Origin of the sequence: Desulfobulbus oligotrophicus (genome assembly GCF_016446285.1) — a bacterium.
Taxonomy (GTDB): domain Bacteria; phylum Desulfobacterota; class Desulfobulbia; order Desulfobulbales; family Desulfobulbaceae; genus Desulfobulbus; species Desulfobulbus oligotrophicus.
On the sequence record NZ_CP054140.1, the window covers coordinates 2,126,712 to 2,182,432 of the forward strand.

The following is a 55,721-nucleotide window of genomic DNA, read 5'->3' on the forward strand; positions in this document are numbered from 1 at the left end:
AAGAACCGGCCCTCTAAACCGCTGGCCATCATGGTCAGGGATCTGGAAACAGCAGCCTCTTTTGCCTCTATCAATGCGGCAGAGGCAGCGCTTTTGTGCTCTTCCGAACACCCGATCGTTCTTCTTGCCTGTCGCAAGAAAACCGCACTGGCTGCTGAAGTGGCACCGGGCATAGGCACGATCGGAATAATGCTGCCGTACACCCCCCTGCACGCACTGTTGCTGGCACAGCCGACAACACCAAAAGCCTTGGTCATGACCAGTGGCAACCGAAGTGATGAGCCGATCTGCATCAGAAATGAAGAGGCATTGCAGCGGCTGCAGGATCTGGCGGACTGGTTTCTTCTCCACAATTGTGACATTGTCACCAGGGTGGATGATTCGGTGGCACGGATCATGGCTGGTCAGGTTCGTCTGCTGCGCCGGGCCCGTGGTTTTTCTCCAATACCTGTTGCCTTACCTGCTGCCACTGCAGACATCCTTGCCTGCGGTGCAGAGATGAAAAACAGTTTCTGTATTGTTCGCAACAGTGAGGCCTATCTGAGTCAGCATATCGGTGAGTTGACCAGTACGGAAAGTTACGACTTTTATCAGGAAAGTATTGAGCATCTTCAGCAGGTGCTCGGGTTTGTTCCTGAACAGACGGTCTGTGATCAACATCCGGACTACTTAAGCTCGGGCTATGCACATGCCCGTCATGCACACTGTCAAAAGGTTCAGCATCACCATGCCCACATCGGGGCGGTGATGGCTGAACAGAATGTGTCCGGCCCGGTGCTGGGTATTGTCCTTGACGGTGCAGGCTACAGCGGCGACGGGACCGTGTACGGCGGTGAGGTCTATCTGGCTGATCGCAACGGCTATACCCGTTTGGCCAGACTGTCCCATCTGTTGCTGCCAGGTGGTGATCAGGCCGCGGCACAACCCTGGCGCATGGCTCTTTCTCTTTTGTATCAGCACCTGGGAGAACAGGCTTTGTCAGCAGAGTTCCAGCCGCCTGCTTTACTGGCCATTGAGCAGACTCATAAACAGTTCATCGGCCAGATGATGCTGAAGGGGCTGCACTGTCCGCAGACATCCAGTTGCGGCAGGTTGTTTGATGCTGTTTCTGCCCTGCTGGGGCTCTGTCTGTATAATGACTATGAAGGCCAGGCAGCCATGCTTCTTGAAGAGCAGGCCATGTCGGCCGGTGATGAGGTGCCGTCTGCGTATCCAGTGACTCTGACAACAGAAGCTGGTGTGTTGATTATTGAAAGTTCACCCCTGGCTGCGTTGATCTGCGCAGACCTTACAGCTGCCGTGCCCGCTGCAGTGATCGCGCGTCGGTTTCATCAGTGGCTGGTCGATGCACTGGAAACGGTCTGTGTTGAACTACGGGAGCAGACCGGCATCGACAGGGTGGTTTTATCCGGTGGCTGCATGCAGAATAGGTTGTTATTGGAAACGCTGATCAGGCAGATGCACACGAGAGGTTTTTCGGTCCATGCTGGGGCATTGGTGCCGATGAACGACGGGGGAATTGCCCTGGGCCAGGCGTTTATTGGAGGTTATGTATGTGTTTAGCCGTACCTATGCAGGTTATTGCTCTTCAAGGCGGTAGTGACGAGTTTTTTGATCCTCCGGCAGCAGTGGTGGAAAGCGATGGCGTGCGCAAGAAGATTAGACTGGAGATGACCGATCGGTTGCCGGAGATTGGTGAATATGTGATTATTCACGCCGGTTTTGCCATCCATACCCTCACCAGGGAAGAGGCGGAGTATAATCTGAGTCTGATGCGCCGGATGGCAGAGGTTCTGGAAAAAGAGGGTGAACTCCCCGGAGAGCCGCAGTGAACTGGATTGAAGGCTTTCGCAGTCAGGAGGTGACCGCTCCTCTGGTTGAGGAAATCAACCGCAGTGTCAGACAACCGGTCCGATTGATGGAGGTCTGCGGCACGCACACCATGTCGATTTTTCGACATGGTATCCGTTCATTACTTCCTGATGAGGTGCAGTTGCTCTCCGGGCCCGGGTGTCCGGTGTGTGTGACGCCGGCCGGCCAGATTGATGCCTTTGTTCAGGCCGCAGACATGGAGAAGGTGATTGTCGCGACCTTTGGTGACCTGATTCGCGTCCCGGGATCCAGCCGGTCCCTTGCCCAGGCACGTGCTCAGGGAGCCCGTGTTGAGGTGGTTTACTCACCTATGGATGCTCTGGCTCTTGCTCAGCAGCACCAAGAACAGACCGTGCTCTTTCCTGCCATCGGTTTTGAGACAACAGTGCCCGCCATCGCTGCCACCTTACTGCAGGCCAAACGGATGGCTGTGAAGAATTTTGTGATTGTTTCGGCCGGCAAAACCATGCCTCAGGCCCTGGAAACCCTGATGGCTGATCCTCAGTTGCAGGTGGATGGTCTGTTATGCCCGGGCCATGTCAGCGCTATTATCGGCAGTGCCGCCTACCAGCCTCTGGCGGAAAAGTACGGTCTGGCCTGCGCTGTTGCCGGTTTTGAACCTGCTGATATTCTGGCAGGTATCCTGACCCTTGTCCGCTGTATACAGCAAAAACAGGCCACTGTTGAAAACTGTTACACTCGGGCGGTCAGTACCCGGGGCAATGCGCGGGCGCTTCACCTGATCAATGAGGTGTTTGAGCCGGTGGACAGCGAGTGGCGCGGCCTGGGAATGATTGCAGCCAGTGGTCTGCAGCTGCGGCCGTCGTATCAGTGTTTTGATGCTGTTCAGCGCCTTGGACTTGACGTGCAATCAGTACCAGATCCAAAAGGATGCTGTTGCGGCGAGATCCTCAAAGGAAGGGTGCTGCCGCCGGATTGCCCGCTGTATGGGCGCGGTTGTACTCCTCTTCAACCGATTGGACCGTGTATGGTATCCAATGAAGGCACCTGTGCGGCATTTTACCGCTTTAGTGAGGTAAAACGTCCCATGCAGGCATCGGATACAGTCTCATCATAATCGCAATCCCAACAGGTTTTATGAAAAGCAATGCAACTGTCAGTCTCGATCATGGTAGCGGCGGCCTTGCCAGTCAGCATCTGATTGGTGAACTTTTTCTCAAATATCTGACCAGCCCCCTGCTGCACGATCTAGAGGACTGCGCTGTCCTGGGAGAATATGCCGGCCGCATCGCCTTTTCCACGGACAGCTATGTTGTTGACCCTCTTTTTTTTCCAGGGGGTGATATCGGTTCTCTGGCTGTGCACGGGACCATCAATGATCTGGCTATGCGCGGTGCCAGACCTCTGGCGCTCAGCCTGGCACTGATCATTGAAGAAGGGTTTCCCATGGAGCGGTTAGAGCGGGTTATTGCCTCTGTGGCCCGTTCTTCGCAAGATGTGGGCGCAGCGGTGGTTACAGGTGATACAAAGGTTGTGCCCCGGGGGAAGGCCGACGGACTTTTCATCAACACCACCGGTGTCGGCCTTGTCTCTCATCGGCATGATATTTCCGGAAAAAAGGCGCAACCCGGTGACGCCGTGCTTCTTTCCGGCACCCTGGCCGACCATGGTATCACCATCATGGGCAGTCAGGCCGGTATAGATATCGGCGGTGACATAGCCAGTGATACCCAGCCGCTGCACCGGTTGGTAGGGGCAATCCTGGAAAGCGAGACCGGTGCGGTCCGGGTGCTTCGTGATCCTACCAGGGGAGGGCTGGCAACAACACTTTGTGAGATCGCTGCGGCCTCGCATGTGGAGATCGTTATTGAGGAGAACCGCATACCGATTCGACCCGCGGTCAGAACCGCCTGTGAAATGATCGGGCTTGACCCGCTGTATCTGGCCAATGAGGGGAAGTGCATCATTATCTGCGATCAGGATCATGCAGAAGAGCTGTTGCAGTTGATCCGGCGCCTGCCCGAGGGCCGGGATGCAGCGTTAATCGGCTGGGTCCGTGATGATCGACCCGACAGAGTCAGCCTGGTAACGAGAATCGGCGGTTCCCGGTTGCTTGAACCGTTGACCGGTCAACCCTTACCGCGAATCTGCTGATGCTGGTAAACCATGGAGATTATTCATGCATGAGATGTCTCTGGCGCAGAGCCTGATTGAGCATATGCTTACCCTTGCCAGAGAGCACGGGGCCAGTCAGATTAACCGCGTGGTGGTTATCCTGGGACCGTTTTCCGGGGTGGTACGAGATTCCTTTGAGTTTGGCTTCAATATCCTCAAGTTGGAACAGGAACCCCTTCGGGAGACACTGTTGGTCGTGGAGTCTCCTGATCCGGAGTATGTCTGCCTTGATTGCGGCAAGCAGACGGTTTTTCCCTTTACTCTGCAGGAGGAGGGGATGGGGGCGGCGTATTACAACTTCGCTGCAAAAACATGTTCATGGTGCAGTTCCAAACAGCTTTCCCCAACGGGTGGAACTGAATTGATTCTTCATCAACTCGAAATGGAGTAGCATTATGTGTGATACCTGTGGCTGCCAACTGCACGAACATCATCAGCATGATCATAAAGTCGTTGAGGTCAACCAGAGCCTGCTGGAGGCCAATCAAAGGCAGGCGGCATCCAATCGCCGGCATATTGAACAGATGGGAGCCGTGGCCATTAACCTCATCTCAAGCCCGGGTTCCGGAAAAACAACCCTGCTGGAGCGCACCATTGACGCACTGAAAGACACTGTCCGCATCGGTGTTATTGAAGGTGACATCGAAACCGAGCGCGATGCCGAACGTATCCGGGCCAAAGGCGTGCCGGCCGTGCAACTGACCACCGGCGGTGCCTGCCACCTGGATGCCCCCATGGTGCACGGGGGGCTGCATGTTCTTGAGCACTTTGCCAAGGGTAAGCTTGATCTCATCTTCATTGAAAATGTCGGCAACCTCGTCTGCCCGGCAACCTTTGATCTTGGTGAACATCAGCGGGTTGTTTTACTGTCGACTCCCGAGGGTTCCGATAAACCGGCCAAGTATCCGGCCACGTTCAGGAGCGCGGATCTGGTGCTCATTACAAAGATCGATCTTTTACCGTATTTTGACTTTTCCACTGATGAGGTCACGCAACAGACTTTGTTGCTCAAACCGGAACGGCAGATAATCAGCCTTTCCGCCACCACTGGCGATGGGTTTGATCAGTGGCTTGACTATCTGCGCAATCTGCCGGCCCGGTAAACCGTATCCGCCCATTTTTTGTCGCTCCAGCATCCGGCAATGCTACAGATTGTCGCATCAGAGCAGACCTGTGGTCACAGTCTGTGTACGCGGTTTACCGGGTACTGTCTGTTCTTTGATCCTGTCAGTATGGTCAGGATGCAGGTTGAGGAGGACCGGTCTCTCAAAAGTCTGCAAAGAGATACTCTGCTGACACAACCCCCGAATCTGCTTGCAGGCACTGTGTTTTCCGGCAGCAACCTGTGACAGGGGTGTCGCCTGACACGCGTGCGAAAAAAATATCCATCCACCTGACCTCTCCTGCATTGATCATCACTAAAATGTCGGTAGTACGAACTTTCGGCAAGTGATTGTCAACAGCACGTCTTTTTTTATCCTTCACTGTTTCGTTGTTTTTCCCCCTGGTTGCACCGGCAGGGTGCGTGTGGTTTCCCGGCTTTTTCCCATGTGAAATCAAGATGAGACAGCGCCTGCTGGTTGGCGGTTGGCTTGTTTCGGTAATTATTTCTTGCAGATAGGTTGCCAAGATTGTAAAGAACCCTCACTGTGGCTGTTGTATTCCTACAAAGTAGGAATGTTAAACATTGAAATACACTTTTAAAAGGAGGCGGATGGATCGAGAACTACAAAAGATCACATGCTTATTTTGGGAACAATTCTAGCGATGATTGATTGAATATCAGGAGTATGAATAATGAAAAACAAGAGTTTGTTCGGCAAAATACTGGCCATTATTCCAGGATTAGCCGTTATGGTTGGTACCTTGTATGTACTGCGGATGTATGTTGAACCATGGATGAAAAGTGCCGTGGTGTTTGGTTCCAAGGGATGGCTGGTTCAGGTGTTGAGTTTAAATTATATTTTACTCTCCATCATCACCGGTATGCTGTACCGTAACATTCTTTTTGGCGGCAAAATTCCCGCATGGGCTGAGGATGGTTTTCGTACGACCCGGCTTTTCATTAAATCGGGTGTTATCATGCTCGGTTCACTGTACACCTTTGACAAGTTGCTCAAGGTCGGCGGGATCGCGATAGCTTTGATCGTTGGTTTTGTTTTCGGCACCGCCTTTTTTATCATGTGGCTTGGTAAAAAATTCAATGCCGACCGTTCAGTCACAGCAACCATGGCGGCAGCCTGCGGTGTGTGCGGTGTTTCCGCCTGCGTGGCAACAGCGCCCGGTGTCCGTGCCAAACCGGTTGATGTTGCTCTGTCGATCGCTACGATTTTAGGCTTTGGTATCATGACCATGTTTATCAGCCCCTTTATCGGTAAAGCGCTTTCCATGTCCGACTATCAGTTCGGAGCATGGGTTGGTACCGGAATTCTCAATTCCGGGCAGGTACTGGCCACCTGCCTTGCCTTTAACCCTGTCTTTGCACCGGGTACAGCAGTCGCCTATGGTGAGATCTGGAACGTGGTCCGCGTTGTCAGCATCCCCTTTGTTGTTTTCTTTATTACGGCCTGGTACTGGAAAGGGGAAGCTGATGCCGAACACATCAGTTTAGGTTCCTTACTTGCCTCGAAATTCCCTATTTTTGTTCTTGGATTTATCGGGATGACAGCCCTGTCTTCTGCCCATGTTCTCGGAGCTGAAGGATCGGAGACCCTTCTTTTACTGCGTACCGTGATGGCCTGGGTGTTTGGTGTCGGTCTTGTCGGTCTGGGAGCATATATCGACGTGCGCGAGATTAAAGCCGCCGGTGGAGTTCCTCTGCGGATAGGTTTTGTTGCCGGGTTGGTGAAGTATATTCTGGCATTGATCATTATCCTTGCTTTCATCCCGAAAGAAGGTGCATTTTAATACGTTTGAATCAAGGAGACGCTGTTATGTCGGAAAAGAATAACTCTCTTACTGTTTTTAAAAGTGACCGTCACGAAGATGTGGCTGCCATTATTTTTTCCGGTTTTCTTGTTGCTGTGGTTCTGACGTATATGGCCTTTATTGTGCCGTCAGTTAATATCAAAGCAAGTCAGGACGGAAAATTGGTGGAGTTGTTTGTGAGTGAAGGTGCGGCGGTAAAAAAAGGCGATAAGCTCTATTCTCTGGAGCTGGTCAAGAAAAAATGGGTCAACAACCTGATGGAGGAGAAAATCGAGGTTGAGATCTTTACAGCCAAGACAAACGGTACAGTACTCAAGGTAGCCGGAAAAGCAGGTGACAAGATAAAAAAAGGGAAAGAGACCATTCTTACCCTGGATCATGAAAAAGGAACGTTACCCTGATGAAGTTGCTTCTTGCCATAGACGACAATCCAGCCGCCCTTGCCCGGGCATTGACCCTGGCCGGGCAATGGGATGCGACCCTTAACGGACTTTTTGTGATCGACGCAACCTGGGATGTGTTTACCGGTCATGACTGGTTATCCGGATGCAATGCCCGGATCGGATTTCTGGAATACATGGAAGCTCTGGAAACGGAGGCCGCAGTGACTGCTGCCCGCATGTTCAAGGAACAGACAGTCGGCATACCGGGTGAACTGCTGATCGCAACCGGTGATGTGGCTGACGAGATTCGTAAGGAATCTCAAAACGGCTATGATCTGCTGATCCTGTCGAACCCATTTCGCCGGGGGTTGGAGGTTATGCGGGATACCATTGCCAAGGTGGTGAAAAATCCTGCGTGTGATGTCCTGTTGGTGAGAAAAGGCGATTAAGACCAGCCTGTAGCTCCCGCGGTTGTGGTCAATGGCACTACCCTGCAGTATTTGTCTGATAAAGGCGGCTTCGTAGAAGTCGCCTTTTTTTATGGTGTTTTTTCGATACTGTCTGCTCTTCTTAGGTGAACAAAACCAGACCGGCCATTAACCCCATGGCTGTGTGTTCATCTGGTGGTGAGGCAGACTGAATTTTGCTGAATGCCCATCCTGCCTGGTTTGCCAAGGCCTTGAAGTCTATGCCCACAGCTGACAGCGATGGCCGGGCCAGATCAGGGTAGGGGCAGGGCTCGGCATCGTGGAGCACTCGGCAGAACGGATCTTCACTGCAAAACAGTTCTTTGCAGGAACCGGCGGCAAAACCTTTGACCGGGTGCAGCCCACAGGTCTTGCAGGTTTGTTCAAGTTTGGCTGTTATCCGATGCACTGTCCGAGCTATTGTCAACCTGGATGGACTCAGCAGATCAGCAATCAGGGCGTCGATTTTAAAGACCAGTACGTATTGATAGCTGGCCAGTTGCTTTTGAAAAACCGTTGATGAGGGCGCATGGGGAGGACATCCGGGTGCAAGCCCATAGCTGGGGCAACGATGGGGGCTGCCGCACAGGGCGGCAAGTTTCCCGTCCACCTGCAAAACGCCGACCGGCAGGACTGTTGCGGCAGAAGCACCGAGTGCAAGGGCTGAAGAGACAAGGTGGTCGTGCAGTTGAGGGTGTTGGCTGGGCATTGCAGTATCCTTGAGCGGCAAGGAGGTGAAGACCTCGATTTTGCCTGGATTGGTCATGAAGAATGACCTGTTGGTGGTGTCTGGTTGCGATTACCTTGTTTTTTAAAGCTATTGCTGAAGATAGATGTTTTCTGCATTGAAGACGATGAGAAAATGCGTGATCAGTAAAAAACTCTTTGCAGATGCCTGTTGTCTGTCGGCTGGAGAGAGACCTGTGAGTGAAAAGGAAAAGATTCCGCCATTGCAACCGGCCTGGCCCCGGTTACCCGGTATCAGGATATCCTGGGCCTGCAACATGCCGGTGTGCCATACAGAAACACCATCTTACTGAAGACATGTTGGTCGATATCTGCTGGAATTGCGAACTACCAGGTAAAGGAAACTGCCTGTTTGCCGGATGATCTGGTATGATGCATGAAGAACAAGAGACATATCCACTTATGGTGTGAGTTAATCAATGCAGATCGAAAGAGTGACCATGGGTACCAATAAGGGGAAGTTACGCAGAGAACGAAAGAAGACAGCCAGGGAGCGTATGCAGCAGCAAGAGAAGCAGCCCGATGAAGGCCGACCGATCAAACCCTGGGTATTGCGGTTGATCATGATGGTGCCGCCGGTGCTTTATGCCTGCTACCTGGTTTGGGATATGAGCCGACAATAGACAGGCCCATCTTGCCGGTCAAGTTACAGATAGATCTTTGTACTATTTTTTATTGATTCGTTCTGAAACAGATTGAACAACTCAATGCTGTCTCATACATGATCAGTAGAAGGGGGCTCATCCACCAAAGAGGAGAAAATGCCAGATCAAGGCAATCCAGGCAGTATTGGCAGGAACATCGAGGCGATCACCTTTGATGCCGTGGGGACACTGATCGTCCCTTATCCTTCTGTCGGTGCAATCTACAGTGAGGAGTTGAGCAGGTTCGGTTACGACATCAGGCCAGATGTACTGGAGAACAACTTCATCAAATCGTTCAGACAGTTTAAAAAAGACCACCCCCAGGCGCTTCTCAACAAAGACAGCTGGCGCAGGATTGTCGCCAACGCTCTTTCCGGCTTCATTTCTGACCATGATTTTGACAAGGTTTTTTCAATGCTTTGGCAGAGATTTGCCAGGCCCGAGCACTGGTCCATCCTGCCCGGTGTTGAAGAGACACTGCGCAAACTGCGGTCAGCCGGGTTGCGTCTCTTTGTACTGTCCAATAATGACGAACGGCTCCATACCATTTTCCAGGGACTGGTTATCGGCCCGTACTTTGAGACGATCTTTGTCTCCTCCGAGTTGGGTGCGGAAAAACCATCAAGGCGAATATTCGACCTTGTGCAGATACGTATCCAGGTGGCGGCAGAGAACATCCTTCACGTGGGTGACAGCCCAGAGGAAGATGTTCAGGGCGCACTGGATGCCGGTTGGCAGGCCGCCTTGGTCGGCCCCCGGGCAGCAACCTTTGGTTCAACCTCTGCTTTTAAAAGAGCTGCCAGTGTCCATGCGTTGTTCTGCAATACCTGAGTGCTGTTTGTTAAAAGACATGTCCCTTTGCCAGGCGATCGGATTTTAGACTGCCGAAGAACCTCTTGGTGGGCGCATTGTCCAAGCAGTCTCCCTTACGGCTCATACTCGGGACCATCCCGCGTTGCTTTAACTGCCACTGATAGCTTTCACAGGCATACCGGCTGCCCCGTCGCCCTTGCCGGTTTCCGATCAGGCATGGAGGATCTGTCGTGACAGAGTCGAGTCTCCATGTCAGCGCTCCCGTTCTTTCGTGTGGTTTGTAAAAAAAGCATCACTGTCACGAGGTTTCGTTGAAGAATGAAATGAGCAACTGAGGATCTGTATCAGATTCAGTGGCAACCACACAGGCTAACACGAACTGGAAAGACAGGGAGGACAGATGAAAAGTATGTAAGCATAAATTTCGTTCTATTTTTGGTGACCGGATGGCTGTTATCTGCACACGCCTATGAGGCGACGACAGGACCTACGGGAGTCCAACACGTCTGGTATCTCCCCAAAACCGATCAGATACTTCTTAACTCACGCAACTTTGCCGAGTTCTACTTCATCAACCACAAAACCGGCGAAATAGAATACCGCTGGGGCAATCCTTCGGCGTACGGTGCCGGAAAGGCTCCTGCATGGTATGATAACGGAGACCAGAAAGTCTTTGGGACCCATTCTCCTACGTTACTTGAAAACGGCAATGCCTGCTGTTTGATAACGGTTCAGAGCGTCCGGAGGGCAACCGTTCCGCTGCTGTTGAAGTGAATCCGAAAACAGGCGAGATTGTTTGGAAATACACAACCCTGCACTCTGCCAGTTTCTACTCCTACCGCCAGGGTGCTGTTCAGCGTTTGCCCAATGGTAACACTCTGATCACGTCTACCCACGGTGGCCACCTTTTTGAGGTTACCCCGGACAAGCAGGTGGTGTGGGATTTTGTCAGCCCATTTTTTGCCGGGCAGGGTAAATGTGTCGCTTCAGAGGACGACTCAATCGGCAGAGAAAGGCATATCAACGCGATGAAGAACATGGTGCACCGTTCCTATCGTTACAGCCCTGACTACCCCGGCCTGAAAGGCAAAGATCTGAGTAAGAAGGTCCCGCTGGTGGAGGGTTGCCCCTATTTTTTCAAAGACTACTCCAGCAAGTAAAAGGTGCTGAAATAAAACCGTAAGAGCAACACAAAAACAGTTGCCTAAACTAAAAAAAGCCTCGGTCTTGGACGGAATTTTCTGCAAAGAAAAATCACAGCCAAGACGAGGCTTTTATGCATTACACGAAGATCAAAGGCATTGTGCAGCAACAAAATCCTTGCCGCAACCACCCGGCCTTCGTTCTTGGCGAACCCATGAATGAAACCCGGTCTCCGACGAGCAAGAGAGTGGCCTATTCTCGACCGGGTTCCATTCACTCGTTGCTCTTGCCGGTATCACCTTTACCGGCAAGGTGGTTGATCCTCGATACGAGTTTGGCGCAGAGTCACTCTGTCGTCGAATGCGAAACCCAAGTCAGGGCACATTTCATTGGGCAATTGGTCGGACTCAACCGGCCGCAGAGTGATGAGTTCATCGCTCCCGGATACTTTTATCTGTTGAAAACCAGGGGCCTTCTAAGTGTTAGGCTTTTGTAATATGTGGGTTTTCCGTTTGAAGGCGTAGCTAAATCCACAGCCGTATATGAACGCCATGAATGCGAAGGATACTGAAAGCACAGCGAAGCCTTTAGCACTTACTTCATCTGTTGGATGTAAATGAGCGAATAACGATATGGCGAGCATAGCCCCTGTAGCTGCTGAGCCAAAAACGTATATGGTTTTAGGCATTTCACAGAGAATTTCATTCACATAATGATCGACATATTTATTGTCAAAAATCCTGCCGAGTGCAGAAAACAAACCAATTACAACAAGAATAGCCAGAAATGTGAGCCCCAATTCAGCAAGCGATCCGTCATCCATTTTTCGCATTGAAAATGCCACTAGTTTTTCTTCGCTATTTAAAAAATTCGATGTAAAAACAGCGACCATAAAGAACACTGTAATCTGGGATACAAAGACCACGAATTCGCTAAAAACAAATTTCACGACGCTTTGCTTATATTGTTCTACTTTTTCCAAACTCTTTACTCCATTATCTTTTGAAGCCTAACAAAGAAATCACCGGCCCGCGGAACGAGGGTCCGGTGGATTAACTGGTTGGCAGCCGTAATCATCGTGTTGTATGGATAAAATAGCCCCACACGATTTCATCGTCGCTTTCGTTAGGGCCGTTGCAACAATACAATTCAACAGTCCTTACGCCATTCTCATATTGGGGGTATAGCTCTCGCTCATCGGGTCGTCGCCATATCTTTCAAGCCATTCCCGGTCGAAGGCATGATTCGTATCCTCGAACTCCCACTTTACCTTGCCTGCTTTCCAGTCATCGACAAGAAGACGACATGCTTCTTTCTCGGAATCTGTATCGTACTTGAGTATTCTAACCTCCGCGGCCATGCTAACCAGCATAACTGTGATCACTTATATCTCCTGCCAACAGCGTAATAAATGCCGAATTTCCGTTTATTAGGATATTGAAGCGGTATCGGCTGAATATTCTGCAACCTTCAATCCGTTTATTACCTTTCAAATGAATATTTCCGTTTATTACAGCAATAAAAGGGGAAGCATGGAAATTGCCTCCTCCTATAGTATGCCGCACGCAACACTTTCCCCTGATTTGGCCTGCATAGTTCGATTCGTCAGCAAATTAATACTACCAGATACAAGCACCTTTTCAAATTCAAGTCAACGGCCGTTGTCCTACGTCTGATCCGATGTGAGAATTGCCCATAGGGGCGTCATTGCAACAGGCGGATGAAGCAATGGAACAAAAGCCGGAGTTCAAACCAAATCAAAACTCAAGTTGATGGATCAGGTTCGGGAAGTATTGCGTTATTACCACTACGCCTATCGAACCGAGACCACCTCTTGTCATTGGATATTGCGTTCCATTCACTTTTATGGCGGAAAAACCCATCCGAATCAACTGGATTCCACTCATATCGAACGGTTTTTGCCCCATTTGGCGACTGAAGGACAGGTGGCTACGCCACCTAACGCCAGGCCTTGAACGCCATCGTATTTTTATACCGGATGTACTGGACATGTCTTTAGCCGGCACGATCGCACCGGTGCGTTCCAAAAAACGCAACGGGGCCGACAGAATCGACTCGCGAAGAGGTACACGGCCTGCTGCAACTTAAGGTTGATGCTGTTAAACTGGTTACCGAGCAAGGATATACGGTTTCAGGAGCGGCCCGCAACCTGGGGATCTGTCCGAGCGTTTTGCGACGATGGCGCGACCAGATGGAAACCGATGGCGAACAAGCTTTTCCCGGCAAAGGGTTCATGACTTCTGAAAAAGAGGAGCTGCACCGGCTGCGTAAAGAGGTGAAGCCGCTTAACGGAGTGTACGTTTTTACTTGACCACATCAGTCCGGGGTTGCGACTGTTCTGTACGTCAAGTGCGCTTAAGGAGGTGTTAAGCAAATATGATAAAGAACTGCTTTTACTCTTCAATCTCCAGCGCTATGAGAAAGAGATCTATCGAAGCAGCGGGCGGTTTTCTTACTCAATCGCCATGGTACGCATTGATAAGGATCTTAAGGTGGAATACTTCAAAGGTCATGTGAACTGCTCAAATTAATTGTAGTGTTAGCAGGTTGAATCAGGAATAGGTATACCTGTCACAGAACAAGGGCAGGTCTCTTCAAAACAAAACAGCCACGCAGCAAAAAATGCTGGTGGCTGTTTTTATTGGTAGACGAGGCGGGATTCGAACCCGCGGCCTTTGGCTTCGGAGGCCAACACTCTATCCAGCTGAGCTACCCGTCCGTGAAAAAGTGACGCAGATAGAACGGCGCAAGTATACACGGATCTTCGGCAAACGCAAGATTTTACAAAGTTGTCAATTGATTATTTGTTGGCATGCCGTATCTTAAACAGCGGGTTTATCGGCAAATATATTGTCATCTGAAAGCAGATTGTTTTAAATGCAGTCCTTCCATTTTTTTAAAGGCGTGTTCATTGCCTGTTACGTTACCTTCTACCGGTCGGGCCGATATTTCAGGTTGTGCCGGGTAAACGTTCTCTTTTTGAAAAATAATTTTGGAGAGTTACGTTGCTATTGATCAATATAACTTATACTATGTTGAGACAAAATAGATTTTCTTTTTAGCTGTAAATTATGTAGATAATACAATTACTTTTAAGTTTTATTGTGCATTTATGCATGTATGTATCAATTAAATTGATATTTGGTGTGTTGACTGGTGTCGGAGTGACCGGAATCAGTCAGTCTGTCGGGCTTTAGCCTGTTGTACATCGTTGCTTGAAGCGATGAGGTGATTTTTTACGTATAATCAAACAATTGTTGCCAGAAAACAGCAACCCTGCCCTCAAGGTGGCGGGGTTGCTGTCGTTGTGTACAGTCATTGAACGAAGTCTCCATACGAGGAACAAGTATGAAAGAAACGCAATACAGTATTTGTGGGATGTGTGCTGTCCGTTGTCCGGTCACAGTACATGTTGAAGATGGGAAACCTGTCTGGATTGAAGGCAACAACAACGATGCCGCGATGGGACGCAGTCTTTGTGCCAAGGGGGGAGCGTCCTTTGCACAGCGACTCGACAAACAGCGTCCGGCTGCACCGCTGGTGCGCATGGGGCAACGTGGTGAAGGGCAGTGGCGTGAGGTCTCCTGGGATGAGGCGTATGATTACATAACAACCAGGCTCAAGGCCGTCATCGCTGAACACGGGGAACGTTCCATCATGTTTTCCGATCGGGGCGGACCGTTTGCCGATCTGCGCAAGGCCTTTGTCAAGGCGTTGGGATCGCCCAACTACCATAACCACGACTGTACCTGCGGACGCAGTGTGCATCATGCCTCGCAGTCGGTCTACGGCCTTGGCCGGAAGGGCTTTAACTACGACTATGAGAACGCCCGCCACATTGTCCTTTTCGGACGGAATATCACCGAATCATTACGGGTCAAAGAGGTAAAGAGTTTTCTTAAAGGCATTAAAAATGGTGCCAAGGTAACCTACATAGACCCGCGTGCATCGGTGACAGCCAGCAAGGCGACCCGTTTCTGGCAGAACAGACCGGGGACGGATTACGCGTTGCTGCTGGGTATTGCCCACTGTGTTGTGTACAACAACTACTATGATGAGGAGTTTGTTGAGCAGTATGTAACCGGGTTACCTGAGCTTAAAACCTTTCTTGCCCCGTATACTCCGGAGTGGGCTGCCCAGGAAAGCGGGATCAGTGCCGCAGAGATCGAGGCCTTTTGTCAGGAGCTCAAGAAAGATCGACCAAAGGTTATTATTCATCCGGGCTGGAACCTGGCACGGTATGGCGATTCTTTTTACGCTTCACGGATGATCCATATTTTAAATGCTCTGATGGGCTCCATTGAGCAGCCTGGTGGTCTGTTCTATGTAAAAGGGCCGAAAGATGCTGGTAAGACGGGATTGAAAAGTTTGGGGGCCCTTTCTCCGGCAGTGACTGAAGATCGTGCTGATGGCTGTGGCACCCGTTTTCCGTTATGGGATAAAGGTGCCGGCATGTTACACCTTACCTATGAGGCGATCGACACCGATGTTCCGTATCCTGTGAAAGCGTATTTTGTCCACCGTCACAATCCTTTTATCGCTTTGCCGGATACCAGGGAGCAGAAGAGAATACTGGATAAACTTGATCTGATTGTGGCTGTAGATATCAACTTCAGTGAAACCGCCTGGTTTGCCGACGTTATCCTCCCTGAGAGCACCTATCTTGAACGTGCCAGTATTCTGCGCACTGAAAAAGGCCTGAAACCTGGTTTCGGCAGACGGCAACAGTGTGTTCAGCCACTGAACAACACAAAGGCAGGCTGGGAAATCTACTCTGATTTGGCAAAGCGAATGGGGAAGGGCGATAGTTTTCCTTTTGAATCGATTGAAGATATCTGGCAGTATCAGCTGCAGGATACCGGTTTGACTGCCGCTGATTTTGATGAAAAAGGCTTTGTCAAGCTGACCGACAAGGCAATCTGGTATGACCGGGCAAACCTCAAGTTTGGAACGGATTCCGGTAAGATTGAAATTATTAATTCCAAATGGGAAGCAGCAGGTATAGTCTCATTGGCACCTTACGTTTCACCTGAGACACCTCCTGCAGGCAGTTTTCGTCTGCTCGCCGGCCGGAGCGGGTATCAGGCCCATGGACATCATCACAACAATCCGATCCTGCACGAGTTTTTAGATCAGAACAAGTTATGGATCAACACGCAGTCTGCGGCTGAACTGGGTATTAAAGACGGCGATCAGGTGCGGGTGGCCGCCGGTGATATTGAAGGGGTCATTGTTGCCTATGTCACCGACCTCATCCATCCGGAGGCGGTTTTTATGCTGCATGGTTTTGGTACTGATGTGCCTGCTAAAAAGCGTTCGTTTGGCAAGGGGTTGGCTGATCAGATTTTTATGATCGGTAAACTGAAGGCATGGGATAAGGCCGGCGGCGGTGTCAACCTGGCAGAAGCTTTTGTAAAAGTAACCCCGGTTTAATTGCAGGAGAAAATCGATGAGCAAATATTTTGTCACTCAAAACGTGGCCGATTGTATTGGTTGCCGGGCTTGCGAGGTCCATTGCAAAGATAAGAACAACGTCCTTCCCGGGGTCTTTTACTGTCGCATTCTCGAGGTCAAACCCGAAGCCGGCGGAAAACCCGGTTCGGATTTTGTCTACCTGTCATGTTTCCATTGCGAAAAACCCTGGTGTGTGGATGTCTGTCCCACCGGTGCCATGCGGCGACGGCCGGAAGACGGTATTGTGTATGTTGAGCAGAGTGCCTGTGTGGGGTGCAAGGTGTGCATTACCGCCTGTCCCTGGACCGTGCCGCAGTGGAATCCGGAGACCGGCAAGGTGGAAAAATGTGATCTGTGCAAAGATCGTATCGATCAGGGCCTGGAGCCTGCCTGCATCACTAAATGCACCACCGGCTGCCTGAGCTTTACCTTTCCGAACAAGGCTTCACAGGAAGCCAGACAGAGTTTTGCCGAACAGCTGCTTAAACGTCGACGATGATGGAGGTGTACACCATGAATGCGCTACCTGCTGAGTATCTCGGTATACTGCTGCTGTTGATCTTTGGCGCGCTTTTCGGGGTGTTGACGTTGTTCGTCGGCCGGTTTTTTCGTTTGAGTCGTCCGTATCCGGAAAAGCTGATTGCCTATGAATCAGGTAACGAACCTACAGAGGCACCGAGGATGCGGATTTCGGTGAAGTTTTACCTGGTTGCGATTCTCTTTGTGATTTTCGATGTTGAAGCCATCTACCTGTATCCCTGGGCGATAAGCTACGACCGTTTGGGGCTGTTTGCCCTGATCGAGATGCTGCTTTTTGTTGTGCTCATCTTTGCCGGTTATGTTTACGCATGGAAGAAGGGGGTTCTGCAATGGGAAAAATAACCGAACCGGACATGGTCAAACTGGAAGAGGGGGTCCGTTACATCCCGGGCGCGAATGCGCTTCTTGGTCCGCTCAACAAGCTGGTCAACTGGGGACGTGCCGGTTCCATCTGGCCGGTGACATTCGGTCTGGCCTGCTGTGCAATAGAGATGATGGATGCGGGTGCTTCGACCAATGATCTTGATCGATTCGGTATCTTGTTTCGCGCCAGTCCGCGTCAGGCTGACTGCATGGTGGTCGCCGGTACCTTAAGTAAAAAAATGGCACCGGCGCTGCGTCGCGTATACGATCAGATGCCTGAGCCCCGTTATGTCCTGGCCATGGGCAGCTGTGCCTGCAGCGGCGGGGTCTTTGATACCTATGCAGTGACCCAGGGGGTTGATCAGATTATACCTGTGGATGTCTATGTACCGGGGTGTCCCCCGCGCCCTGAAGCCCTGATGGAAGGCTTTTTAAAACTGCAGGAAAAGATCCTTAAGGAGCAGTATCGATGGAGCCTATGGCGATAGCTGAGCGGTTACGCTCCGAGTTTCCTGAAGAAGTGTTGCAAATCTACACGTATCAAGGCCAGACGGCGGTGGTGGTCCGGCCGGAGCGTATTGTGGCCATGCTTCGCTGGCTGCGGGAGACGGATGATCTGCGCATGAACCATCTGCGATCTCTGTGCGGAGTGGACAACGCACGGCGTAAAGATCCCGGCCTCTCCCGGTTTGAGGTGGTCTACAATCTCTACTCCATACCACTTCGCCACGAAATCCGTCTTCGGGCCGAGGTGGGTGACGAGGATCCGGCCATTGACTCGGTTGTGGAGCTCTGGTCCGGCGCAAACTGGCTGGAACGGGAAACATACGATCTTCTGGGGATAGAGTTTGTCAACCATCCTGACTTGCGACGTGTCCTGCTGCCGGAGGACTGGGAGGGGTACCCGCTGCGAAAGGAGTACCCGCTCAAGGGTGAGGCGGAGTGGGCCGGTATGACAGAGTTACTGGACAAGATAAAAGAACTCGATCAGTACGGTTTTAAGCCGGACGGGCACGACCGGAATCGCTCTGATCTGAGCAAGGAGGCTAAATGACCCGACCGATCAGACAGCATCTTGAGGTACCGGTAGCAGACGGTGACGGCGAACGATATTCCTTGCGTATGGGGCCGCAGCACCCGGCAACCCACGGCGTGCTTCGGGTCGACCTGGAGTTGGACGGTGAAACCATTGTTGAATGTACGCCCCAGGTCGGCTACCTGCATCGCGGTTTTGAAAAGTTGGCAGAGAGTAAAACCTACGCGCAGGGCCTGATACTCACCGATCGACTGGACTATATCGCAGCCATGGCCAACAATGTCGGCTACTGTGTTGCTGTGGAACGGTTACTCGGCATACCGGTGCCCATGCGAGCCAAGTATATCCGCACCATTGTCGGTGAGATGTCGCGTCTGTGTTCGCACCTGCTGTGGCTTGCAACCCATGCCCTGGACATTGGGGCAATGACGGTCTTTTTGTACTGTTTCCGTGAGCGTGAAATCCTTCTTGATCTCTTTGAAGAACTGTGCGGAGCCCGTCTGACCTTTTCCTACCCGAGAATCGGTGGCGTTCGTCAGGATGTGACCGGTTGGTTCATCGATGAACTCCAGCGGTTTGTTGATATCTTCCCCTCCAGGATCGAAGAGTACGAAACCCTCATCGATACCAATCGCATCTGGCTGAAAAGAACTGTCGGTATCGGCAAAATCACCGGGGAAGAGGCTCTTGATCTTGGCCTGACCGGTGCCTGTCTTCGCGGCTCCGGCATTAATTATGATATCCGCAAACATCAGCCGTACGATGCCTACGATCAGGTTGAGTTTGCCGTGCCCCTGGGCAGCGAGGGTGATGTCTATGCCCGGTATCGATGCCGAATGGAGGAGATGCATCAGTCCATTCGTATTATCCAGCAGTGCATCGATCAACTGCCTCCCGGGCCGATTGTGTCTCCGGAAGCACCGGAACTGGTTATGCCCAACAAGGCAAAGGCAACGATTCAGGCGGGACGCAGCGAGTACGGTACCAGTCTGATCCGTTTGATTCGAGAACGGGACATCTTCCTGAACGGTGATGTGTATGTTGCCACCGAAGTCCCCAAGGGTGAACTCGGTTTCTATTTTATCTCTGATGGCAACAACCGCCCATATCGCATGCATATCCGTTCTCCATCGTTTATCCATATCGGGGCACTGTCGCAGATAGCCCGGGGAGAGTTGATTGCCGACCTCATCGCCAATATCGGCAGCCTCGACGTTGTTCTGGGCGAATCCGACCGGTAGGGTGCGGCTGTAACCGAATAGAAATCAACCGAGGCGTTGTATGAATATTATCTGGATGCTCGTGTGGATCATCGTTCTCTTTTGCGTCGTCATGCTGCATGTGGCCTATGCGACCTACTTTGAACGCAAGATCATAGGTCGTATGCAGGTTCGCATGGGGCCGATGCGTGTTGGCTGGTATGGACTGCTTCAACCCATAGCCGACGGTGTTAAGAGTTTTTTTAAGGAAGACATTGTTCCTGAGCGCGCCGATAAACCGGTGTTTCTTGCTGCTCCGATTATCTGCCTGGTCGCGATGATGACCTCCCTGGCCGTCCTGCCCTTTGCCAAGGGCTGGGTGTTGGCTGATATCGATATCGGCCTCCTGTTTGTCTTTGCCATGAGCGCACTTGCCAGTTACGGCGTGGTTCTGGCCGGGTGGTCTTCCAACTCCAAATACAGTTTTCTCGGCGGTCTTCGCTCGATGGCTCAGGTGATCAGCTATGAGATCGCCATGGGCATGAGCCTGGTCGGAGTGATGCTGATGGCAGGATCGCTGAATTTAAGCGAGATTGTGGAAGCACAGGGCGATTCGTTTCTTGGCATGTATCTTATGCCGCAGTGTATTGGTTTTTTTGTTTTTTTCATCTCCATGCTGGCAGAGACAAACAGGGTGCCGTTTGACCTGCCGGAGGCGGAAACTGAACTGGTATCCGGCTACAGCACTGAATACAGCGGCATGCGGTATGCTATCTTTTTCATGGCTGAGTACATCGGTATGATGGTGATGGCATCCATCGGCACAATTTGTTTTCTCGGCGGCTGGAACGGGCCGTTCCCGGTACCGTTTTTCCCGCCGCTGTGGTTCGTGCTCAAGGTGTACCTGTTCATGTTCATCTTTATCTGGATCAGGGCCACCTTGCCGCGGTATCGCTATGACCAGTTAATGGGATTGGGGTGGAAGCTCCTTATCCCGGTGGCGCTGGCTAACATCGTTCTTACCGCCTGTGTGAAGGCGGTTATCGGTTAAAGCAGGGCAGGTACAGACTATGCAAATTCAATATAAACCGCCGCGGGGCCTGCTGGCGACCTTATTCCAGGCCGAAATTGTGCAGGGTATGGCCCTCACGTTGAAGCGGCTTTTTTCCAAACCGATCACCCGTCAGTATCCCGATGAAAAACCTGATATCCGCGTTGGATTCAGAGGGCAGCACGCTTTGGTCCGCGACCCTGAAACCGGTGACACCAAGTGCATCGGGTGCATGCGCTGCGCCATCTCCTGCCCGTCACGTTGCATACGCATCCGCTCCCATAAGGACAAGGAACCCGGCAGCCGCCGGGTCATCGACTGTTACCGGATCGAAGCACTGCGCTGCGTTTACTGCGGTTTTTGCGAAGAGGTGTGTCCGGTCAATGCCCTTGTTCTTACTGAAGTCTTTGAATACTCGTCTTATGATCGCCCCTCTCTGTACTTCACCAAGGAACAGCTGCTGGGCAACTGGGACAGATTCGTTGCGCAGTTGAAAGTACCGGTTGATGAGTACGTCAATCCGTACTGGCGGCCGCGGGGCGTGTCCGAAGCCGGACTGCCTGCAGGGAAACGGAAGAAGGTATCACCTGAATGGAGCGGTGAACAACAGGTGGTCGGCAGAAAATGGCGTCAGCAGCAAAGCCGTCGGAACACTTCTGAACAAGAGGGCTCGTGATGTTCATCCAGATCTTTTTCATCTACTGTGCACTGATGATCATAGCCAGCAGTATCCTGGCCGTCAGCTTACGCAACCCGATCCATTGCGTGCTCATGGTCCTTATTCTCTTCTTTCACATGGCTGGTCTTTACCTGACGTTGAACGCCGAGTTTCTGGCTGCAGTACAGATCATCGTTTATGCCGGAGCGATCCTGGTCCTGTACCTGTTTGTCCTGTTTTTAGTCAGTCTGCGTGACGAAATCCGTTTAGTTCCCTTTATTGCCAACGCGTGGGTCGGCAGAGCCGTGGCGGTCGGTCTGGCCGGTGTTCTGCTGTATGCTGTTCTTCCCGCCTTCATCCTGGGTGAAAAAGGAAAGTGGCCTGTTGAAGCTGTCAGGGAAGTCACCCATACCAAAGTCATCGGTCAGGAGCTGTACACAACCTATCTTCTGCCCTTTGAAATTGCCGGTCTGATTTTACTGGTGGCACTGCTTGGCGGTTTGGTCCTGGCGCGGCGGGAGAGAGGAGAAGGGGACAATGAAGTACAGACGGCCGAAGAACCACCTTCGGAAAACGCTTCCATTCATGGGGAGGTGTCCAGATGATTCCACTTTCCTGGTATATGGCTCTTGCTGTGATGTTATTCTGCGTTGGTGTGTGCGGTTTTCTCACGCGCCGCAACGTCATCATCATGTTGCTTTCTCTTGAGCTGATGTTAAACGGAGTCAACCTTAACCTGGTTGCCTTAAGCTATTATCTCGACAGTGTGCGCGGTCAGATCTTCACCTTTTTCATTATCACGGTGGCTGCGGCTGAGGCCGCCATCGGGCTGGGTATCGCTGTTACCCTGTATCGAAGCCGACGCAGCGTTCACGTCGATACCATCAACCAACTCAAAGGGTAATCTACATGCCGGCCTCTCTGCTTGCCATTCCGCTGTTGCCGCTCGTCTCCTTTGCCCTCACTCTGTTGCTGGGCAAACGGTGGGGGACCAGAGCGCACTGGTTGCCGATTATTACGGTTTTATTGTCCTTCTTCTGTGCAGTAGCCGCCTTTTTTCGGGTTCGGTCCGGGATCATCATCAACGAGGATATCTATACCTGGATTCACTCCGGAGATCTGAGGGTTTCAGTCGGGTTCCTGGTTGATCAGCTGACAGCGGTGATGCTGATCGTTGTGACCAGTATCAGCTCGCTCGTTCACATCTATTCCGTCGGCTATATGAAGGGAGAGGAGGGGTACTATCGATTTTTCGCTTATCTGAGCCTCTTTACCTTTTCCATGCTGATGCTGGTACTTGGGAACAACTTTCTGCAGCTGTTCTTTGGTTGGGAAGCAGTGGGGTTGTCTTCCTACCTGTTAATTGGTTTTTACTACAACAAGCAGTCCGCAGCCGATGCCGGAAAAAAGGCGTTTATTGTCAACCGATTTGGTGATTTCGGCTTTCTCATCGGTCTGTTTCTCATCTTTACCCACTTCGGCAGTCTGCATTACCAGGATGTGTTCAGTCAGGCTGACTCTCTGGCCGGCCAGACCCTTTCCTTCTTCGGTAACCCCATCAACCTGGCAACGGTTATCGCTCTTTTGCTGTTTTGCGGAGCCATCGGTAAATCAGCGCAGATTCCGCTGCATGTCTGGCTCCCCGATGCCATGGAAGGGCCGACACCGGTCAGTGCCCTGATTCACGCGGCCACCATGGTGACCGCCGGTGTCTTCCTGGTGGCACGATGCAACCCGATCTTTGCGCTGTCCTCTTTTGCGCTCAACCTGATCACCGTACTCGGCGCTGTAACCGCGCTCTTTGCCGCTACCATCGCCCTTGTGCAAACCGATATCAAGAGGGTGGTGGCCTACTCCACGGTCAGCCAGCTGGCGTACATGTTCATCGGCTGCGGGGTGGGCGCGTACTCTGCCGGTATCTTTCACCTCTTCACCCATGCCTACTTCAAGGCCCTGCTCTTTCTGGGGTGCGGGTCCATTATTCTCGGCATGCATCATGAGCAGGATCTCCGCTTCATGGGCGGCCTGAAAAAGAGGATGCCGATCACCTACTGGACCTTTCTCCTGGCTTCACTGTCAATTGCCGGTATGCCCGGATTGGCCGGGTTTTTCAGCAAAGATGAGATCCTGCTCATGGCCTTCAATACGGAGCTCTCAGCAGGTAAATTTGCCTGGGCTATAGGGACACTGGTGGCATTCATGACCGCTTTTTATTCCTTCCGCCTGTTTTTCCTTGTCTTTCATGGCGAGTTTCGGGGCAGCGAGAAACAGTGGCATCATCTGCAGGAGTCACCGGCAGTGGTGACTCTGCCGCTGATCCTCCTGGCCATGGGTGCAGTTGGAGCCGGCTGGTTTGGAATTCCGGCGATCCTCGGCGGCAGTAATCACTGGGCGCATTTCCTTGAACCAGTGCTGGGGCATCCGGAGATGCATATTTCCAGTCTTGCAGAGGCTCTGCTGGTTATCAGTTCGGTTGTTGCCGGAGCATGCGGTATCGGCCTTGCCTACTATATGTACCGCCTGCATCCCCATCTTCCGGCAACCATCGCACAACGCCTGCAACCGGTGTATCGGGTACTGCTCAACAAGTACTATGTTGATGAGCTCTACAATGCTGTTATCACAAAACAGACGCTGGCGTTCAGTCGTGGTGTTATCCTGCGGATCGTTGATCTGCTGTGCATTGAAGGCGTGGTGAACGGAGTTCCCCGAGCCATCGGCCTTTTTTCTGAACGGCTGCGTCGGTTACAGGATGGTCAGGTTTCCCATTATCTGGCTTGGATGGGCGGCGGCGCTGTCGTGCTGGTCGTTGCTCTGTTGTTTGGTCTCTAATTCGAACCTTTAGGAGCGGGAACGCCAACAATGTCGATACCACTTCTTAGTACACTGATCTTTTTTCCAATTGTCGGCGGACTATCGTTGCTGGCTGTGCCCAGACAACAGACAAGTACGATCCGTCTTATGGCGCTGATTATCAGCCTTATCGAACTGGTGCTGACGATCCCGTTGATTGTGCTGTTTGATAAGAACACGCATGCCATGCAGTTCAGGGAGCTGCATCCATGGATTTCGGCTCTGAACATCAACTACAGCCTGGGTATTGACGGGATCAGCATCCTCTTCCTCGTGCTGACGGCGTTGATCATCGTGCTTTCGATTCTGGTGTCCTGGGAATCGATCAGCGAGAAGGTGCAGGAGTTCTTCATTGCCATGCTGCTCCTTGAAGGGGTCATGATGGGAGTGTTCTGTGCCCTGGATTTTTTCCTCTTCTATGTGTTCTGGGAGACCATGCTCATTCCGATGTTTCTGATCATCGGCATCTGGGGCGGACCAAACCGGATTTACGCCACGGTCAAGTTCTTCCTCTATACCCTGGTCGGCAGTCTGCTGATGCTGGTCGGCATCATCCTTCTCTACCAGAATGGCGGCCAGACTTTTGATGTGCTGAAGTTAGCAGGACAACCGTACTCCCTGAAACTCCAGCTGCTGCTTTTCTGGGCGTTCTTTGCAGCCTTTGCCGTCAAGGTCCCGATGTGGCCGGTACACACATGGCTTCCGGATGCACATACCGAAGCCCCGACAGCTGGTTCGGTTATCCTCGCCGGTGTCCTTATCAAGATGGGAGCGTATGGTTTTCTTCGCTTTTCACTGCCCATCCTGCCCATGGCCAGCCAGAAGATGCTGATGCCCATGCTGATCTTATCCGTCATTGCCATCGTGTACGGGGCTGTTATCTGCCTTGCGCAGACCGACCTTAAGCGGCTAATCGCCTACAGTTCGGTCAGCCACATGGGATTTGTGACCCTGGGGCTGTTTGCCCTGAATCAACGGGGGCTGGAGGGATCTATTCTCCAGATGATCAACCACGGTCTGGTGACCGGAGCACTCTTTCTTGCGGTTGGTATGATCTATGAACGAACCCACTCGCGGGAGATCTCTGTATACGGCGGGTTGGCTTCGACCATGCCCGTTTTTGCAGGCTTTTTCATGCTCTTCACCCTGGCTGCAGTGGGCCTCCCCGGTACGAACGGATTTATCGGTGAATTTCTTATTCTTTTAGGCGGGTTTGAATGCCGGCCCTGGCTGGCGGTGGTGGCCTCTTCCGGACTTATTCTCGGTGCCTGGTACATGCTGTGGCTGTACCAGCGTGTTTTCTTTAATGAGGTCAAGGAATCGATGCAGGGATTGGCGCAACTCAATCTGCGTGAGATTATTATTTTAACACCGATGGTCATCTTGATTCTGTGGATCGGGCTGTTTCCCAATGGGCTGCTCAGTTTTATGCATGTTTCGGTTGGTCACCTGCTTGAGCAGGTGCACGGCAGCGGTCTGGTGCAGTCGGCTGTCATCTCCGGCCTGACAATGCATCCCTGAAATATTAATGATGTGTACTGCGCATTCATGTAAGGAGCATTCATGATTGTACCTGCGGCTATCGATTGGAGCGTTATTGTTCCCATTCTTCCCGAGCTGTTACTCGTTGGTGTTGCCATCCTTCTCATCGGTCTGGATCTTTTTCTTCCAAATGAGCATCAGCTTCTGCCCTGGCTGACCATTGTCGGCTCCCTCGCTGCCTTGATCATGGTGCTGGGGGCCAGGCCGACTGCCGGTTTTGGCGGCATGTTTCTTCTTGACGGGTATGCAGTGGTCTTTAAAACGATCTGCCTGGCAACAGTGATTGTGATAGCACTGATGAGCGAGCAGTTCCGGAATCTGATCAGGATGCGACAGGGCGAGTACTACAGTCTGCTGATGCTCTCTCTGGTCGGCATGCTGCTGATGGCATCGGCAGGGGACCTCATGGTGCTTTATCTGGGACTTGAACTGATGGCGCTGCCTGTTTATGCACTGGTTGGGCTGCATAAACGAGGGCAGTGGACCAGTGAGGCTGCGGTTAAATATTTCCTCACCGGTGGTTTTGCTTCCGCTCTGCTGCTGTTCGGAATGTCGCTCCTGTACGGTCTGACCGGTACAACCGAGATCAGCCGGATTGCTGAGGTCATATCCAGCGGACAGCTTGCCGGCAGCTCAGCCATGCTGGCCGCTCTGGGACTGTGTCTGGTCGGTTGCTGTTTCAAGGTGGCTGTGGCACCGTTTCACTTCTGGACGCCGGATGTGTATGAAGGTGCGCCGACCATTATCACGGCATTTATGTCAGTGGCCCCCAAGGCAGCGGGCTTTGCCCTGTTCGGTCGGATCTTCTTCTTTGGTTTACCCCACCTGCATGATCACTGGGGACCAATCCTGGCCTGCCTGGCGTTGCTGACCATGGCCGTGGGAAACATCACCGCTCTTTGTCAGCACAACCTCAAGCGTATGCTGGCCTACTCCTCCGTTGCCCATGCCGGCTACGCGGTACTGGGTCTTCTGGCCGGTACGGCCGAGGGAATAGCCGCTACCATGACCTATCTCGTCATCTACCTCTTCATGAATCTTGGTGCCTTTGCCATTCTCATGCTGCTCACCTCAGCCGACGGCAGCGGTGACACCCTGGATGACTGCCGGGGACTTGCCACCCGCCATCCCCTGGCAGCGGCAATGATGCTGGTCTTTCTCTTTTCTCTGACCGGTATCCCGCCCACCGGTGGCTTTATCGGCAAGTTCTATCTGCTTAAATCCGCGTTCATGGCCGGATATACACTCACCGTGGTTGGTGCAGTGCTGTTCAGCGCCATTTCCGCCTATTTTTACTTACGGGTTGTCAGGTACATGTATATGAACGAACCTGTACAGCACAGCAGCCTGACAGTCTCTCACGGAATGCATGCAGCGCTTGTCCTGTGCGTGCTCGGTGTTTTAGGCACCGGCATCTTCCCGGGTTCTTTGCTGAACTGGACCGTTACACTGTTAACAGGTTTCCTGTGATTGCTGAGTGTTGCATTGATCAGGCTGGTTCTCTTTAGCTGCGATTTTGTCTTTTATTGAGACCTGTCCCGGCTGATTGCCGGAAAAAAGATCAAGTTTTCCAGAGCCCGGCAGGAAGTGCTCCTCCTGCCGGGCATCTTTTTTTCTTTCAGATCTCCACCATCTTTATCTTTTGCCGGATCCTGAACAAAGGTATTGAACAGCAAAGGACACAGGGTATGTGTCTTCTTTGCCGGTACCTGTGAAGCCGCTTTCATGGCCCTGTTCGGCGTGCTCTTTGTGGCTGGTCTGCTGGAAGTTCTATCAGTCGTCCTGGAGACCGGGTATATTGTCCGCAGTCTCCATTAAAAAAACATCGCTGTCAAGTGGATCATGGATGCTCAGGAGATGAAAGCGGGAAAAACAGAAAAGACGGGCGTATTGGACGATGCTGCCGCAGCTGCAGGTAAGGAGACCTTTGATCTCACCGCGTCCGAATGGTATCTGAACCGGGAGTTGACCTGGCTGGAGTTTAACCGACGGGTCTTTCATGAAAGTACGGATGCGCGCAATCCCTTGCTTGAGCGTATTTTTTTCCTTGCTGTCATCGGCTCCAACCTTGATGAGTTTTTTATGAAACGCATCGGCGGCCTGAAACAACAGGTCGGTGCCGGTGTAAAGTTGCGCTCTCTGGATGGCCGAACACCGCAACAGCAGCTGAATGAGATCTATGCGGTAATCCATGATATCTTTACCAGGCAGCAGGCCACAGAGCATGAACTGCTTGCTCTTCTTGCCGGGCAGGATATTCATATTCTTCCCTGCAGCGCACTGAATGAACAGCAGCGTCACAGGGTGACCGCCTATTTCCGGGACAATATCTATCCCCTCCTGATACCGCAGGGAATGGATCCGGCGCATCCTTTTCCCTTTATCTCCAATCTTTCTCTCAATCTGCTTGTCGGCACCCGGCACGGTAAGGGTGAACACACCTATCTCAACCGTATCAAGGTGCCGACCACAGGTTCTGGTATACCTCGGTTTATTCAGGTTGAACCGAACCAGTTCGTTTTTGTCCTGTTTGAGGATGTGATCGCCGACAATCTGGATATTGTTTTTCCGGGTATGAAGATTGAAAGTTGTGAGCTGTTTCGCGTCACCAGAAATGCTGTTACCGAACAGTGGTCAGATCAGGCCGTTGATCTGCTGTCCATGATTGAAACCGCACTGCAGGATCGCAAGTTTGCTGAGATCGTCCGGATTGAGGTGAACAGCGACATGACGTTGCAACACCGGGAAATGCTCGCCTGTCAGCTTGGTGTGGACGCACACAAAGATATCTTCACGGTCAGCGGCATCATGGCAAAACGTGACCTGATGGAAATTGCTGCCATTGATAAGCCGGAGCTCCATTTCCCGCCGCATCAGCCCCTGGATCATTATAAACTGACCGGAGATTTTCCTGATATCTTTCACCTGATCCGGGAAGAGGGCCCTTTTCTGCTCCAGCATCCCTACGAGTCATTCAGCTCCACAGTGGAACGGTTTTTAAAAGAGGCGAGCACCGACCCCAGGGTTCTGGTGATCAAGATGACCCTGTACCGGACCTCGGCTGACTCACAGATTATTCAGTACCTGCTGGATGCCGCACGTAACGGCAAACAGGTGGCGGTAGTGGTGGAGTTGCTGGCCCGTTTCGACGAATCAGCCAATATCCATTGGGCCACCCATCTGGAGGAGGCCGGTATTCATGTCACCTATAGTGTGGTGGGGTTGAAAACGCACTCCAAGGTGATTTTTGTGGCGCGGCGCGATTATGACGGGCTGAAAATATATGCCCATATCGGCACAGGTAACTACCATGCCGATACCGCCAGGACCTACAGTGATCTTGGCCTGTTGACCTGTGATCGCGATATCGGCGACGATCTCACCGAGTTCTTCAACTTTCTTACTTTAGGATATGCGCCGGCCCGGAACTATAAAAAGCTATTCCCTTCACCTAGAATTCTCAAAAAGGTGTTGCTGGAAAACATCAGGCAGGAGATTGAACACCAGGTCAGGGGGGGCCAGGCGCTGATCCAGCTGAAAAGTAACGCCTTAACAGATGCTGATATCATCACCGCACTGTATCAGGCCTCTCAGGCCGGAGTCAGGGTGGATCTGATCATTCGTGACAGTTGTCTGCTGCGGCCCGGTATTCCGGGTCTGTCTGAAAACATCCGGGTCGTCTCAATAGTGGGCCGCTTTCTTGAGCACGCTCGTCTGTACTACTTCAAAAACAGTGGCCGGGAACAGTACTTCATCGGTTCGGCTGATCTGATGCTTCGTAATCTGGAGCATCGGGTTGAGGTGGTTGCCCCGGTGGAATCACCTGCCCTGCAAAAGCAGTTGCGGGAGATGTTAAATCTGCAGCTGGCGGATCGACGCGGGACATGGGAAATGCAACCGGATGGAACCTATGTCCAGTGTCAACCGGAAGGGAAGAAAGGAAAGCGTTCTTCCCAGGAGTTGTTGATTCAGAAGAGTGAAAAACGACTTGCTGCTGTTCGTCGGCAGCAGAGGAAGCTCTATCCCAAAAAGATGGTCAGGAGAAAAGAGGAATAACCCGTTCAACGCCAAGGGTTGTGCAGGATTGGGGCTGATCGGTGTGGTTACTGGTTGTACATGCAGTGCTTTTTCTGCACAGAGGGCACAGTCCGTGTTGGCCTGCATGGTTTGGAAGAGTGGTGCACCTGGGGAAGAGGCACCCGGTAACCAGATTTCCTTTGCGTGGTTCAGTGCTTGAGCCGGAAAAGGAGAATGGCTTTACCCGGCAAAACCATTCTCCTGTAAGCTGCACGACAGTTCTCAAGGTACAGACACTGTTCGCGGTCAATTGTCCATTGTCTTTGACCTGCTGTTATCTGGGTCTTCGATATCCCCGGTCATGCGGACGGGGGTGGTGATGGCGCCTGTCCTCGATATACACCTTTTTGGGCGGGCGACGGTCATACTTCCGGTACTCGTAGTATCTGGGTTTGTGAATAACCCGCGGAGGGGGCTGCACCCGGTGGTGTTTACGGTAGCGCGGTACGTAAACATCCTGATACCAGGCGTCTTCAACAAAATAAACCGGACGGCCACAGGCACCGTAACTGTCACAGTGTCTGTACCACTGCTTGACGTGGCTTGGTGGTACCCTGAGGTAGATCGGTGGATACCAGGTCCTGATCGGTCGGGCAATGACCGGTTCGCTGTAAATAAGGCGGGGTGACGGATAACCGCCGATATCCAGCCGACCGTAAAATCCCGGGTCACCGATATTTATTGTAACACGGGCATTGCCGGAATTGGGTGCGCTGATCAGCACAGCTAGAAAGAGAATCAAAAAAACAGAGTAACGATTCATACGACCTCGCTTGCAAAATGCGATGAGATGACAGACTGGGCATGCTGTTTCATACAAACAAGCCGGGGATGGCTGCCAGGGAAGTGATCCTCAGCAGTTATTAAAAAATGAGGGGTGATAGGTGACGACACCCCGTGCGTTTTCTCCGGTGAGCGACAGGGCCAGAAAATGTTCCTGGGGAAATTCGGCAAGCAGCAGGTCGGGATTGTTGGCAAAGCCGAACCGCCGGTAAAAAGAAGGATTGCCCAACAGGAGACAGCCCTGAGCTCCACGTTTGCGCAACTCTTTCAAACCTGCTTCCACCAGAGCACGGCCTATGCCTTTGCGCTGCATGGCAGGCAAAACCGACAGAGGGCCCAGCCCGTACCAGCCTGTCGAGCTGTCGGAAATATCCACTTCTGAAAAGGCGATATGTCCGACGATTTCACCGTCAACCTCGGCCAGCAGTGAAATGGCAAGGGCGTGGGTCTCTCGTAACCGATCAATGATACGGTGTTCCGTATGGTTGCTCTGCGCCTGGTTAACGAACGCGTTGAGGGTAAGAGCCCTGATGCGTTCGATATCAGCGGGCTGCTCTGGTCTGATTACAATATGCATTGCAAATAAGGGGTGAGACTGTTTAACAGCCTGTACTATAGAGCATCTTGATATGATCGTCCATGTAAAAAGAGAGATGCTGCACCAATCGATCGGGCTCTTCATTGTGTTGCAGCCGGCAGACTACGGATTGAACGAACAGTGCATCACTGACAGGCTGGTGATTTATACGGTGGTCCAGGGTTCTTTCTTGGCCGGTATTGTGCTCTGTGGTATAGAGTTCTGTTCTGTCATGTGCAATTGAACAGTCATTTCGACAACAGAGAAGGAGGGAAGGGTGGCCTTACAGCGTATTATAGTGGCGGATCGTATTGTTCTGGACAATCTGTTTACAGAGGAAGGCTATGATCTGGAGAAGAGTGCCGACAACCTTGCGGACATGCGTGGTCAGATCATCATGAATTACCTGGAGGAGACCTATCCAGGGGTCGAGGTCTGTGTTGACATCGGTATCCAGAAAGAACCCGGCCCTGAACAGCCGGTGGAGGTAACTGCCTACATCAGTGATGAAGAGATGGATCCTGAGCAGTCCGTCATCATTCGGAAACAGCTGGTAGAGCCGTTAACCATTACCAGGACCGATCGTACATGGGCGGTACGTCTGCCGTAACTGGTGATCATTGTGTCGTGGATAGGTATCACTTGAGTGTTTGTCCTGTTTCTCTGCACGGTTTTTATTAAAAGCCAAAACCAATGCTGGTGGTGAACCCGTGACTGTTTTCTTCTTCATTCCCCATGATCAGCGTACTGTCCTGGTAGTATTCAAGATGTAAAACAGCTGCGTCAAAAAGCATCATGGAAGCCCTGGTACTGTAGCGTTTTTCCGGTAACACAGAAAACAGGCTGTCTGATGACCGTAAATAACCAACCGCCAGAGTCGTCTCCTGCTGCAGAAACTCTGTTTGATAGGCAAGCTCGCTGTTCCAGGCAACAGGTTCATCTTCCCTGCCGATCCGGGCAAACTCTTTTAAATGGTCGGTATCCAGAGCACGAATAAACCCACCGGTCAGGCTCACTGCCTTATAACGCGCCCCCAGGCTCAGATTCACCCCCGGCGCCGTACCCAGGGCGTTGCCGTCATCCTCATCAAAAACATCCGGCATGTTGGTGATATGGCTGAGATTATGAATCCAGGCAACCCCTGCATTGAGAGAGGCTGTTTTGTCCACAGGATACTGGTATGCAAAAGAGGCGCGGTTCTCTTCCGCTGTGTACACGATGCTGTCCACAACATCTTGGGACCAGGCGATTGCCGGCTGTCGTCCCTGTGATGAAAAGTCGGTGGTCAGTCTGGGAGATGAAAGTTCGGTACCGGCAAACCGGTGGTGCGCTCGTGCGGTAAGCGGATGGGTAAAGAGAGGGGACCAGGGTTCTGAAACAATGAGAAGCGGACGGATACTGATCTTTTGGGTAGATATGTCTTTCGTATTCCTCAGTGAAGTGTCCGGCAGTGTGGCAGTAACGTTTGGATCAACAAAAGGTGAAAGAGAGAGCATGTCGGCACCATGGGTGTCGGTCGGCAATTCGTTATCAAGCGCCCATCGGCTTAAACAGACAAAGTGACTGCATGCAGGAGGGCACATCTGCTGTCTGTTACCGGTGGCGGCCGGGTTTTTCTGATTGATCTGGGTGCTGTGTACTGAAAGCGGGCCGGCGAGCGTAACCATAACAATACAGCAGGCAATGATCAGCAGCGGCAGACGCCGATGTGTCCGGCGAGCCGGCGGGGAGTTGCTCTGTGCATGAGTGGTTAAAGAGTCCCTGTGCATACGTGTACATCTAAACTATTCTTCTCTGAATGCAAGCAGCTTGGTACTCCGTTGGAATGTTTTTTCCACACACCGGGTGCGGTCGTCTGTAGTGTAGGTGGTGTATGACGGCACGGTCGCACCACTCTTTTTTTGACAAAGGGGTGCAGTTGGGGTATGGATCGGGTGATATCTTGTTGGATCAGCGTTTAGTTTGCATACATGCCATGGGCGGACAGGCTGCTGTTGACAGCCGCCTGCAAAGCCGTTCGTTTTAATCGGAGCGTTGTCTTGCCCGGTACAGCATCACTGTACAAGACCAATCGTCGTGTACACGGCCGACTGTGCATACCCGAGCACTTTTGCAAAGGGGTGGTTCTGCTGGTCATATCGACCCTTTTGTTTATAGAGAACACGCGTGTTTTGGCCCAACAATCAACCATTCAAACTCCACAGTTACTGTTAACTCTTATGGATCGACCAGAAATAACCAATGTACTGTTTCACCCTGTTCAAGTTGCCAGAAACACGCCGCCGCAGGGTGCGGTTGATATCGATGTATCGGTGGCGGAAGATGTGACCATTGCCTGTCGATTGTACAGCGCTGACCCAACGGCACCCACCATTGTATTCTTTCATGGCAACGGCGAGATCATCCCGGATTACGATACCATCGGCCCCATGTATGTGCGTGAGCGGTTAAACTTTTTGGTTACCGAATATCGCGGCTACGGGTGGAGCACCGGCATGCCTTTGACCAGCACCCTGCTTCCGGACAGTAACACTGTTTTTCTGTCGCTGCGGCAATGGTTGAGCGACCATGCATACACCGGCCCGCTGTTTGTCATGGGGCGTTCTCTGGGCAGTGCCTGTGCCATTGATGTTGCAGTGAACCATAGCGAACTTGTTGACGGGCTGATTATAGAGTCCGGGTTTGCCAAAACCCTGCCCCTGGCCGTGGTGCTTGGTGTTGATCTGGCGCAGCTGGGCATCAGTGAAGAGCAGACCTTTAACAACAGTGCAAAAATTGCCACCTTTACAAAGCCGACCTATATTCTTCACGGCCAGTACGATCAGCTTATCCAGCTCTGGCAGGCCGAAACTCTGCACGCCCAGTGTGATGCCAAACAGAAGGAGCTGCAGGTTGTTCCCCGGGCAGATCATAACTCCATTATCGCTGTTGCCGGGCCGCTGTACTTTCAGGAGATCAGAAAGTTTATCGAAAAGGCAACCGGTACAGCCCCGGATTGGCGGGAGTTGCGTCGGCAGTTCAAGGCCAGACAGAAGCAGGCGGCAGAAAACCATGACCGGTAAACGTACCGATTATCTGTCCTGGGACGAGTACTTCATGGCGGTTGCTCTTTTATCCGGCCATCGTTCCAAGGATCCGAACACCCAGGTCGGCGCCTGTGTGGCCAACAGTCAGAATAAGATTGTGGGCGTCGGATACAACGGTTTTCCGTGGCGCTGTTCAGATGACGAGTTGCCGTGGGCGCGCGAAGGCGCCTACCTGGATACAAAGTATCCCTACGTGTGTCATGCGGAGCTGAACGCGGTACTCAACTCAATCTCCTTTGATCTGCGCGACTGTCGGCTGTATGTGGCGCTCTTTCCATGTAATGAGTGCACCAAGGTCATTATCCAGGCCGGTATCCGTGAAATTATCTACCTGTCCGACAAGTATAAGGATACCGATTCGGTGAGGGCGGCTAAAATTATGCTTGATAAGTCCAACACCATCTACCGTCAGTTTTTTCCGAGCAGGCAGGTGGTCACTCTTAACTTCCAGGTTGACTGATGGCCATTGTCTTATCGCAGATGTTGCGGGATATGCCTCATGTGTCATCCGGGTAAGGCAGCTTGGCTGCCAGGGAAAAGACATGCGATTTGACGAACTCAACCTTCCGGACTGTCTGCTGCAGGGGATTGACAGGGCCGGTTATGTGCAGTGTACCCCGATTCAGGAACAGTCGCTGCCGCTCACTCTGGCCGGCAGGGATGTTGCCGGTCGTGGTCAAACCGGCACCGGCAAGACCGCAGCTTTTCTCATCGCCCTGTTTAATCGGCTCCTCGCCAGGCCCGAAGCCGCTGCACAACCACGGGCCCTTATTCTGGCACCAACCAGGGAGCTTGCCGTTCAGATCGAGCAGGATGCCACCCTGCTCGGCGAAGCATGCGGCTTTTCCATGCAGGCTGTGTACGGTGGGGTTGACTACAACAAACAGCGTGAGACCTTGCGGGCCGGTGTGGATGTTATTGTCGGAACTCCGGGACGTTTAATCGATTACCTCAAGCAGAAGGTATGTGATCTCAAGACGATTGAAGTACTGGTGATCGATGAGGCTGACCGCATGTTTGATCTTGGTTTTATTGCTGATCTGCGCTACATCCTGCGGCAGTTGCCACCCTTTGATCAGCGACAGAACCTGTTGTTTTCCGCAACATTGAACCGGCGGGTCATGGAGCTGGCCTACGAGTTCATGAACGAGCCGGTCAAGGTGACGGTCAGTGATAAACATCTCACTGCCGACAATATTGAGGAGGTGCTGTATCACGTGTCCAGCAAGGAAAAGTTTCCCTTGCTGCTGGGACTGCTGCGCACGGACGACATGACACGCGTTATGATTTTTGTGAATACCAAACGTGAAGGTGAGCGTTTGCAGGCCCTGATGATCGCAAACAACTACCCCAGCCGGTTTCTGTCCGGTGATGTTGCCCAGGAAAAACGGCTGCGCATCATGCGTCAGTTCAAAGACGGCAGGCTTTCCATACTGATTGCCACAGATGTTGCCTCCAGAGGACTGCACATTGATGATGTTTCCCATGTAATCAACTACGACCTGCCCGAAGACTGTGAAGACTATGTTCACCGTATAGGCCGCACCGCCAGGGTCGGCGCCACCGGCACGGCAATCTCATTGGCAGATGAAAAAGGGGTACTGTCGCTTGAGGCGATTGAAGCCTATATCGGCCATCCCATTCCCACTGTCTGGGCGGAAGACCGCCTGTTTGTGACTGACTTCAAGCCTGCTGCCCAGAGATCCAGAAACTACAAAAAGAATGCCGGCCATCGTGCCGGCCGTCCGGCAAAAAAACGCAGCGCACGCCGACGATAAAAAGACAACAACAAAGACTGCTCATCTTTTAAAGATGCGTTGACCATCTTTCCAGGTTCTCTGATGCAGAGCGCCAGGTTTTGGACACACGCATACACCAGAAAATTACTCAAGTACTATATGAAGGGCAGTGCAGATATACCTTTGTCTGTGTGTTTATCTGTTCAGAAAAGAGAGTGACCAATCCTGTTGAACAGCCAGCCAACGAGGGTAAACATCACCCACAGATAACCGATAAACAGTGCCTGCAACTTTATCTGCATGATTTGACGCAGCATGATTATCTCCGGCAGACTGGCCGCCACCGCGCTCATGCAGAATGCCAGTGTTGTGCCTATGGGTAACCCTTTGGTCAGCAGGCTTTCCATAATCGGTACAATTCCGGTCACATTGGAATAGAGCGGAATGGCAACAAGTACAGAGGCCGGTACAGTCCACCATTGACCAGTTCCCAGGTTGTGTGCAAACCAGTTGTCCGGTACAAAGCCGTGCAGGGCAGCGCCAAGGCCAACACCGATAACAACCCATTTCCAGACCCGTTTAAAAATAGATGCCATCTCGTTGTAGGCAAAGTCGTGCCGCTGACGGATGGTGGGTTTTTGGAGCTTGCCGATATAGTTGATCAACTGCGGTGCAGGCCCGCTCTCCATGCGTGCAAGAACAAAAGGCTGCAACCAGCGGCCTGCCCTGAAGCCGTCCATCACAAAACCGCCGATAATACCCGCCAACATACCTGCAACCAGATAACTGAGGGTAAACTTCCAGCCAAGCAGTCCCCACAATACAACCACGGCAATCTCGTTGATGATGGGCGAGGTGATGAGAAAGGACATGCTGACCCCAATGGGGATACGCGCTGTTATAAAGCCTAAAAAAAGTGGAATGCTTGAGCAGGAACAAAACGGGGTCACCGCACCCAATAGCGCACCGAGAAAGTAGCCCACCACACTGCGCTTGCCGCTGAGGTACTCCCGCACTTTTTCAACCCGCATTGCTGTCCGCAGCCAGGCAATCACGTAGATGAGTGCTGCCAGCAACAGGAGGATCTTCACTGTGTCATATATAAAAAATTCCAGTGAAAGCCCGGTTGGTGAGTTTTGAGCAAACCCGAACACGTCAAAAATAAGGTGGTTTGAAAGCGGTGCAATATGGGTGTAGGCCAGCCCCCAGAGTACGGCCAACAGCGTAAGAGCTGAGCAATAGTACATATTCCACCGGGCAGCAGGTGTGGCAGTGTCCGGCACAGGGTGGATGGGTTGTGTGCAGCAGCCGATATTGGCGTTGCTGATTCCTGAACAGCAGTCAGTGGATGTTTTATTGTTGGATGATGGCATGTCTTTCCTCTTTACACGTTCTGTAACTTGGTTCTCCTACCAAGAGGACGAACAAGGTGTAAAAAGGATTCAGGCAGGGGGACGCGAAACGTGACAACACACGTGGCCTGCTTCATCAAAGCGCACCTGACAGTTGCAGATAAGACGGTCGCGCAGGCGTTTTCTGGCACGAAGCAGGCGAGATTTAGCAGCAGCCACAGTCAGGCCATTGGTTTGTGCGTAGGAACGCACGGTTTGATTGTGCAGATCGCAGGCCTCGATAATGTGTCGATCTTGAGCAGGCAGTTCGGGCAGGTTACGGGCAATACAGGCATCAAGCTCGTCCACCGGGTCGCGCTCATCAGCCGGTTCCTGCTCCAGATGTTCGGGCAGCTCGGCAAGTGGTTTGGCCAGCCGAGCCGAGTCGATAAGGGCATTACGGGCCACCTTGAACAGCCAGGCGCGAGGGTTTTGTAGCGTACAGAAGTTTTGGCCTTGGCGCATGGACTTTAAAAAAACCTCCTGAAGAAGGTCTTCAGCGGTGTGGGGAGTGTCGGTGCGGGCAAGTAAAAAGGCAAGCAGCTCTTTCTCGTGTGCCTGCCAGGCACGCAGCACACAGGCAAATTTTTTACTGTCCAGCGTGTTCATGGTTGTTTGCATGAGGTTTGAAAGAAGTTCTCCGGCGGTATTCTCAACAGCATGGGTAGATTGTTACGCTTCATCATGGCTGGCAGCTTCCGGTGTTATGCTGCAGTACAATCTGACAGAAGTCGAGCAGAATGCAGGCAGGTCGCTTGCAAAGCTGCTCCATCTGCCGGAAGCGCCTGGGGTTAGTTCTTAGGGGTGTAATCAATGGCTGATCGCTGATCGGTTCGTTCAATCTTGAAAATCACCGGTCGTAGCCCGTCGTTACAGCTGCAGATCGCTACTCCGGGCTTTCGGATCCAGTCACCAAAGTAAAAAAGACCGCCATCAGCGCCGGCCCCGTGGGCAAGCGCAAAAACATACTGGTAAATGGCCTTCCATGCCTCATTGCAAAATCCGTCGGGGCAGGCATAGTCAGCATAAAAAACCTGTCCTTCCGAGAGCATCGGGCACGGTGTCAGTCCTTTGGCACCGTATTCAGCAGCCAGCTCCTTATCAAATGTTTTCTTCAGGACGGTGATCTTGCATTTATTCATGAAAGTATCCTCTTTTTCGTTTTGCTCAGCCCGGGCTTCTCGGTGCTCCGGGCTTGTCTGATGTTGTCACCATATTGAAAAGCTGTGCAGCTGAAGACCAGGTGCTGCGGGCAGACGATCAGTTACTTTACAAAACGATCGTTGATACTGCCAGGCAACAATGCGCGCTATCAGATATCAGCGCCATCGATATCACCGGTTTCACAGTAGGTCTTTAAGGCTGTCTTTGAAAGGAGCAGAGCAATGTATATTGCAATCGGATACCAGAATGTTGCCGCAGAAAGACCGTTTGTAAGTATTGTTGCGGCAATTGCCAGCGGCAGGTCTGCCTGACCGATGAGCCCGTTCTGGAATTTTTCGTATGGTCCGTCCTTTCCACAGATGGTCTCACGAAATTTTGCTGAGAATCTTTTGAGGAGATCGCGGCCCGGAAATCGTGTCCATTCGTGCAGTATTGCCGGGTCACTGATGGGTGAGAGGTCAACATGCCCGGCCTCAGCAGCCGCAGTAAACCCGCTGGGCAGGCCTGCGATCTGCAAAGGTTTGAAGACCTCGGAGCCGAACTCTTCCCAGTAGTGCCGTTCAGTACTGAGCCCTTTGCTGTAGAGATCTTGAAAAAGGCGGACATCCCTGCCGCTTTTGCCTGTGGCGGCAAGGTATTCAGCGGCATCCTTTGTAAGAACAGTAAGACCGGCGCACAGCATTGAGAAATCATGATCTTTGGCCTGTTCCATCAGGTTGTGCAGGAGAGCTTCGTTGATGTGCATGGTGTTCCTCCTGTTTGAGAAAGGTGGGGCAGGTGCGGGAGTTCATGCTGAAAAATTAAGCAGAAGCAGAACCTTGAACAAGTGTCCTGACAAAGAAAACCGGCAAATACTTGTGAGTTGTACCTCTTTTTGTGTTGCCGGTGACGGCTCAAAACCGGCCAGTGGAAACAATGGATGAGGCTTGTGGTGTTGTCAGCGGTCGGCCAGCATCTGTGCAACCGGTATATCAGCAGGTGCAAGCTGATAGTTGAGAAGCCGGCTCACCGGCACCCATGCCATATCATCATGCACCGTAAGGACGGGTGATCCTTCTTTGATGGTGGTTTCCAGGGCGACAAGACGAATGGTGGCATGGTCATAGGTGTGGATATTTGTACTCACCACATCACCTGCCTGCACGGTCAGCCTAAGCTCTTCGTGGATTTCGCGTTCTAAACAGGCCTGCAGGGTCTCGACGTCTTCAAGCTTACTACCTGGAAACTCCCAGTACCCTGCCAGCCACTGACCCTGTTTACGGCGGGTCAGCAGGATTGTGTTATCTTGACGGATAATGGCAGCAACAACGGTGATCATTGGTATGAAAATGGGGATAACGTAAGCTTCCCCGTCAAGTAGACAGTTGAAAGTAGAGTTTTCTTTTGTTGAGTTTTGCATGAGGAACTTAGCTGGGGGGATCGTCTAACGATTCCTCGGAAATATACGTCATCCGCTTTTGGGAAAAGGAGGCGCGGGTGATGTATTGGGCCAAATTTTCCATGGCAAAAATTTTGCTGATATTCTCCGCAATTAATGAGAGCATGAAACCTTGAACGGCCTGATAATTTTTACCCGCCCCTGAGTTGAGCACAAAAAAAGAGGGGGCATTCAACCCCCTCAGGTAACCTGTTTTATTCTGCTTTTCTACAGCAGTGCATATGGCTGGGCTCGTTTGAGCCACTCACTGTCCGGATAATTGTCTTTGAGGAATTGATAGGCTTCTTTGAGAGGAGCAGGATTGTTCGTGGCCTTATATCTGCTGACTCCCAGATGAAAGGCAGCCTCAGGCGCGGCTGAACTCTGAGGATGATCCTTGATCACTTTCTCCAGCAGAGTGATAGCAGATTCAAAGTTCTGCAGGTCAAAAGCGGTCTTGGCCTGACCCACTATCAGAAAGGGGATAAACTCTTCAGGCGGCAGAAAGCCTACACCGCGATGGTGCTCTTTGCCGGTCTCGTCCAATATTACTATGGTAGGCGTCCAGGTAATATTGAAGTCAACGGCTTCTGGTTTGGCGTTAAAAGGTAGTTGTACGGGAATGAAGTTTTGGGTGGTATAATCGCTGACTGCGGCGTTAGGGTACGTAACTGCACCCATTTGCTGACAGCCTATTCATCCGGGGTTGAAAAAATCCAGCAGCACATATTTTTTCTCGGCCGCAGCCTGCTGCAATCCGGTCTGCAGATCATTTTCCCACTTGATTTCATGACTCATGGCTTACCTCCTGGGTGATAAAAAGTTGTTTTTTTGCGACGATAGTATAGCGAGAACGGGCTTGAACGTCAAAAAAAACTGTGAACACAGCATATTGTAGTGTGGTCGGGCTAAGATGACACAATAGGTGAGTTCGAGTTCAGGACAGCCACGCATTTGGTGGAAGCGACACGTGTTCATTGATGCCGCGAAAGGAGGAAATGCTGGAGATCGGTGTTCAAGACCATCTCCAACATGGTTAGTTCATTCGTAAGCTTCACAAGGATATTGAAGCCATTGTGGCGAAGATTGAAGAGAGCAAACCATGACAGAACGTAGATTTTATCTGCGCCATCCTGCTCGGCTAAGTCCGGTCATTCCGCATGCAGTCGTGGAGTCCATGTCTGGTACATCAAGGATGCTGGATTCTGCGACTACGACCGCTGCGCGTCCTTTGCGCAGAATGACTATTGCAGGGTGATAGGGTGATGTCTGAGCCCGATTGATGTCATGCCGCGTGGAGTCGTTGGAGTCCATGTCTGGTGTATTAAGGATGCTGGATTCTGCGACTACGGCTGCTGTGCGTCCTTCGCGCAGAATGACTGTTGCAGGATGACAGGGTGATGTCTGAGCCCGATTGATGTCATTCCGCGCGATAGTCGCGGAATCCATTGAGCAGGATCTGGATCCTGCGACTTTGCGCAGGATGACAAAAAACAAACTGTCTTCTACTCTTACAGCCCGGTCTGCTGCCGCAGCCGGGCCAGTTTCTGCATGAGTTCCGCAGGCAGATCATAGAGGTTTTCGATACTGGTCTGGTTGATTATATCTTTTGTAAACCCGTCTTTCAGTACTTTTCCCTTATCCATCAGCAGGGTGCGACCTTCCAGAAACAGGGCATGCTCTGGATGATGGGTCGTCAGCAGGAAGGAACGCCCCTCATCGGCAAGTTCGCGAATGGTTTGCAGAAGATGAAACTGCCGGCCATAATCCAGGCTGTTGACCGGCTCATCCATGATGAAGAAGCGCGCGCCTTGCACCAGGGCTCGAGCAAGAAGCACCAGCTGCTGCTGTCCGCCGCTGAGCTGGGAATAGGGCCTTTGGGCATGCTCCTGGATCCGCATTTTTTCCATGGCCTGCTCGGCAATAAGCCGGTCTTCTTCCCTGACCTGGTACCAGGGACTGAAAGCGGTGCGTCCCACCAGCACCACACTAAGTGCGCTGATCAGGGTAGCCACTATGATCAGACGCAGGCGCACAGCGCGCACATCCACCCCTAATGATGCGGCCTCCTCATCCCCCATGCTCAAGGGATTGATCAGCTTGCCGTGCAGGCAGATAAAAAAGATGCCGGCCGGCATGGGCAGACTGATCAGATAAAGAGAAGATGTTTCAACCCGGGAAAAAGTGCCCATCAGCCAGTAGACAAGTTCCGGTAACTGACGGTTGGGGTCAGCCGGAAATTTGAGCAGGGAAGTCAGGGCGGTGAAAAACGAGGTGCTGACCATGCCGCCCAGAATAAGGACCAGCAGGGAAGACTGGCGTATAAAAGAGGCCAGGAAGCAGGAGAGTCCCACTGCCAGGCAGGCAAAGAGAAAGGCCAGGATTTGCGTGGCCAGCCAGGAGGAGAGCAGCACAATTCCAAGGCCCGCCCCAAAGGAGGCACCGGCCAGGACGCCAAGGATGCCCGGAGAGACCAGGGGGCAGGGACATGGCTTCCCAGAGGCTTGCGGCATTGATGTGCTGGATGTCTTCCTGCACAATGCGCCGGGTGGTATCCATCTCCGCTGTTACTTCCATGGCAGGAAGCTCATACGCTGAAGAAGATGCAAGATCACCTTCCTGGGCAAGAACCTGGGCACACAGGATCGCGGGGGAAATAATCGCCAGGACCGAACCACAAACAAGATGACGTTGCAGCGTACTGTGTCTCTAGCAGGCTGTTGAAAAACAGGAAAACATGAGACAAGGGTTGTTTATTTGCCCTTCGATAGCTCTTTGACAGTGAGCACTTGACCGTTTTTCGTCATGGTGTGTTGCCATTTTTTGTTTTCTGAGGCGCTTCAAGCCGCTCTGATGAGGATTTCCCCTCCTACCCGGAGGCAACTACCCCCAGATTACGCATTCGGACCATGTTGTAGGCTGCCGCTGAGAGCGTGAAGAGCCAGTCAATCTTTTCCTCACCCTTGTACCTGGCTTTGCGCAACCAGGCGACGGTCTTCATCCAGCCAAATATCTCTTCCACCCGTTTGCGTTTCTTCCGACTCACGGCATAACCTGCATGACGGGTGGTCCGGCCATCGATGGCGGAGCCTTTGACTTTCTGTGCTACATGTGGAGTAACGGTCAGGCTGCGCAGGTCATCGACGAACTCCTTGCAGTCATACCCTTTGTCCGCGCCGATGGTGACTCGATGTGTGCCCGGAATATCCGAAGCCATGGAAAGGGCGGCCTCGCGCTCCGCCGTCCCGGTTGCCTGGGTCAGGCGGGTATCGACGACCAAACCGTTCCGATTTTCCATCAGCACATGCCCCATGAAGCAGAGCCTGGCCTCCTTGCCTTTTCCTTTTCTGAACAGCCGGGATTCTGGATCGGTGACCGATGCGTGCGTGTCATTGCGACGCTTTTTCCCGTGGAAATCCACTGCCGGATTGCGGTTGCCGCCGGTAGAGACCGGAGGCTCCTCATCTTTGGGCCGAAAGCTCTTCAGCGATGCCCACGTTTCGATCAGTGTGCCGTCAACGGTGAAATGGTCGTCAGACAAGAGTCCGGCTGCCTCGGCTTGGGAACAGATGGATCGCAAGAACATCACCGCAAGATCACTGTGCAGAATGCGCTCCCTGTTTTTGGAATAGACGGAGTGATCCCAAATTGCTTCATCCATGGACAGGCCGACAAACCAGCGAAAAAGAAGATTGTAATCAAGCTGTTCCACCAACATCCGCTCGCTCCGGATCGAATAAAGGATTTGCAGCAGCAGGGAGCGAAGCAGTTGCTCGGGCGGAATCGATGGTCGTCCTGTTCGTGAGTAGAGTTCCCGAAACACGGGAGAGAGTTCCTTCAGCGCTTTATCAGCCATGATTCGGATAGGGCGCAGGGGATGCGTTTGGGGAACTCGGGATTCGGGGGAGAGATAGCTGAACAATTTCTGTTGCTGAATATCAGGTCCGCGCATATTTCCACCTGTTTGTCAGTTATTCCAAATGGTTGGATAATACACGGTATTGTTTTACATGTCCCGTTGTTTATGAGTTTTTCAACAGCCTGCTAGATGGTGTTGAGAGGTGAGGGGAAAGTGTTCTGTTATGATACTGTCTGATTTCTTTTACGGACCACCTTGCACATGACCTGCTTCAGGTTGCGCATCCCCGCCCCGGTGCGTACAGCCTCAAGCACAACCTGCCGATTGCAAACCACTCTGCTGCCCAGCGAAAAACGGTCAAGCAGAAAATCGGCCAGAGGCGTGCTGGGACCGGAAATCCATACATCCGCCTCAGGGTGAATATGGGGCAGGTAGTTGTGGATGGTTTTATTGGCAAAGGTGGAGCCGGTAATCAGCACCGCATCGCAAAGAGGTAGCAGATCCACGGCACGCTCCGGCGGGAAAGTGCCGCGCAAGGGGAGGAGTTCAAAGATAATCGGCTCAAAGCCGCGATTGTGCAGCTCTTCCAAAAGCGGTCTAAAATGGCCTATCAGAGCCAACTTTTGCCCTTTTTTAAGACTATCTATCCATTTTTCCTGGCAGGGATCTCCAGAAACAGACAACAGGAGGCTGTTTATGGCCGCCAGAGCCAAAGCGCAGTGCAATGGATCGTCTTGTAAGTAATGGGGAAGCAGAAGACGTAGCGGACAGGATTGCAGCCTTTTTTCCAGAGCCCGGATATTCGTTTGTCTGATCATTTTCCAGGCTGAATCAGTGGTAAAGGCCAGACCAACACCACGTTCAGTAGCCACGGCCACGCATTTCTTACCGATAGCGCATTCCTGAACAGTTTCATCAGCAAGAATCTCCTGAGCAGAGTGCAAAAGTTGAGAATATATCGGGTGCTGTGGATTTCCTAACTGCATGCAAGAGCTCTGGAGTATATCTTGAGAAAATATCCAATGATTTTATTATCAATTATTAAGTAAATACAATTATATATGGCAATCGTTATGTTTAATAGAGACTATAGTTAATAAAATATAACGTGTGGTGCAAGGATATAACGAACAGCACAAAAAAAGAGATAATCATGCCGCAAAAAACAGCACTTTCTGAAAGAGCGGACAGCTGATTCTACTCGCTACCAGGCAGCTATCCGGCTGATGGGTTCTGGTCAATGTACAGCAGCCCCAGGGGTTGAATCTTCAGTTTTTGGGTTGCTTGTCTTACTGTTGAGTGTCTTTACAGATAATGGCGGCAGCAGCGGTGATCATTGGTTTGGGATGGGCGAGAAAAAAGCAGGTGTCTGTCAGGCAATGATTTTGCGGCAGTGTTACTCCTCAGCAGTTTATCACTCTATTGAAGCAGATGTGGTGCCCTGATCGATCAGTAAAGACCAGAGACCCTGGAGAAGAGGGGAGAACATGTTTGCCGCATCTTTGGTTGATTGGCGAGCAGGATGGTATCATTTCTGGGGGACTGGTTGTTGCGGCGTACGATCTTTCTTCTGTCGGAGTTGAGGAGTGGGAACTCCTGGGATTTGGCCCTGAGTCTGATGACGACAAACGTTTTGATTGTAAAGACGGGAAGAATGAGTCAGGTGTCACGCAGCGTGCGGATGACGCGGGCTGGATTTCCTGCCGCGATGACGTCGGAAGGAATATCGCGGGTAACAACACTTCCGGCGCCAATGATTGATCGATCGCCGATGGTCACTCCGGGGCAGATGATCGCACCGCCTCCCACCCACACATCAGAACCAATGGTGATCGGCTTTGCCGATTCGAGACCCTTGCGGCGCTCAACAGCACTGAGCGGATGGGTTGCCGTGTAGATCTGCACTGCAGGGCCCAAGAGCACGTTGCTGCCGATGATCACCGGCGCAACGTCAAGCACCACGCAGTTGAAGTTGAAGAACACCTTGGTGCCCAGGACGATATTCGTGCCGTAGTCGCAGAAAAAGGGCGGCTGAACCCAGGCATCCGTCTTTTTTCCAAAGAGCTCGGCAAGCAGGCGCTGCCTCTCCTTCTTCTGATCCTCGCAGGTAGCATTGAGCTGCAGGCAGAGGTCACGGCAACGGTTGCGCTCCTGGCACAGTTGCGGGTCGAGTGGATCGTAAAGCTCGCCTGCGAGCATCTTCTCTTTTTCATTTTTCATACAGTATGAACCATCTGCCTGATGTCTGCACTAAACCGCACTGCAGAGCAGCGTCGGCTGGAATGAATGGTCAGTCGTCATGCCCGGAAATCTGCCAGACACCGGAATCGTACATGAGCCGCATGGTGTAGTTGAGTTGCAGCGTTTGGTTACCACCACATTTTATTTTCATGGTGTCCCCGGATAGACCGGGGCCTGCAACAAGTATGGACGATTCTCCCCGAAGAGGGTCAAGAAGGCTGTACTGATACTCATTGTTCGTAAACTCGAGCCATGCATCGCCGTTTGCAGATGGGGTATACTTAAACAAGCCGAATGGTGGTTTTTTTTCTGCCGGGTAAGTCAACGTACGTTTACCGTTGCGTGATGCCCGGTACTGCATATAGCCGGATGTACGAGTCATCACACGCGATGAACAAAGTGAAAACACCTGCTGAGGAGATTCGCACGTCCAGAGCGTGATCTCTTCTTCGGCGCAGAGCGGGCTCTGCGGGTACATGTCGCGGTAATCACTCCAGGTCGCCTTCGCAATATTCGAACCCGGCGTGCGTTCCTGTGCAGGTGCGGCCGGAGCAAGCATGCTGATGGCCAGCAGTATTAATGGCCAGATAGTACGTTGTTTCATGGCACTTAACGCCTGAGTTAAGCCTGCTGCAAAGCAGCATTGACTGGGATGAATGGTTAGGGTTAAGCAACACCTCAGTGGCGCCGGATACGATACAAACAATGCAGTCGGAGAGGGTGCCCCTCTGGGATTGCAGGATGTTCGAACGTACCGGACGCTTGCATGCCCAATCGCTCCATGACAGCGCGTGAGCGAAGGTTGCCGACCGCAGTGAAAGAGACGATTTCCGCAAGTTCCAGTGATTGAAAACCAACCTCAACAACCGCTTTTGCCGCCTCAGTGGCAAACCCTTTCCCCCAATGCTCGAACGCCAAACGCCAGAGTATCTCTACACAAGGCGAGAACGGAAGCTCCAAAGATGGTGTGTGAAGACCAGCAAAGCCAATGAACCGGCCATTGGATTGAACCTCTACTGCCCAGGGTCCCCAACCTTTCTCATGAATAAACTCTGCACAACGATCTGCTGTCAAGTCGCTTTCAATGCGTGTCAGGGTTGAAGGGAAGAACTCCATGACCCTCTGGTCGGCGTTGAGAGCAGCAAAAGGCTTGTAGTCCGTGCCCTTCCATTGTCGCAATCGAAGCCGTTTGGTATTGAACTCGATTATGTCAACCATCGGCGACTACCCGCAGAGTGCTGTGCCGGATAATACCTGAGTCAGTGACCACCGGCTTTGCCGGTGGTCACTGACTTCCAAGGAACTTCTGAAGTTATATGCCAGAATTGCGAGGTCAGAAAAAGGAAGGCTACGCCTGAAACCTTTGAAATTATTGTATGGCTGGACTAACCGCACGAGACACCAGGGGCATACTGTGGCACCATCGTCATTTCGCGCGATAGTCGCGCGGAATGACATCAATTTGGCTCATACATTCCCTCCGTCACCAGCAACCGTCATTCTGCGCGAAGGACGCACAGCGACCGTAGTCGCAGAATCCATACAATCCAGACTCAGATCTTTCCAATCCGGATTGTTTTTCTCAATCAAAGCAATTTTCCAGGCTCTACTTCTGGTTTTGATTTTTTTCTTCAATTCAATGACCGTATGGATATCTTCTCCAGATTTGTACCAAATCAGCAGATGAACAGCATATTTTGTGCTGAAGCTTTCAGTGTGCGCCTTGTTTTTATGTGCATACATACAGCGTTTCAGGTTGCTGGTCACCCCGGTGTAAAGCGTTCTATTTTGTTTGCTTGCTAGAGGTGGAGGCGTGTTTATCTTCCATATGCTGTTTCTACATTCAACTGGATTCCGCGACTGTCGCGCGGAATGACATCAATTTGGCTCATACATCACCTCCGTCACCTACAACAGTCATTCTGCGCGAAGGACGCGCAGCGGCCGGAGTCGCAGAATCCAGCATCCTTAATGCGCCAAACATGGACTCCGTAACTGCACGTGGAATGACGAGTGTCCTGATGCTAGCAGGCTGTTGAAAAACAGGAAAACATGAGACAAGGGTTGTTTATTTGCCCTTCGATAGCTCTTTGACAGTGAGCACTTGACCGTTTTTCGTCATGGTGTGTTGCCATTTTTTGTTTTCTGAGGCGCTTCAAGCCGCTCTGATGAGGATTTCCCCTCCTACCCGGAGGCAACTACCCCCAGATTACGCATTCGGACCATGTTGTAGGCTGCCGCTGAGAGCGTGAAGAGCCAGTCAATCTTTTCCTCACCCTTGTACCTGGCTTTGCGCAACCAGGCGACGGTCTTCATCCAGCCAAATATCTCTTCCACCCGTTTGCGTTTCTTCCGACTCACGGCATAACCTGCATGACGGGTGGTCCGGCCATCGATGGCGGAGCCTTTGACTTTCTGTGCTACATGTGGAGTAACGGTCAGGCTGCGCAGGTCATCGACGAACTCCTTGCAGTCATACCCTTTGTCCGCGCCGATGGTGACTCGATGTGTGCCCGGAATATCCGAAGCCATGGAAAGGGCGGCCTCGCGCTCCGCCGTCCCGGTTGCCTGGGTCAGGCGGGTATCGACGACCAAACCGTTCCGATTTTCCATCAGCACATGCCCCATGAAGCAGAGCCTGGCCTCCTTGCCTTTTCCTTTTCTGAACAGCCGGGATTCTGGATCGGTGACCGATGCGTGCGTGTCATTGCGACGCTTTTTCCCGTGGAAATCCACTGCCGGATTGCGGTTGCCGCCGGTAGAGACCGGAGGCTCCTCATCTTTGGGCCGAAAGCTCTTCAGCGATGCCCACGTTTCGATCAGTGTGCCGTCAACGGTGAAATGGTCGTCAGACAAGAGTCCGGCTGCCTCGGCTTGGGAACAGATGGATCGCAAGAACATCACCGCAAGATCACTGTGCAGAATGCGCTCCCTGTTTTTGGAATAGACGGAGTGATCCCAAATTGCTTCATCCATGGACAGGCCGACAAACCAGCGAAAAAGAAGATTGTAATCAAGCTGTTCCACCAACATCCGCTCGCTCCGGATCGAATAAAGGATTTGCAGCAGCAGGGAGCGAAGCAGTTGCTCGGGCGGAATCGATGGTCGTCCTGTTCGTGAGTAGAGTTCCCGAAACACGGGAGAGAGTTCCTTCAGCGCTTTATCAGCCATGATTCGGATAGGGCGCAGGGGATGCGTTTGGGGAACTCGGGATTCGGGGGAGAGATAGCTGAACAATTTCTGTTGCTGAATATCAGGTCCGCGCATATTTCCACCTGTTTGTCAGTTATTCCAAATGGTTGGATAATACACGGTATCTTTTTGTATGTCCCGTTATTTATGAGTTTTTCAACAGCCTGCTAGAGAAGGCCCCTGAGCACCCAGCGGACCATTCCGCTATAATAGGGGTATCAGCAAACCCTTTGCACGAAGGCCTTTTCAGGCGATTGTACACCAAACAGCACAAGCACTACTGCGGAATCGACCTGCACACCAACAAAATGTATCTCTGCATCCTGAATCAGGAGGGAGAGATACTGCTGCACCACAACATTAGGATCGAGTTGTCTATTTCATGCTCAAGAACCGACAGGGATTCAGTCTACAGAAATTCCTGATCGTATGATTGAGGGGACGGGCGAGCCCATGAATGGAATCCAAGTCAGGGCATATCTCATCGGGCAATTGGTCGGACTCAACCGGCCGCAGAGTGATGAGTTCATCGCTCCCGGATACTTTTATCTGTTGACAACCAGGGGCCTTCTAAGTGTTAGGCATGCGCTTTACTTTAACTTGATCCAACCGTAACTCTGAGAGCCAATTTCACGAAGCCATTTGTGTCCACATTTGGAACATTCGTAACGTCACTCGTCTGCTGGGCCGATCGCAGAAGAAACCTTCACAAACTCTGTTTGCACAAGGTGCTCGTGAGGCGGCGTATGGCGACTTGCATCGATCAATTTATTGCACTCATCACATAAATTATCGCTCACTGCTATCTCCTGCATGCCTAACATATATTAGGCAGAAAGTTATACATCTCATTTTACAGATATGATTCTGATGAATTTAACGAGATATACCATTGTCGTTTATACCATTCAATTCGAAGTACAAAGATGTCGTTTTACATGAAGCTGCTCAATGCGGGATCGACTGCGTCGAGGTACCAAAAAAGAAAATAATGGTGGTTATGGTGTTGATCTTTTTTCTTTGGTGGGTGCAATAACCACCATGAATAGCAGGCAGCTTATCAAGCAACTGGAAGCGGATGGCTGGATTTTGGTCCGTGTCAAAAGATCGCATCACCAATTCAAACACCCCGTTAAGCCGGGGTTAGTGACTGTAAAACATCCCAACAGCGACATCCCCGCTGGTACGCTGAACAATATACGCAAACAGGCGGGTTGGAAGTAGGAGATTATTATGAGGTTTCCTGTAGTGTTACATACTGATGACGGAATACATTTCGGGGTGACGGTACCTGATTTGCCCGGGTGTTTTTCCGGTGGAGACACTTTTGATGAGGCCCTGGATTCAGTGCTGGAAGCCATTGATCTTCACCTGGAAGGGGTGGTTGAAGAAGGTGGGGAAATTCCGGTACCACGACCAATTGCCGATCACCAGAGCAATCCTGATTTCGCCAATGGTGTATGGGCGGTTGTTGATGTGAATGTGTCACGTTTTGAAGGGAAGGCGGAAAAAATCAATATCACTTTGCCCCGCCGCTTGTTGGCAAAGATTGATTCGTACGCTCAAGCCCATGGAAAGACACGCTCCGGCTTTTTGGCTGATGCGGCCCGGTCGGCAATGCGTTAACCATGCCCGGCCCGAACAAGAAGATCCTCAAAGCCTGCCTGATGTCGGAAGAGTCTGAGCAGGTTCGTGATATGGCAAACCAAGCCGGTGTTTCGTTGTCATCGACACCTCGGTTAAGAAATATACTCGCTTAACGGAAGGCCCTTTAAGAACGGGAAAGATCAGTGCGCCAACACTGAGGGCTTTTTGGTTCGCCTGGTCTGTTTCTGTAGGGCTAAAACGAAGAAAACCCCCTCAGAACACACGTTCCAAGGGAGTTTTGTATGGTGAGTTATTAGGGAAAACCTAATAATTCTATCGAGTTGGTGACCCCAAGGGGACTCGAACCCCTGCTGCCGGCGTGAGAGGCCGGTGTCCTAGGCCACTAGACGATGGGGCCGGAAGAATGGGCACTATCTAAAATATCCCGATACCTTTGTCAAGCAGCTTCTTTGTTGGATATGTATTCAACGCTGATAATTATCGTGGGGTGACTGAAGAGAGTTTTTGAACGTCGGCAGGTTGTCAAAAGGTCGACTGTCTATCAGCGCGGAACGCTGCTTTTGCGCACACCTCTTGTTGGTTTGGCCTGGAGAGGATCGTCCGGCCAGAAGTGTTTGGGATAGCGGCCCTTGAGTTCTTTTTTTACCTCAGGATAGCCTCGCTTCCAGAACCCGGCCAGATCGCTGGTTACCTGAATAGGACGGTGCGCAGGGCTGAGCAGATGAAGAAGCAGGGGGACGCTGTTGTTACAGATTGCCGGTGTTTCGGCAAGGCCGAACAGTTCCTGAAGGCGCACCGCCAACACCGGCGGCCGGCTGTCTGACTGGTAGTTCAGGCGGATGCGTGAACCACTGGGCACGGTGTAGGTTTCGGGGGCCAGTTTCCGAAGTTGCTGTTGCTGTTCCCAGCTGAGCTGTGCAGTCAGAATGGTTTGGAGGGTAAGGTTGCGCAGTTGCTCAAGACTGTTCATGCCATCAAGGTAAGGTGCAATCCAACCAGGATCGGCATGCAGTGCCGCATCACTCACATCAGGCCAATCGGTGTCTGCCTGTCGGCTGCGCAAACAGAGAATCCGGGCCTGCAGTTGGCGTGACTCCCGGTTCCAGGGTAAACAGTCCAGGCCACGCTGGCCAATACCATCAAGCAGAGCAGCGCGCACAGCCTCCGGATTAGCGTCGGCTAACGGCTGTTCACTCAGTACAATGGCGCCCAGCCGTTCACGTTGCACAGCCAGCACCTTACCGGCAATATCGTCCCATTCCACCACCTCTTCCTTACTGAAAAGACGGGCGTGGTGATGTCGCAACGTTTCAATATCCACAGTTTCTGCCAGGTGGATGCGTCCTTCACGCAGGCCGCCGTCAAGGCGGGCCACAACCAAATACTCGCTGTTTGCCAGCGGATCGCCAGGGGCAAGGCGCACACCGCGGCCCGAGGTCAGAAGATAACGCTCCTGCTGCCCCGGTCGTCTGCAGGCAATGCGGTCCGGATAAGCGGCTGCAAGCAGAGAGCCGATGGTTGCCGGGTCAGTGGCTTTGGTTGTCCCCTTGCACAGGTGCGACCACTGACGGGCAGCCTGATTAACCCGTTGAACGATCCAGCGGTCACCCTCCTGCGTGCTGATCGCTGTTTTACCTGTCTGTCGCCAGGCTGACAGCAGAGTAAACCGATCATGTACACTGGCAGAGGTGGATTGATAAAAAAGATCACGTTCTGACAGAAGTGCTGCAATATCACAGGCCAGTGAGGCCATTCCATGTTTTTCAGCAGTCAGCAGCAGGTGGCCCAACCGGGGATGCAGGGGCAGGGCAGCGAGTTGCCGGCCGGTTGGAGTGATCTTCCCAGAGGTATCAATGGCGTTTAACGATTGTAATAACTCCTGTGCCTGTCGAAATGGTCCGGGGCGAGGGGGATCAAGCCACTGCAATGCTGCCGGATCGGTTACTCCCCAGAGCGCCAGTTCCAGTGTCAGGGATGCCAGGTCAACATTGAGAATCTCCGGTGGATGAAAGGGAGGCAGGTTGTGATGTTCGGCCCTTGTCCACAGGCGAAGACAGCTTCCCGGACCAAGACGTCCGGCGCGTCCGGCGCGTTGATCTGCCGAGGCCTTGGAAACCCGCATTGTGGTCAGTCTGCTCAGGCCGGTGCGTGGATCAAAGGCGGGCAACCGCGACCAACCACTGTCAACAACACAACCAACCCCTTCGATGGTCAGACTGGTTTCAGCAATTGAAGTGGCGAGAATAATACGACGACGACCACCCGGGTCCGGGAAAAGTGCGCGATCCTGTGCCTCTTTGCCGAGATCACCGTACAGCTGACACACAGTTGTCTCGCGGCTGAAAAGAGCGTCATTGGCAAGAAGACGTCCCACCTCTTTAATTTCACCAACACCGGGCAGGAAGGTGAGGATATCTCCCTGTTCTTCCTGAACTGCACGGCGGATGCCATGGGCAGTGATCGACGCAATCCGCCCCTGTGCAGGCCGATCCATATATCTGATACGCACCTCATGCTGCCTGCCTGCACACGACAGCACCGGCGCATTGCCAAGTAAGTCTGCTGTTGCCTGGGTATCAAGGGTAGCGGACATCACCAGCAGGCGCAGATCATGTTTAAGGTGGCAGAGATCAAGGCAGAGGGCCAGAGCCAGATCAGCGTGAATGGAACGTTCATGGAACTCATCAAAGATGATCAGCCCCACCTTTTCCAGATCAGTATCTGTCTGTAATCGGCGGGTTAAAATGCCTTCAGTAAGCACCTCGATTCGGGTGTCCGGGCCGATCCGCCGGTCAAAACGAATATGATACCCCACTGTTTGGCCAACTGACTCGCCTAAAAGCGATGCCATCCGTGCAGCTGCTGCTCTGGCAGCCAGTCGTCGGGGTTCCAGAAGAAGGATAGTTTTATGGGCAAGCCAGGATGCTTGAAGCAGAGCCAGTGGTACCACTGTGGTTTTACCTGTGCCGGGTGGTGCGGTCAGCAGGGCGTGTCCCCGGGAAAGGGCGGCCTGAAGATCAGGCAGGATGGTCGATAACAGCGAGGCAGGTAAAGGCATGGCTCTGGTCGTGCTGCACACGGGGAGATACAGGGTTTTGCAAAGAAGATGATGTACTCAATACCATTTCTTTTGCACTGTTTGTCATAAAAAGAGGTATGGTGAAGCCCTGTGTTGTTCAGTAGCTCTTTTGCTCCGTTGTCCGGGAGCATACCTTTATCAAAGGAAATCGTTCATGTCCGATCATGGTCAACCCCTTGATGCCGACACTCTGCATCAAACGTTTGTTACCGCCTGTGCAGCGCATGCCGATGGTCATCTGGCCGAGGCCAGACAGCACTACCAGCTGCTCCTGCAACATGCGCCGAAATCTGCCCTGGTGCACTATAACATCGGCCTGGTCTATTACGATGAGGGCAACTATCAGCAGGCATTGAACGAATTTTCCCTTGCCGATACCCTGGCCCCGCCGGATGCGGATACTCTTTTTAACCTGGCTGTCTGTCAGAAAAAGGTCGGTGATCCCCATGCCGCCATTGCCACCTACCAGCAGTTGCTTCTGCTTGATCCCAACGATGCGGACAGTCATTACAATCTTGGTTGCTGCTATCGGGATCTGCACGATGACGACCAAGCTGTTTCCTGCTACGAGCGTACTTTAATGTTCTGCCCCACCCACCTGTCAGCCACCCGTAATCTGGCCTATCTTTATCACCGTTTCGGGCAGGTTGGACCGGCTGTTGAGTACTACAGCCGGGTGTTGGATCAGCAGCCGGAAGACAAGGCCATTGCCTATCTGCTGGCATCCCTGCAGGGTATTACACCTGCCAGTGCACCGGACGAGTATGTCCGTGAGTTTTTTGACGCCTATGCTCCGGACTTTGAGCACAACCTGGTCGACGATCTGGGCTATGATAATCCGCGTCAGTTGTATGACTGCCTGCATCAGAGCACTGCTCACCAATACAGGTTTAGCCATGGGCTTGATCTCGGCTGTGGAACCGGTTTGGGCGGTCTTGTGTTTCAGAATCTGACAACAACTCTTGACGGTGTTGATCTTTCCGCCAGGATGCTTGACCAGGCGGCTGCCAAGGGATGCTATGACCAGTTGCACCTGGACAGCATTCTGCATCACCTCAGCTCCACATCTGAAACCTACGACCTGTTTCTTGCCACAGATGTCTTTATTTATGTGGGTGATCTGGCGCCGATCTTTACGGCCGCCCGCACTGTTGCCCGACCGGACGCGCTGTTTTGCTGTACCACCGAGCATCTGCAGAGCGGTGGCTACCAACTGCTGCAAACCGGTCGATTTGCCTACACGCACACCTATATGCATGATGTGGCTCAACAGACCGGCTGGCAGGTGCTTGCCCAGGAGAGCGATCGTCTGCGGCAGGAGCGCGACACCTGGCTTGTGGGTGATCTGTGGATTCTCAAGCTGGCCGGCCCTGCAGCCTGATCACCAGCCTGCACCTGTTGTATATCTGATGCTGCCTGGTCAGGGGAGTGGTTGCAGATACGGGCCATTACCACTTATGCACTGATCGTACACCTGTTCAATAAGCGGTTCGCCGGAGAGGTGGTTGTATTTCTGATCAAAGTAGACAAGTTCAACGGTCTCCCGGACACGCTCAATCGTGATTTCCGGAATTTCACTGCTCACCCGCCATGCCAACTCCTCTTCTGCCGCCGGTGGCTTGACTCCGGTATCCCGCATCCTTGCTGCAGTGGCAAAG

General features: G+C 52.1%; 63 protein-coding genes and 2 tRNA genes (2 of these 65 cut by a window edge). 38 read left to right on the plus strand and 27 right to left on the minus strand.

Annotation, left to right across the window (positions count from 1 at the left end):
• The 6 genes in view from hypF to hypB are tightly spaced (at most 25 nt apart) and all read left to right on the plus strand, a layout consistent with a single transcriptional unit that may run on beyond the window.
• Positions 1-1,563, plus strand: the 3' portion of a protein-coding gene (gene hypF, locus HP555_RS09620) for a carbamoyltransferase HypF (protein ID WP_199261928.1). The gene continues 762 nt to the left of window position 1, outside the view; the window shows 1,563 of its 2,325 coding nt (coding positions 763-2,325); its start codon lies beyond the left edge, outside the window; its stop codon occupies positions 1,561-1,563.
• Entirely contained in the window at positions 1,554-1,832 is a 279-nt protein-coding gene (locus HP555_RS09625; protein ID WP_199261930.1) for a HypC/HybG/HupF family hydrogenase formation chaperone, read from the plus strand. Before hypF ends, HP555_RS09625 begins: the two co-directional genes overlap by 10 nt.
• The gene (gene hypD / locus HP555_RS09630) at positions 1,829-2,950 is read left to right on the plus strand and encodes a hydrogenase formation protein HypD (protein ID WP_199261932.1); all 1,122 of its coding nucleotides are present in this window, start codon (positions 1,829-1,831) and stop codon (positions 2,948-2,950) included. Before HP555_RS09625 ends, hypD begins: the two co-directional genes overlap by 4 nt.
• A gap of 20 nt (positions 2,951-2,970) precedes the next feature.
• Positions 2,971-3,987: a hydrogenase expression/formation protein HypE gene (hypE, locus tag HP555_RS09635; RefSeq protein ID WP_199261934.1), complete on the plus strand. Its 1,017-nt coding sequence runs from the start codon at positions 2,971-2,973 to the stop codon at positions 3,985-3,987.
• A 25-nt stretch (positions 3,988-4,012) separates the two neighbouring features.
• Positions 4,013-4,399 (plus strand): hydrogenase maturation nickel metallochaperone HypA/HybF, encoded by a 387-nt coding sequence (locus tag HP555_RS09640; protein ID WP_199261936.1) that lies wholly within the window; start codon positions 4,013-4,015, stop codon positions 4,397-4,399.
• Positions 4,400-4,403: 4 nt separating this feature from the next.
• Positions 4,404-5,111, plus strand: a complete 708-nt coding sequence (gene hypB / locus HP555_RS09645) for a hydrogenase nickel incorporation protein HypB (RefSeq protein ID WP_199261938.1) — start codon at positions 4,404-4,406, stop codon at positions 5,109-5,111.
• Positions 5,112-5,274: 163 nt separating this feature from the next.
• Here the strand turns inward: hypB and HP555_RS09650 are convergent, their stop codons facing one another.
• On the minus strand, positions 5,275-5,637 hold the full coding sequence (locus HP555_RS09650) for a hypothetical protein (protein WP_199261940.1): 363 nt from the start codon (positions 5,635-5,637) through the stop codon (positions 5,275-5,277).
• Positions 5,638-5,805: 168 nt separating this feature from the next.
• On the opposite strand from HP555_RS09650, the gene HP555_RS09655 reads away from it, so the two are divergent.
• From HP555_RS09655 to HP555_RS09665, 3 genes are read left to right on the plus strand one after another with little or no spacing between them, the layout of a single operon-like run.
• Entirely contained in the window at positions 5,806-6,915 is a 1,110-nt protein-coding gene (locus HP555_RS09655) for a YeiH family protein (protein ID WP_199261942.1), read from the plus strand.
• A gap of 26 nt (positions 6,916-6,941) precedes the next feature.
• Positions 6,942-7,337, plus strand: coding sequence for a biotin/lipoyl-binding protein (locus HP555_RS09660; RefSeq protein ID WP_199261944.1), 396 nt, complete (start codon positions 6,942-6,944; stop codon positions 7,335-7,337).
• Complete coding sequence (locus HP555_RS09665) at positions 7,337-7,768, plus strand: universal stress protein (protein WP_199261946.1); 432 nt, start codon at positions 7,337-7,339, stop codon at positions 7,766-7,768. Before HP555_RS09660 ends, HP555_RS09665 begins: the two co-directional genes overlap by 1 nt.
• Before the next feature lie 121 nt (positions 7,769-7,889).
• On the opposite strand, the gene HP555_RS09670 is transcribed toward HP555_RS09665, so the two are convergent.
• Complete coding sequence (locus tag HP555_RS09670) at positions 7,890-8,552, minus strand: DUF2284 domain-containing protein (protein WP_199261948.1); 663 nt, start codon at positions 8,550-8,552, stop codon at positions 7,890-7,892.
• Positions 8,553-8,952: 400 nt separating this feature from the next.
• On the opposite strand from HP555_RS09670, the gene HP555_RS09675 reads away from it, so the two are divergent.
• The 3 genes from HP555_RS09675 (at position 8,953) to HP555_RS09685 (ending at position 11,150) form a co-directional block, all read left to right on the plus strand.
• Complete coding sequence (locus HP555_RS09675; protein WP_199261950.1) at positions 8,953-9,156, plus strand: hypothetical protein; 204 nt, start codon at positions 8,953-8,955, stop codon at positions 9,154-9,156.
• 138 nt (positions 9,157-9,294) lie between these two features.
• Complete coding sequence (locus HP555_RS09680) at positions 9,295-10,008, plus strand: HAD-IA family hydrolase (protein WP_199261952.1); 714 nt, start codon at positions 9,295-9,297, stop codon at positions 10,006-10,008.
• A 698-nt stretch (positions 10,009-10,706) separates the two neighbouring features.
• Complete coding sequence (locus HP555_RS09685; RefSeq protein ID WP_269846871.1) at positions 10,707-11,150, plus strand: arylsulfotransferase family protein; 444 nt, start codon at positions 10,707-10,709, stop codon at positions 11,148-11,150.
• A gap of 458 nt (positions 11,151-11,608) precedes the next feature.
• On the opposite strand, the gene HP555_RS09690 is transcribed toward HP555_RS09685, so the two are convergent.
• Positions 11,609-12,115 (minus strand): hypothetical protein, encoded by a 507-nt coding sequence (locus HP555_RS09690; RefSeq protein WP_199261954.1) that lies wholly within the window; start codon positions 12,113-12,115, stop codon positions 11,609-11,611.
• A 177-nt stretch (positions 12,116-12,292) separates the two neighbouring features.
• Entirely contained in the window at positions 12,293-12,517 is a 225-nt protein-coding gene (locus tag HP555_RS09695) for a hypothetical protein (protein ID WP_199261955.1), read from the minus strand.
• Between the two features lie 388 nt (positions 12,518-12,905).
• On the opposite strand from HP555_RS09695, the gene HP555_RS14395 reads away from it, so the two are divergent.
• From HP555_RS14395 to HP555_RS09710, 3 genes are all read left to right on the plus strand, one after another.
• On the plus strand, positions 12,906-13,109 hold the full coding sequence (locus HP555_RS14395) for a phage integrase N-terminal SAM-like domain-containing protein (protein ID WP_233249300.1): 204 nt from the start codon (positions 12,906-12,908) through the stop codon (positions 13,107-13,109).
• Positions 13,110-13,231: 122 nt separating this feature from the next.
• Entirely contained in the window at positions 13,232-13,465 is a 234-nt protein-coding gene (locus tag HP555_RS09705) for a transposase (RefSeq protein WP_269846872.1), read from the plus strand.
• A gap of 52 nt (positions 13,466-13,517) precedes the next feature.
• A complete protein-coding gene (locus HP555_RS09710) occupies positions 13,518-13,685 on the plus strand; it encodes a hypothetical protein (RefSeq protein ID WP_199261957.1) in 168 nt (55 codons plus the stop codon).
• Between the two features lie 111 nt (positions 13,686-13,796).
• Here HP555_RS09710 and HP555_RS09715 read toward each other — a convergent pair.
• A tRNA-Arg gene (locus HP555_RS09715) sits at positions 13,797-13,873 on the minus strand.
• A gap of 629 nt (positions 13,874-14,502) precedes the next feature.
• Between HP555_RS09715 and HP555_RS09720 the strand changes: the two genes are divergently transcribed.
• From HP555_RS09720 to ppk1, 15 genes are all read left to right on the plus strand, one after another.
• Positions 14,503-16,587, plus strand: a complete 2,085-nt coding sequence (locus HP555_RS09720) for a molybdopterin-dependent oxidoreductase (protein ID WP_199261959.1) — start codon at positions 14,503-14,505, stop codon at positions 16,585-16,587.
• A gap of 16 nt (positions 16,588-16,603) precedes the next feature.
• Positions 16,604-17,107 carry a 4Fe-4S dicluster domain-containing protein gene (locus HP555_RS09725; RefSeq protein ID WP_199261961.1) on the plus strand — a complete coding sequence of 168 codons (504 nt, stop codon included), beginning with the start codon at positions 16,604-16,606 and terminating at the stop codon, positions 17,105-17,107.
• Positions 17,108-17,121: 14 nt separating this feature from the next.
• Positions 17,122-17,490 carry an NADH-quinone oxidoreductase subunit A gene (locus HP555_RS09730; protein ID WP_199261963.1) on the plus strand — a complete coding sequence of 123 codons (369 nt, stop codon included), beginning with the start codon at positions 17,122-17,124 and terminating at the stop codon, positions 17,488-17,490.
• A gap of 11 nt (positions 17,491-17,501) precedes the next feature.
• Complete coding sequence (locus tag HP555_RS09735) at positions 17,502-17,999, plus strand: NADH-quinone oxidoreductase subunit B (RefSeq protein WP_199264536.1); 498 nt, start codon at positions 17,502-17,504, stop codon at positions 17,997-17,999.
• Positions 17,981-18,565: an NADH-quinone oxidoreductase subunit C gene (locus HP555_RS09740; RefSeq protein ID WP_199261964.1), complete on the plus strand. Its 585-nt coding sequence runs from the start codon at positions 17,981-17,983 to the stop codon at positions 18,563-18,565. The genes HP555_RS09735 and HP555_RS09740 overlap by 19 nt, the downstream gene beginning before the upstream one ends.
• Positions 18,562-19,788 carry an NADH-quinone oxidoreductase subunit D gene (locus tag HP555_RS09745; protein WP_199261966.1) on the plus strand — a complete coding sequence of 409 codons (1,227 nt, stop codon included), beginning with the start codon at positions 18,562-18,564 and terminating at the stop codon, positions 19,786-19,788. The genes HP555_RS09740 and HP555_RS09745 overlap by 4 nt, the downstream gene beginning before the upstream one ends.
• Positions 19,789-19,828: 40 nt before the next feature.
• Positions 19,829-20,797 (plus strand): NADH-quinone oxidoreductase subunit NuoH, encoded by a 969-nt coding sequence (gene nuoH, locus HP555_RS09750; protein WP_199261968.1) that lies wholly within the window; start codon positions 19,829-19,831, stop codon positions 20,795-20,797.
• Positions 20,798-20,816: 19 nt separating this feature from the next.
• The gene (nuoI, locus tag HP555_RS09755) at positions 20,817-21,473 is read left to right on the plus strand and encodes an NADH-quinone oxidoreductase subunit NuoI (protein WP_199261970.1); all 657 of its coding nucleotides are present in this window, start codon (positions 20,817-20,819) and stop codon (positions 21,471-21,473) included.
• On the plus strand, positions 21,473-22,060 hold the full coding sequence (locus HP555_RS09760) for an NADH-quinone oxidoreductase subunit J family protein (protein WP_199261972.1): 588 nt from the start codon (positions 21,473-21,475) through the stop codon (positions 22,058-22,060). The genes nuoI and HP555_RS09760 overlap by 1 nt, the downstream gene beginning before the upstream one ends.
• Positions 22,057-22,359, plus strand: coding sequence for an NADH-quinone oxidoreductase subunit NuoK (gene nuoK, locus HP555_RS09765; RefSeq protein WP_199261974.1), 303 nt, complete (start codon positions 22,057-22,059; stop codon positions 22,357-22,359). The genes HP555_RS09760 and nuoK overlap by 4 nt, the downstream gene beginning before the upstream one ends.
• A gap of 5 nt (positions 22,360-22,364) precedes the next feature.
• A complete protein-coding gene (nuoL, locus tag HP555_RS09770; protein WP_199261976.1) occupies positions 22,365-24,287 on the plus strand; it encodes an NADH-quinone oxidoreductase subunit L in 1,923 nt (640 codons plus the stop codon).
• 30 nt (positions 24,288-24,317) lie between these two features.
• A complete protein-coding gene (locus HP555_RS09775) occupies positions 24,318-25,829 on the plus strand; it encodes an NADH-quinone oxidoreductase subunit M (protein ID WP_199261978.1) in 1,512 nt (503 codons plus the stop codon).
• A 42-nt stretch (positions 25,830-25,871) separates the two neighbouring features.
• Positions 25,872-27,320 (plus strand): NADH-quinone oxidoreductase subunit N, encoded by a 1,449-nt coding sequence (locus tag HP555_RS09780; RefSeq protein ID WP_199261979.1) that lies wholly within the window; start codon positions 25,872-25,874, stop codon positions 27,318-27,320.
• A gap of 195 nt (positions 27,321-27,515) precedes the next feature.
• Positions 27,516-27,668: a hypothetical protein gene (locus HP555_RS09785; RefSeq protein WP_199261981.1), complete on the plus strand. Its 153-nt coding sequence runs from the start codon at positions 27,516-27,518 to the stop codon at positions 27,666-27,668.
• Positions 27,669-27,692: 24 nt separating this feature from the next.
• Positions 27,693-29,906, plus strand: a complete 2,214-nt coding sequence (gene ppk1 / locus HP555_RS09790) for a polyphosphate kinase 1 (RefSeq protein WP_233249135.1) — start codon at positions 27,693-27,695, stop codon at positions 29,904-29,906.
• 295 nt (positions 29,907-30,201) lie between these two features.
• On the opposite strand, the gene HP555_RS09795 is transcribed toward ppk1, so the two are convergent.
• Positions 30,202-30,690: a hypothetical protein gene (locus tag HP555_RS09795; RefSeq protein WP_199261983.1), complete on the minus strand. Its 489-nt coding sequence runs from the start codon at positions 30,688-30,690 to the stop codon at positions 30,202-30,204.
• Between the two features lie 90 nt (positions 30,691-30,780).
• The gene (locus HP555_RS09800; protein ID WP_199261984.1) at positions 30,781-31,287 is read right to left on the minus strand and encodes a GNAT family N-acetyltransferase; all 507 of its coding nucleotides are present in this window, start codon (positions 31,285-31,287) and stop codon (positions 30,781-30,783) included.
• Positions 31,288-31,339: 52 nt separating this feature from the next.
• Here HP555_RS09800 and HP555_RS09805 point away from each other — a divergent pair, with 52 nt between their 5' ends.
• Both HP555_RS09805 and HP555_RS09810 read left to right on the plus strand, forming a co-directional pair.
• Entirely contained in the window at positions 31,340-31,531 is a 192-nt protein-coding gene (locus HP555_RS09805) for a hypothetical protein (protein WP_199261986.1), read from the plus strand.
• 33 nt (positions 31,532-31,564) lie between these two features.
• The gene (locus HP555_RS09810) at positions 31,565-31,897 is read left to right on the plus strand and encodes a hypothetical protein (RefSeq protein WP_199261988.1); all 333 of its coding nucleotides are present in this window, start codon (positions 31,565-31,567) and stop codon (positions 31,895-31,897) included.
• Between the two features lie 67 nt (positions 31,898-31,964).
• Here HP555_RS09810 and HP555_RS09815 read toward each other — a convergent pair whose 3' ends face one another.
• On the minus strand, positions 31,965-33,056 hold the full coding sequence (locus HP555_RS09815; protein ID WP_199261990.1) for a hypothetical protein: 1,092 nt from the start codon (positions 33,054-33,056) through the stop codon (positions 31,965-31,967).
• A 201-nt stretch (positions 33,057-33,257) separates the two neighbouring features.
• On the opposite strand from HP555_RS09815, the gene HP555_RS09820 reads away from it, so the two are divergent.
• The 3 genes from HP555_RS09820 to HP555_RS09830 all read left to right on the plus strand — a co-directional run bounded on the left by HP555_RS09820 (position 33,258) and on the right by HP555_RS09830 (position 36,151).
• Positions 33,258-34,349, plus strand: coding sequence for an alpha/beta hydrolase (locus HP555_RS09820; protein WP_233249136.1), 1,092 nt, complete (start codon positions 33,258-33,260; stop codon positions 34,347-34,349).
• Positions 34,339-34,833, plus strand: coding sequence for a deoxycytidylate deaminase (locus tag HP555_RS09825; protein ID WP_199261993.1), 495 nt, complete (start codon positions 34,339-34,341; stop codon positions 34,831-34,833). Before HP555_RS09820 ends, HP555_RS09825 begins: the two co-directional genes overlap by 11 nt.
• An 82-nt stretch (positions 34,834-34,915) precedes the next feature.
• Positions 34,916-36,151 (plus strand): DEAD/DEAH box helicase, encoded by a 1,236-nt coding sequence (locus HP555_RS09830; protein ID WP_199261995.1) that lies wholly within the window; start codon positions 34,916-34,918, stop codon positions 36,149-36,151.
• A 164-nt stretch (positions 36,152-36,315) separates the two neighbouring features.
• Here HP555_RS09830 and HP555_RS09835 read toward each other — a convergent pair whose 3' ends face one another.
• The 16 genes from HP555_RS09835 to HP555_RS09905 form a co-directional block, all read right to left on the minus strand.
• Positions 36,316-37,485, minus strand: a complete 1,170-nt coding sequence (locus tag HP555_RS09835; protein WP_199261997.1) for a permease — start codon at positions 37,483-37,485, stop codon at positions 36,316-36,318.
• A gap of 69 nt (positions 37,486-37,554) precedes the next feature.
• Positions 37,555-38,112, minus strand: a complete 558-nt coding sequence (locus tag HP555_RS09840; RefSeq protein WP_199261999.1) for a sigma-70 family RNA polymerase sigma factor — start codon at positions 38,110-38,112, stop codon at positions 37,555-37,557.
• Between the two features lie 182 nt (positions 38,113-38,294).
• Positions 38,295-38,645, minus strand: a complete 351-nt coding sequence (locus HP555_RS09845) for a TIGR04076 family protein (RefSeq protein ID WP_199262001.1) — start codon at positions 38,643-38,645, stop codon at positions 38,295-38,297.
• 170 nt (positions 38,646-38,815) lie between these two features.
• Positions 38,816-39,412: a hypothetical protein gene (locus HP555_RS09850; protein WP_199262003.1), complete on the minus strand. Its 597-nt coding sequence runs from the start codon at positions 39,410-39,412 to the stop codon at positions 38,816-38,818.
• Positions 39,413-39,604: 192 nt separating this feature from the next.
• Entirely contained in the window at positions 39,605-40,066 is a 462-nt protein-coding gene (locus HP555_RS09855; RefSeq protein ID WP_199262005.1) for a (deoxy)nucleoside triphosphate pyrophosphohydrolase, read from the minus strand.
• A gap of 7 nt (positions 40,067-40,073) precedes the next feature.
• Positions 40,074-40,349, minus strand: a complete 276-nt coding sequence (locus HP555_RS09860) for a hypothetical protein (RefSeq protein WP_199262007.1) — start codon at positions 40,347-40,349, stop codon at positions 40,074-40,076.
• Entirely contained in the window at positions 40,313-40,765 is a 453-nt protein-coding gene (locus tag HP555_RS09865; protein ID WP_199262009.1) for a tetratricopeptide repeat protein, read from the minus strand. Before HP555_RS09865 ends, HP555_RS09860 begins: the two co-directional genes overlap by 37 nt.
• A gap of 15 nt (positions 40,766-40,780) precedes the next feature.
• Positions 40,781-40,882 carry a thioredoxin family protein gene (locus tag HP555_RS14135; RefSeq protein ID WP_233249137.1) on the minus strand — a complete coding sequence of 34 codons (102 nt, stop codon included), beginning with the start codon at positions 40,880-40,882 and terminating at the stop codon, positions 40,781-40,783.
• A gap of 713 nt (positions 40,883-41,595) precedes the next feature.
• Entirely contained in the window at positions 41,596-42,597 is a 1,002-nt protein-coding gene (locus HP555_RS09870; protein ID WP_199262011.1) for an iron chelate uptake ABC transporter family permease subunit, read from the minus strand.
• A gap of 356 nt (positions 42,598-42,953) precedes the next feature.
• Positions 42,954-44,036: an IS5 family transposase gene (locus HP555_RS09875; RefSeq protein ID WP_199261908.1), complete on the minus strand. Its 1,083-nt coding sequence runs from the start codon at positions 44,034-44,036 to the stop codon at positions 42,954-42,956.
• Between the two features lie 128 nt (positions 44,037-44,164).
• Positions 44,165-44,929, minus strand: coding sequence for a Rossmann-like domain-containing protein (locus HP555_RS09880; protein WP_199262013.1), 765 nt, complete (start codon positions 44,927-44,929; stop codon positions 44,165-44,167).
• 673 nt (positions 44,930-45,602) lie between these two features.
• Positions 45,603-46,163: a sugar O-acetyltransferase gene (locus tag HP555_RS09885; protein WP_199262015.1), complete on the minus strand. Its 561-nt coding sequence runs from the start codon at positions 46,161-46,163 to the stop codon at positions 45,603-45,605.
• A 70-nt stretch (positions 46,164-46,233) separates the two neighbouring features.
• Positions 46,234-46,788 carry a hypothetical protein gene (locus HP555_RS09890; RefSeq protein ID WP_199262017.1) on the minus strand — a complete coding sequence of 185 codons (555 nt, stop codon included), beginning with the start codon at positions 46,786-46,788 and terminating at the stop codon, positions 46,234-46,236.
• Between the two features lie 74 nt (positions 46,789-46,862).
• Positions 46,863-47,402 carry a GNAT family N-acetyltransferase gene (locus HP555_RS09895; protein ID WP_199262019.1) on the minus strand — a complete coding sequence of 180 codons (540 nt, stop codon included), beginning with the start codon at positions 47,400-47,402 and terminating at the stop codon, positions 46,863-46,865.
• Positions 47,403-47,651: 249 nt separating this feature from the next.
• Positions 47,652-48,014 carry a GIY-YIG nuclease family protein gene (locus HP555_RS09900; protein ID WP_332908659.1) on the minus strand — a complete coding sequence of 121 codons (363 nt, stop codon included), beginning with the start codon at positions 48,012-48,014 and terminating at the stop codon, positions 47,652-47,654.
• A 354-nt stretch (positions 48,015-48,368) separates the two neighbouring features.
• Positions 48,369-49,451 carry an IS5 family transposase gene (locus HP555_RS09905; RefSeq protein WP_199261908.1) on the minus strand — a complete coding sequence of 361 codons (1,083 nt, stop codon included), beginning with the start codon at positions 49,449-49,451 and terminating at the stop codon, positions 48,369-48,371.
• An 876-nt stretch (positions 49,452-50,327) separates the two neighbouring features.
• Here HP555_RS09905 and HP555_RS09910 point away from each other — a divergent pair.
• Positions 50,328-50,600, plus strand: a complete 273-nt coding sequence (locus HP555_RS09910; protein ID WP_233249139.1) for a type II toxin-antitoxin system HicA family toxin — start codon at positions 50,328-50,330, stop codon at positions 50,598-50,600.
• A gap of 9 nt (positions 50,601-50,609) precedes the next feature.
• Complete coding sequence (locus tag HP555_RS09915; protein ID WP_199262023.1) at positions 50,610-51,002, plus strand: type II toxin-antitoxin system HicB family antitoxin; 393 nt, start codon at positions 50,610-50,612, stop codon at positions 51,000-51,002.
• A gap of 303 nt (positions 51,003-51,305) precedes the next feature.
• Here HP555_RS09915 and HP555_RS09920 read toward each other — a convergent pair.
• Positions 51,306-51,381 (minus strand) — tRNA-Glu (locus HP555_RS09920).
• Between the two features lie 144 nt (positions 51,382-51,525).
• Positions 51,526-54,042: an ATP-dependent helicase HrpB gene (gene hrpB / locus HP555_RS09925; protein WP_199262025.1), complete on the minus strand. Its 2,517-nt coding sequence runs from the start codon at positions 54,040-54,042 to the stop codon at positions 51,526-51,528.
• 175 nt (positions 54,043-54,217) lie between these two features.
• On the opposite strand from hrpB, the gene HP555_RS09930 reads away from it, so the two are divergent.
• Entirely contained in the window at positions 54,218-55,444 is a 1,227-nt protein-coding gene (locus tag HP555_RS09930; RefSeq protein ID WP_199262027.1) for a tetratricopeptide repeat protein, read from the plus strand.
• 39 nt (positions 55,445-55,483) lie between these two features.
• Here HP555_RS09930 and HP555_RS09935 read toward each other — a convergent pair whose 3' ends face one another.
• On the minus strand, positions 55,484-55,721 hold the end of the coding sequence (locus HP555_RS09935) for a hypothetical protein (protein WP_199262029.1). The gene runs 1,007 nt beyond the window's last position; the window shows 238 of its 1,245 coding nt (coding positions 1,008-1,245); its start codon lies off the right edge, out of view — the gene reads right to left on this strand; it ends in the stop codon at positions 55,484-55,486.

Excerpts from the sequence above, each read along its gene's own strand:
- HP555_RS09625 (WP_199261930.1), top strand. The coding sequence starts at position 1,554 with ATGTGTTTAGCCGTACCTATGCAGGTTATTGCTCTTCAAGGCGGTAGT.
- hypE (WP_199261934.1), top strand. The coding sequence starts at position 2,971 with ATGAAAAGCAATGCAACTGTCAGTCTCGATCATGGTAGCGGCGGCCTT.
- HP555_RS09640 (WP_199261936.1), top strand. The coding sequence starts at position 4,013 with ATGCATGAGATGTCTCTGGCGCAGAGCCTGATTGAGCATATGCTTACC.
- hypB (WP_199261938.1), top strand. The coding sequence starts at position 4,404 with ATGTGTGATACCTGTGGCTGCCAACTGCACGAACATCATCAGCATGAT.
- HP555_RS09655 (WP_199261942.1), top strand. The coding sequence starts at position 5,806 with ATGAAAAACAAGAGTTTGTTCGGCAAAATACTGGCCATTATTCCAGGA.
- HP555_RS09660 (WP_199261944.1), top strand. The coding sequence starts at position 6,942 with ATGTCGGAAAAGAATAACTCTCTTACTGTTTTTAAAAGTGACCGTCAC.
- HP555_RS09665 (WP_199261946.1), top strand. The coding sequence starts at position 7,337 with ATGAAGTTGCTTCTTGCCATAGACGACAATCCAGCCGCCCTTGCCCGG.
- HP555_RS09670 (WP_199261948.1), bottom strand. The coding sequence starts at position 8,552 with ATGACCAATCCAGGCAAAATCGAGGTCTTCACCTCCTTGCCGCTCAAG.
- HP555_RS09675 (WP_199261950.1), top strand. The coding sequence starts at position 8,953 with ATGCAGATCGAAAGAGTGACCATGGGTACCAATAAGGGGAAGTTACGC.
- HP555_RS09680 (WP_199261952.1), top strand. The coding sequence starts at position 9,295 with ATGCCAGATCAAGGCAATCCAGGCAGTATTGGCAGGAACATCGAGGCG.
- HP555_RS14395 (WP_233249300.1), top strand. The coding sequence starts at position 12,906 with ATGGATCAGGTTCGGGAAGTATTGCGTTATTACCACTACGCCTATCGA.
- HP555_RS09720 (WP_199261959.1), top strand. The coding sequence starts at position 14,503 with ATGAAAGAAACGCAATACAGTATTTGTGGGATGTGTGCTGTCCGTTGT.
- HP555_RS09725 (WP_199261961.1), top strand. The coding sequence starts at position 16,604 with ATGAGCAAATATTTTGTCACTCAAAACGTGGCCGATTGTATTGGTTGC.
- HP555_RS09730 (WP_199261963.1), top strand. The coding sequence starts at position 17,122 with ATGAATGCGCTACCTGCTGAGTATCTCGGTATACTGCTGCTGTTGATC.
- HP555_RS09735 (WP_199264536.1), top strand. The coding sequence starts at position 17,502 with ATGGTCAAACTGGAAGAGGGGGTCCGTTACATCCCGGGCGCGAATGCG.
- HP555_RS09740 (WP_199261964.1), top strand. The coding sequence starts at position 17,981 with ATGGAGCCTATGGCGATAGCTGAGCGGTTACGCTCCGAGTTTCCTGAA.
- HP555_RS09745 (WP_199261966.1), top strand. The coding sequence starts at position 18,562 with ATGACCCGACCGATCAGACAGCATCTTGAGGTACCGGTAGCAGACGGT.
- nuoH (WP_199261968.1), top strand. The coding sequence starts at position 19,829 with ATGAATATTATCTGGATGCTCGTGTGGATCATCGTTCTCTTTTGCGTC.
- nuoI (WP_199261970.1), top strand. The coding sequence starts at position 20,817 with ATGCAAATTCAATATAAACCGCCGCGGGGCCTGCTGGCGACCTTATTC.
- HP555_RS09760 (WP_199261972.1), top strand. The coding sequence starts at position 21,473 with ATGTTCATCCAGATCTTTTTCATCTACTGTGCACTGATGATCATAGCC.
- nuoK (WP_199261974.1), top strand. The coding sequence starts at position 22,057 with ATGATTCCACTTTCCTGGTATATGGCTCTTGCTGTGATGTTATTCTGC.
- nuoL (WP_199261976.1), top strand. The coding sequence starts at position 22,365 with ATGCCGGCCTCTCTGCTTGCCATTCCGCTGTTGCCGCTCGTCTCCTTT.
- HP555_RS09775 (WP_199261978.1), top strand. The coding sequence starts at position 24,318 with ATGTCGATACCACTTCTTAGTACACTGATCTTTTTTCCAATTGTCGGC.
- HP555_RS09780 (WP_199261979.1), top strand. The coding sequence starts at position 25,872 with ATGATTGTACCTGCGGCTATCGATTGGAGCGTTATTGTTCCCATTCTT.
- ppk1 (WP_233249135.1), top strand. The coding sequence starts at position 27,693 with ATGGATGCTCAGGAGATGAAAGCGGGAAAAACAGAAAAGACGGGCGTA.
- HP555_RS09795 (WP_199261983.1), bottom strand. The coding sequence starts at position 30,690 with ATGAATCGTTACTCTGTTTTTTTGATTCTCTTTCTAGCTGTGCTGATC.
- HP555_RS09800 (WP_199261984.1), bottom strand. The coding sequence starts at position 31,287 with ATGCATATTGTAATCAGACCAGAGCAGCCCGCTGATATCGAACGCATC.
- HP555_RS09805 (WP_199261986.1), top strand. The coding sequence starts at position 31,340 with ATGATCGTCCATGTAAAAAGAGAGATGCTGCACCAATCGATCGGGCTC.
- HP555_RS09815 (WP_199261990.1), bottom strand. The coding sequence starts at position 33,056 with ATGCACAGGGACTCTTTAACCACTCATGCACAGAGCAACTCCCCGCCG.
- HP555_RS09820 (WP_233249136.1), top strand. The coding sequence starts at position 33,258 with ATGCCATGGGCGGACAGGCTGCTGTTGACAGCCGCCTGCAAAGCCGTT.
- HP555_RS09825 (WP_199261993.1), top strand. The coding sequence starts at position 34,339 with ATGACCGGTAAACGTACCGATTATCTGTCCTGGGACGAGTACTTCATG.
- HP555_RS09830 (WP_199261995.1), top strand. The coding sequence starts at position 34,916 with ATGCGATTTGACGAACTCAACCTTCCGGACTGTCTGCTGCAGGGGATT.
- HP555_RS09835 (WP_199261997.1), bottom strand. The coding sequence starts at position 37,485 with ATGCCATCATCCAACAATAAAACATCCACTGACTGCTGTTCAGGAATC.
- HP555_RS09840 (WP_199261999.1), bottom strand. The coding sequence starts at position 38,112 with ATGAACACGCTGGACAGTAAAAAATTTGCCTGTGTGCTGCGTGCCTGG.
- HP555_RS09845 (WP_199262001.1), bottom strand. The coding sequence starts at position 38,645 with ATGAATAAATGCAAGATCACCGTCCTGAAGAAAACATTTGATAAGGAG.
- HP555_RS09850 (WP_199262003.1), bottom strand. The coding sequence starts at position 39,412 with ATGCACATCAACGAAGCTCTCCTGCACAACCTGATGGAACAGGCCAAA.
- HP555_RS09855 (WP_199262005.1), bottom strand. The coding sequence starts at position 40,066 with ATGCAAAACTCAACAAAAGAAAACTCTACTTTCAACTGTCTACTTGAC.
- HP555_RS09865 (WP_199262009.1), bottom strand. The coding sequence starts at position 40,765 with ATGGGTGCAGTTACGTACCCTAACGCCGCAGTCAGCGATTATACCACC.
- HP555_RS14135 (WP_233249137.1), bottom strand. The coding sequence starts at position 40,882 with ATGAGTCATGAAATCAAGTGGGAAAATGATCTGCAGACCGGATTGCAG.
- HP555_RS09870 (WP_199262011.1), bottom strand. The coding sequence starts at position 42,597 with ATGCCGCAAGCCTCTGGGAAGCCATGTCCCTGCCCCCTGGTCTCTCCG.
- HP555_RS09875 (WP_199261908.1), bottom strand. The coding sequence starts at position 44,036 with ATGCGCGGACCTGATATTCAGCAACAGAAATTGTTCAGCTATCTCTCC.
- HP555_RS09880 (WP_199262013.1), bottom strand. The coding sequence starts at position 44,929 with ATGCAGTTAGGAAATCCACAGCACCCGATATATTCTCAACTTTTGCAC.
- HP555_RS09885 (WP_199262015.1), bottom strand. The coding sequence starts at position 46,163 with ATGAAAAATGAAAAAGAGAAGATGCTCGCAGGCGAGCTTTACGATCCA.
- HP555_RS09890 (WP_199262017.1), bottom strand. The coding sequence starts at position 46,788 with ATGAAACAACGTACTATCTGGCCATTAATACTGCTGGCCATCAGCATG.
- HP555_RS09895 (WP_199262019.1), bottom strand. The coding sequence starts at position 47,402 with ATGGTTGACATAATCGAGTTCAATACCAAACGGCTTCGATTGCGACAA.
- HP555_RS09905 (WP_199261908.1), bottom strand. The coding sequence starts at position 49,451 with ATGCGCGGACCTGATATTCAGCAACAGAAATTGTTCAGCTATCTCTCC.
- HP555_RS09910 (WP_233249139.1), top strand. The coding sequence starts at position 50,328 with ATGCGGGATCGACTGCGTCGAGGTACCAAAAAAGAAAATAATGGTGGT.
- HP555_RS09915 (WP_199262023.1), top strand. The coding sequence starts at position 50,610 with ATGAGGTTTCCTGTAGTGTTACATACTGATGACGGAATACATTTCGGG.
- hrpB (WP_199262025.1), bottom strand. The coding sequence starts at position 54,042 with ATGCCTTTACCTGCCTCGCTGTTATCGACCATCCTGCCTGATCTTCAG.
- HP555_RS09930 (WP_199262027.1), top strand. The coding sequence starts at position 54,218 with ATGTCCGATCATGGTCAACCCCTTGATGCCGACACTCTGCATCAAACG.